Origin of the sequence: Lysobacter enzymogenes, assembly GCF_017168095.1 — a bacterium.
GTDB lineage: Bacteria > Pseudomonadota > Gammaproteobacteria > Xanthomonadales > Xanthomonadaceae > Lysobacter > Lysobacter enzymogenes_D.
Genome location: NZ_LXSD01000288.1, coordinates 1 through 44,525 on the forward strand (window position 1 = coordinate 1; position 44,525 = coordinate 44,525).

Consider the following 44,525-nt stretch of genomic DNA (forward strand, 5'->3'; position numbering starts at 1 on the left):
GCCAGCAACTGCACCGGAATCGCATGCACCACCGGCGACAGCACGCCGACGTGGCGCGGGGTGCGGATCACGTGCACCTGCTCGGATTCGCCGAAGTGGCTGTCCAGGTCGGCGAACACGAACATCTCGCCGCCGCGCGCGCGCACTTCCTGGATGTTCGACTTCACCTTCTCCAGCAGCTTGTCGTTCGGCGCGATCACCACCACCGGCATCGCCGCGTCCACCAGCGCCAGCGGGCCGTGCTTGAGCTCGCCCGCCGGGTACGCCTCGGCGTGGATGTAGGAGATTTCCTTGAGCTTGAGCGCGCCTTCCAACGCGATCGGGTAATGCACGCCGCGGCCCAGGAACAGCGCGTGGTGCTTGGGCGCGAAACGCTCGGCCCAGCCGGCCACCTGCGGCTCCAGGTTCAGCGCGTGCTGCACGCTGCCCGGCAGGTGGCGCAGCGCGTCGAGGTATTCGGCCTCCTGTGCGTCGCTGAGCGCGCCGCGCAGCTTGGCCAACGTCGCGGTCAGGGTGAACAGCGCCACCAGCTGGGTGGTGAAGGCCTTGGTCGAGGCCACGCCGATCTCGGCGCCGGCGCGGGTGTAGTACACCAGCTGGCTCGCGCGCGGGATCGCGCTCTCGGGCACGTTGCAGATCGACAGGGTCTTGTCGTGGCCCAGCGATTTGGCGTACTTCAGCGCTTCCATCGTGTCCAGCGTTTCGCCGGATTGCGAAATCGTCACGATCAGCTGCTTCGGGTTCGCCACCGCGGCGCGATAACGGTATTCGCTGGCGATCTCGACCTTGCACGGCAGCCCGGCGATGGCCTCGATCCAGTAACGCGCGGTCAGGCCGGCGTAATAGCTGGTGCCGCAGGCCAGGATCTGCACGCCCTCGACGCCGGCGAAGACTTCTTCGGCCTTCGCGCCGAACAGCGACGCGCTGAAGCCGTTGTTGTCCATCACCGCCTCGATGGTGTCGGCGATCGCGCGCGGCTGCTCGTGGATCTCCTTCTGCATGAAGTGCCGGTACGGGCCCAGCTCCAGCGAGGCCAGCGACACGTCCGACAAATGCACGTCGCGCTCGATCGGCGCGCCGTCCGCATCGAACACCCGCACCGCGGCGCGGGTGACCTCGGCGGTGTCGCCCTCTTCCAGGAAGATCACCCGGCGCGTGGCCTGCACGATCGCCGACACGTCGCTGGCGACGAAGTTCTCGCCCTCGCCCAGGCCGACCAGCAGCGGGCAGCCCATGCGCGCGGCGATCAGGCGGCCCGGCTCGTTGAGGCTCACCACCGCGATCGCATACGCGCCGACCAGCTCGCGCACCGCCGACTGCACCGCCGCGAGCAGGTCGTGGCCCTGCTTCAGATAAGAATGGATCAGGTGGGCGATCACTTCGGTGTCGGTCTGCGATTCGAACGCATACCCGGCCGCGCGCAGGCGCTCGCGCTGCTCGTCGTGGTTTTCGATGATGCCGTTGTGCACCACCGCCAGTTCGCCGAAGCTGATGTGCGGGTGCGCGTTGGCTTCGGTGACTCCGCCGTGCGTGGCCCAGCGGGTGTGGCCGATGCCGACCTGCGCGCTGAACGCCTCGGACTGCGCCGCCGCCTCCATCTCCGCCACGCGCCCGGTCCGGCGCACCCGGCGCAGCTGCGCGCCGTCGAACACGGCAATGCCGGCCGAGTCGTAACCGCGGTATTCCAACCGCTTCAAGCCGTCGATCAGGACCGGCACCACATCGCGATCGGCGATCGCGCCTACGATTCCGCACATGCTGAAAAACTCCGGGGGAAGAGTGTGCGCTAGTCTATCCGCGCGCGCTGCCGCCCGTCGCGAACTGCGTCGCCACGCTGCTTCGTCCGTCGCAAATCCTCAGCTGCGGTTCAAGCGCGGTCGCCGCGGCCTGCCCGGGCGGCTCCGCGAGCAACCGACGCCCGAGTTGAATCGGCGCCGCGGACCGGGCCAGGACGAAAGCCGCCCGGCGCCGGATCGCGCGCACGCCGCTGCCGCGCGCGCGATCCCACATTGCGCTACCGCACCCAGCGCTACGGCGCGATCGGCGCCCCGGTGAACACCGCCCAACCGGCCGGATAATTACGATAGAACGAACCCGGCGAGCCGGCCGGATACGTCGACACGCTGGTGGTGGTGTAGTTCTCGCCGGTGCCGTCGTTCAACGACATCCACATATCGCGCAACGCGCTGGTCCACAGCATGCTGGCGGTGGCGCCGCCGTAGCGGTCCACCGCGACCGGGCTGTGCAGCAGCTCCAGCAAGGGTCCGCTGACCGACTGGGTGCCGATGCGCGCGCCGCCGTCCATGGTCCACACCGTCGCCGCCGACAGCAGCAGCGCGCCGTCGTCGTTGAACGCCAGGTCGGCCTTGTTGTCGTTGTTGAAGTCGCCGCTGCCGACCAGGCGCCAGCCCTGCGGATACTGCAAGCCGGTCTGGACCACGGCGAACGTGGCGCCGCCGGTATTGCGCCAGTACTGCAGGCGGCGATCGGCGTCGGCCCACATCAGGTCGACCCGTCCGTCGCCGTCGAAATCGCGCGCGGCCACCAGGCGGTAGCCCGGGGTGATGTCGAAGAATTGGGTCGAAGCGGTGCCGGTGCCGTTCATCATCCACACGCGCAACTGGCTCTCGCCGGGCTTGGTGAACAGCAGGTCGGCCTTGCCGTCGCCGTTGAGGTCGGCCGCGCCGATCGCATCCCAGGAGGTGTACGACCTGGGCGTATTCGCGAACGTGCCATCGGGCTGCGCGATCCAGATCTGCAACTGGCGCGCGTCGCTGTTCCAGACCAGATCGGTGCGATGGTCGCCATTGAAATCGCCGGCCGCCACCAGACGGAATCCGGCCCCCATCGTCTGCCGCCCGCCGCGCGCGGCGTAGCTGCCGCGGTACAGCACATAGGCCATTTCCCCGTCCTTCTGCATCACCAGGTCGGCGAAGCCGTCGCCGTCGAGATCGATGATCGGATCCAGCGGCTGGTTGAACGCCGACGCCACGCGCAAGGTGGTGCGCAGCGCGCGCGCCTGGTTGGCGCTGCCGGCGTCGCCGCAGGGCTGACCCTTGCACAGGTAGATGTCGGGGTTGGAGTAGTAAGGCGCGGGCGACTGGCCGGAGGAACCGTACGCCATCAAGGTCTAGAAGCCGCCGCCGGGAAGATCGCGTTTCCAGCCGAAGGTGTAGGGAAACGGCCCGGGCTTGTCGCTGTTGGCCGCATCGTGGACCAGCCCCCAGTTATGGCCGAGTTCGTGGCTGAAGGTGGTGTCCTTGCAGTAGGTGGAGCTGTTGTCGTCGCTACCGTCGCTGATCGCGGCGTTCGCGCCGGCGCCGGACGCCGTGGTGTACGGACCGAGATTGCTGCCGTTGACCGTCGCCAGGCCGCAGTTGCCGTGTTCCGGCGACAGGAACGGGCGCACGATGGCGAGCATGTCGGCGCCGGACGCCCGCCGCGCGTCGCGCAGCGCCTGCAACGGCCCCGCGCCGCTGGTGTCGCCGAGCGCATCCAGGGCATCGCCGTTGGTCGCGGTCTCCGGATAAGCCACTTGCTTCGTTCCGACCAGGCGCAACGTCGCATCGACCTGGCTGTCGATGAAGGCCTGGTTGGTGACCGAAACCAGATAATTGATTCGCGTCAGCGCCGCCGACTGCGACCCGTAGCGCGCTACGAGTCCCGGGGTATACCCGACGAACACGTCCACCACCGGCCCGGCGACCTTGGCCAGGGCGACCTGGGTCCGCACCGCGTCCCTGGCGCTCGCCAACATCGGCTTGGCTTCGACGAAATCGGGCGTCGCCGCGATGCCCTTGGCGGCGTTGATGCGATCGGCATCGCGCGCGGGATCGGGTGCGATCAAATAGGTCGCGCCCTTGCGCGTCTCCAGCTTGAGCGGCGCGCCGTCGTCGCTGACCAGCGCGCCGAACGACGCGTCCTTACCGCTGGCGACCATCACGGTGCGTTCGCTGCCGTCCCCGATCCGGACCTTGCCGACCCACAGCAAGGTGCCGTCGGGCAGGAACTGGTGGCGCGAGGTGCGCGCGAACAATCGCTGCCCGGACGGCGTGGCGATCCACATCCCGCGCTCGAGGATGGCCTGTTCCAAAGCGACCGGATTGAGCGTCACCCGCTGCTCGCGAACGGCGGCCGCCGCGGCTTTCTGCAGCGGCGGCGATTGGAACAGCGACGGCGGCGCGGCGAAGGCCGGCGCGGCGATCGCCATGGAAAGGGCCCACAACGACACTCTGGACATGACGGCATCTCCCAGTGAAGGAACACCAATCCCCTGTTCGGTCGGGCGCGCGCGGGCCGGCGTCAGGGCCTGCGCGGATCGTTATCTTGGGTTTGCGCGCACGCAGACGCCTGGAAGTCTTCGCTCGCGGCCGCAACGAGCCAGGATTCGCCGGCCCGGCGCATCTGCACGCGCTCGCATTCCTGCTCGAACCAGAATCCGACCCAGTACACGACGCTGCGGCTGGGCTTGAAGCGCAGGCACTGCGGATGCGCGCGTTCGATCCAGGCGTAGAAATCGCCGAAACGGCCCGGATCCAGCGGTTTTCCGGCCTCGAACACGGCCACGGCCCACTGCCGGCACAGCTCGCGCACTTGCGCCTCGCAGGCCGCACGCAAGGTTCTCATGCGCGCGCTCCGGCGCGGCGCGCGCGCAAGCGCCCGCGACGGCCCCGCCATCGCCGCGCGCTCAGCATCGCTGCGTCGCCAGGCATTCGAGCACGTCCAGCGCGCGCCCCTGCGCGCACAGTTCCGCCGGCGTGCGGTAATCGCACGGCGCGATCGGGCAGTTCTTGAACCAGAACACCAATTGCCGCTCGTCCTCGAAGCGGTCGTAGGCGGCGCCGAGCACGCGCACCAGATTCCGCAGCGAGCCCTGCACGTCGGCCGAGGTCGGCGCCAGCCGGAAGCGCTCCGGCCGAAGCCGGCAGATCTCGGCCAGCTCGCGCCGCTTGACCCCGAGCACGGACACGACGCGCTCCGGCGAGATATGCGGCGAGTTTTCGTACTGCAGCGTTGCGAAGAAGCCGGGGAAGCCGCGCTGGCTCATGCTCGAATCCTCCTTGCGTGATCTCTGCCTCATTTGGCACCTACAGGACACACTCGATACATGCATAAATCGTCCTGAACTCAGCCATCAGGACAGACTGCAGCCACATCCCGACGTTCAGGCAGATAGGCACACCCGGCATGCAACGCCTGGACATCACGGATGGCCCACCGTACAGGTCAGCGTGATCGTCACGCTGGAGTCGACCGGAAAGGTCGGTATGGTCAGCCCGGTTCCCAGCAACGTGGCGACCGCCAAGGTCTGCGGCGGCGCCCCTCCGCCAGGGCAGGCCGCGCCTCCCGTGACCTGGGTGCATTGCGCCTGGTTGCAGGTAAGCGCGGCGTCCGGCGAGTCGCGGACGATGGCACCATCGGCAGCCGAGGGACCGGCGTTGCTGGCGACGATCGTGTAGACCGTGGTGCCGCCTACAGCTACCCCGTCGCTGGGCAGGTCCACCGGGCCGCTAGCCGGCGTATTGGTCTTGGAGACCCGGACATCCATGAGATGTCGCGCATTGGTGAACGTGCAAACGATGTCCTCGTCTTGGTCGCCGATAAGTAGACCGTCCGCCGGATTCGTATCCGCAGCGCCGGAGCACGCAAGCGATGTACCGTACATGCCAGCTGTAGCGCCGCCGCCCAAGGTCTCCGCCAGTTGGATCGTGCTGCCGACGACAACAGCCTGAGCAGTCGATGTATCCGTTTCCGAGGGCGTCTGCGCCGTCGAGACGAAGTCCGCGAGTCCCGTGGCGGTGAGCGTGGCGGTATGGCCGACGGTGGCCCCATTCCAGGTCTTGGCTCGGGTCAGCGTCGGCCCGATCCGCACCGGATAGTCTTCGACCTCGCCACTGCTCGCGGGGCCGAAGGCGGTGGCCACGTCCGCCGCGTCCCTGGCCAGACGCAGGCGCAGTATCGAGGGTCCCGGCACCGCGCCGGCAGGAACGGTAAAGTTCAACGCTACCGATGTCGCCCGCTGTGGGACGGTGACTTGGACGCGCTCCCCCGAATCGGCGAAATCGCCGTCGCGATTGAAGTCGATAAAGCCCGCCAGTATCGCGGCGGTTCCGGTCGTATTGCTCACCCCGACGTTGACGCTGTAGGCACTTCCCGCCGTCGGAACGATCTGCGCCAGGGCGCCCGCGATACCGTTGTCCACGTCGCCATTGGCCAGTGCGTTCGGCTGCCCATCGTTCTCCACGGTGGCGCTGCTGCCGAGGAACAAGCCACCGACCAACACGTGCCGCGGGCCATTGTCCGCCAACAGCGTTTGATAGTTGCCACGGCCGGTGCCGCTGCCGGTATCGGGCGCATCGCCGAAGTCGCGCGGACATCCGTTGGGATCGACCTGCGTGACCGCGATATCGTCGATCGCGAAATCGTTGCCCGAGGATGCTGTCGACAGGTTGACGGTTTCGACAAAGAACGTGCCGCCCGCGCCGGAATTGAACTGTACGGCGGCTTCGCGCCAAGGCGAATCCAAGTCCGGCGGCGTTCCCGTCCTGGCGGGTAGCACGCCCGTCGACGCCGTCGTTACGATCGTGCCCGACGAATCGAGTATCCGCACGCCGACAGCGGGATTGCCGCGCAGTTCGTTGACGGCGTTGACCCCCCACACGCTCAGTCGATAACGCTCATTGGCCGCCAGCGTGACCTGCTGCCTGAAGAACACGCCCGACGCACCCGAGCCGTTGACCGCCAGATAGGCGTCGTTCGCATCGGTCGCTCCGCCTGCATTGTGGCCGAACAGAGTCTGCCAATGGACATTGGTCGGGTGGATATCGTCCGATCCGTTGCGGCTAACCACCACGTATCTGGACTCCGGAATGAGCGAGTTGACACCGCCACCTCCGTATGTGTAGCCCCCGGCCGCGGGCAGTTGCAGATTGCGCCGAGTATTGGTGGAGATAGTCCCGAAGGTGCCGCCGAACTCGCCCGTGATCAGGTTGCCGCAGGCCTGCGCGAATGCCGCTTGCGGCAGTACGCAGCTCAACGTCAGCAAAGCGGCCCCGGCAACTTTGCCGAGACAGGAGGGCATGGCGACGGCTGCGGGCCGTACGGATTTCCAACCCAAGGACTGGAACGCTTTCATCATCTCTTCTCCTCGGCTCGACATGCCACGACGGTTTCCCGCCACTTCCTCAGTATTTTCCGACCACATTGAGAAACACCCCGCGGTGGTCGTAATCGAAATCGGTCAGGTCGTCGCTGAACTGGGTGAAGTTGTAGCCCAGGCCGATGCGGAAGTTCTCGCCGAGGTCGCGGTCGATGCCGAGCAGCACGCCGCGTTTGTCGCCTCCGTCCTTGACGCCGAGCCAGCGATATTCGGCCAGCGCGTGCCAGACGCCGGCGAACTCGTAGCGCACCTGCCCGGCGGCGAAGGTCGCGGCGGAGTCCGCCCATTGGCCCTGCAAGCGGCCGTAACGCACCTCGCCTTCGCGGCGCATCAGCTTGAGCGCGTATTCCCAGCGGCGGTCGGGCTTGTACACGCCTTCGAACGACAGCACCTGGCTGCGCTGGTCGTAGAACGCGGCGTTGGGGCCGTCCTGTTCCAGCGCCGACACGTCGTACAGGTAGGTGTATTTGCCCAGCAGCGCCCACACGGTGCTGTCGAACGGCCGCCAGGCGAAGCCGAGGTTGGCTTCGACGAACTTGGCGCCGGCGGCGGATTGCAGCTGGTCTTCGGTCTTCGAATAGTTGATGCGCGCGGCGATGCGCAAGCTCTCGTTGAACTTGTGCAGCAGGCGATTGGTGCTGACCCACTGCTCGCGCCGCTCGGCGCCTGAATCGCGGCGCCATTCCAGTTTGCTCTGCCACTGGGTATCGGCATTGGTGCGGCCGCCGCTGAGGCTGATCGCGTCGCGGTCCACCTGCCCCACGTCCTTGTCGAGCTGCGCCGATTGCAGGGTGAAGCCGAGGTTCCAGTTGTCGCCCGGATAGAAATCCATGCCGAAGGTGTGGGCGAGGCCGGAGGCGTCGGGCTCCTTGAGGAACTGGCTTTCGTTGAACAGGTTGACCTGGTTCGACAGGCGCCAGCGCTGGCCCAGGGTCCAGCCCGGCGTCTGCCGGCGGTTGAACAGCGGGTCGTACTCGCTGCGGTCGGTGGAATGGGTGTAGGCGGCGTAGAAGCTGTGGTCGGGCGTGAGCCGGTACTCGGCATCGACGCGGGCCGCGTCGCCGCGGTCGCCGCTGGTGACTTCGGCGCCGACGCTGGACAGGTCGCCGAACAGGTACTTGCCGCCGAGGGTCAGCGCGTCGTTGTCGCGGTACTTGCCGTGGTCGTCGTCGAGGGTCTTCTGCGCGGTGCCGGACCACTCCCAGCTCGTGCCGACCCGGCGCAGGTAACGCAGCGCGGCCAGCGTGCCGACCGCATCGGCCGACGGCCCGGCGGCGCGCTCTTCCTCGACCCGGCGCAACTCGGCGCCGAGCGTGTTGTCCTCGTCGATGCGCCATTCGCCGGTGAGCTGCGCCTGAGTGAACGACTCTTGCCCGCGCTCGGCCTTGCTGAAGCGCGAGTACAGCTGGAAGCGCTGGCCGATCATGCCGGTCAGCTCGGCGCCGCGCTCTTCGATGTCCTGGCCCTGGTCGAATCGGCTGATCGAATAGCCGGCATCGACCTTGCGCCACCACGCGCCGGCCGCCCAGTCGTCGCGGGTCCAGCCCAGTTCCTTGAAGTTGGCCCGCGCCTCGACCGCGCGCGCGCTGCCCGCGCGCGCGCCGAGCGCGGCGTTGCGCTGGACGAAGCTCAGGCCGCCGTTGCCGGAGAAGAACACCGGCGCGCTGGTGGCCTGGGTGCGGCTGTGTTCGAGCTTGAGGTAGGTGCCGCGCCCAGCCTGCAGGGTCACGTCCGCGCCCTTGAGGGTGTAGTCCTCGCCGGAACGGTTCTCGTCGACATAGGTCGCGCCGACCGCGACGTGCTCGCCGAACCAGTGCTTGCCGCGCACGCCGAGGGTGACGTCGTCGGGGTCGAAACCGCGCGGGACGTATTCGTAATCGACCAGCAGCACCTGGCTGAGGCCGTCGAGCGGCGTATCGAGGGTCAGCCGCGGCAGGTTGGCGCGGTCGGCGCGCATCAGCAGCGGCCGCGACAGTTCCACGCGGCCCTGCATCTCGTTGATGGTGTAGTCGGCGCCGCGATGCAGTTCGATCCGGTTCTCGACCCGGCCGGTGGTGTCGTCGCGCACTTCGATGACCAGCCGTTCCGAGCCCGGCAGCACGTCGGTGTGCTTGAGGTAGTACAGGCTGCCGCCGGTGCCGAGGAATTCGCTGTGGCCCGGCGCGGTCTGCGCTTCCGACCCGAATGCGCGCAGCGTGGTGCCCGCCTCGCCGAGATTCGTGGTGCGCTGCGAGCGCCATTCGAACGCGCCGCCGTAAAGAGCGCGCGAGTATTGGCCGTACTCGGTGCCGGTGATGCCGGTATCGAAGTTGCCCCACAGCGCCTGGTTCTTGTCCCAGTCCACGCGCAGGTACAGCCGGCCCATCGTGTCGACGTCGCGGTAGACGGTGGAGTCATCGCCGTAGACCGGGTAGTACAGGTTCGGATCGAGGCGGCGGAACACGTCCTGCGGGTCGGCGTCCCAGAAGCCGTTGAACAGTTCGCTGACCTCGCGCTCCTGGGTGTCGGCCTGGGCGGTGACGAGGTACTTGCCCTTGAATTTTCCTTTCAGATAGAACGCCAGCCGGCCGTCGACCAACAGGCTGTCGTCCAGCCGTTCGGCATCCGCGCCCAGCGCCTCGACCGAGCCCGAGGCGCGGTTCTTCGACACGGTCACGTCGGCCAGCGCGATCGCGAACAGGTACTTGCCGCTGACGTCGACATCGAGCTCGCGCTGGAGCGGGCCGTCCTTGCCGTCGACGGCGATGTCGAAGCGATGGCGGCCGACCGGCACCAGGTATTCGGCAGCGAGCTTGCCTTCCAGATCGACCGGCTGCGACTGGCCGTTGATGGTCACGCTGGCGTTTTCGGGCAGGCCGCGGCCCTGGATGCGGATGCGCGAGCCGTAGATGCGGATGTTCTGCTGGCGCAGGCCGTTTTCGCCGAAGGCCTGGTCGATCAGGCTGCGCTGCTGCGCCTGTTCGGCGCTGAAGGCGTCGCCGTAGCGCTGCTCGACCGCGCGGCGCAGTTGCTGCGCGCCGCGTTCGGCTTCCTCCGGACGCACCAGTTGCAGCTTGCGCGGAAAGGTTTCGTCGAACGCGCCGTCCTCGCCGTAGGCGCGCACAAGGTAGACCAGCTCGTCGCCGGCGCGCGCCTCGAAGTTCTGCGGCAGCTCGCCGTTCCACTCGGCACTGGCGGTGGCGCCGGCCGGCAGCGGCACCTTGGCCAGCGGCTCGACCAGGTCGCCGTCGCTGGCGCGGTAGATCAGCACCTCGGCGCGGCGGATGAAGGCCGCATAGTTGTTCTGCAGGTAGAACGGCACCGGCTTGACGACCTTGCGCCCGTCGAAGGACACCAGGCTCGGCGCGGACACGTTGAGTTCGGGCTGGCCGAGGTTGGGATCTTCGGTGGCCCAGATCACGCCTGCGCCAGGCAAACGCGCGCTCCACTTACCGGTGGCAACGGCGTGGCCGGGCTTGCCCGGGGCGTCGTCGCGGGCGATTTCGACGCGGCGGTCGGGCTGCAGCGTTTCGGCCGAGGCATGGGCATCGGTGCCCTGCGTCGCCGGCACGCGCTCGCCGCGCGTGTATACGCGCATGACCAGGCCCTGTTGGTCGCGGCAGCCTTCGCGGCCGCAATCGACCGCGACCGGCGCCGGCACGGCGTCACCCGGGAGCGGTGCGGCCGCCGGCGCTGCCGACGCCGCGTCGGCCGATACAGCCGCCGATGCGCCCGCAGCTGCGGCCCAGGCCGCGGCGCGCGCTATCGCGCCGCCGGCGAAGGGCGATGCGGCAGACGTTTGCGCGCCCGCTTGCGCCGAAAGGCTCGCGATGACGCACAGCAGGGAGTAATCCAGCAGTTTCATCTTCAGGCTCATCACGGCGTCCTCTCCTGACTGCGCGCTGTCGGCGCTGGGGTGGCGCGTTCGACACGGTTGTTCGATCCGCTTCTTGCCGCCTCGGCGGCCGCTGGTGTGCTGCTGTGGCTGCTGTCGCCGGCCGTCGCCGGCAGCCGGGCGCCGAAGTCGAAGCGCACCGGCAGGCCCGGGGTGATCCGGCGCAGCAGCGGATTGGGTGTGGTCAGCACCGTGCCCGGCGGCAGCGTGGCCGGATCGACCTTGAGGATGAAGTTGCGGCCGCGTTCCCACGCCCCGCCCTGGATGCCTTCGAGGTGGTAGCGGCCGAACGGATCGGTTTCGATCAACAGGCCTTCGACCGAGGCGATGCGCACGCCGGGAATGCCTGCCTCGCCCGCGTCCTGCCAGCCGTTGCCGTTGCGGTCGTCGAATACCGTGCCGAGGATCAGCGACTCGTCGAGCAGCGGATCGGCGAGCAGCCGCACTTCGGCCTGGGCGAGGTTGGACACGACGACGCCGTTGTCCTGGGCGATGGCGCGGTTGACGTGGATGCCCGGCCGCACGCCGGCGCCGACCCGCAGCAGGTAAACCATAGTGGCGCGCTCGCCGCGGGCGATGTCGATGCGGTCGATGCGGATCGGGTGGTTGCCGGTCAGGCGGCCGTCGCCGTCCCGATCGGCGACGGTGAGCGAACCGGGCACGTAGCTGAAGCCCGGCGGCGGCGTATCGATCACGGTCGCATCGACCGCGTCGGCGTCGCCGCTGTTGTCGATGCTCAGGGTGTAGCGCACCAGGTCGCCGATGCGCGCCTCGCGCGGTTGCGCGGTCTTGACGATGTTCAGCCGCGCGCGGCCGACGATGCTTCCGCGCACCGAAGCCGGTTGCGAGCGCAGGCCGGTGGCGTCGGCGACGGTGTACTGCACCGGGGTGAGGTCGCCGACGAAACCGGGCAGCGGCGCGAAGGTCAGCGTGCCGTTCGGATTCGCCGTCCAGGTGCCCTCGCCCGGCACCGTCAGGGTCTTGCCGTCGCCACCGATCAACAACAGCGAGGCAGGATCGATGTCGTCGTCCGGGTCGGTATCGTTGTCGAGGACGGCCAACGTCAGCGGCTCGCCGGCCGGGCCGGTCGCGCCGTCGCCGTCCGGGTTGGCGGTCGGCGCGGTCGCGCCCACCAGGATCGTCGCGATCGCGGTGGCGCAGTTGCCGGGGTTGAGCGTCTCGCAGATCCGGTAGGTGAAGCTGTCGGCGCCGGGCGCGTTGCGCGTCGGCACGTAGGTCGCGCTGCCGTCGGCGTTCAAGCTCACGCTGCCGTTGGCCGGCTCGGTCGCGATGGCCAGCGTCACTTCGCCCGCGACGATCGGCGCACCGTTGAGGGTATCGTTGCCGAGCAGCGCCAGAACCACCGGAGTCCTGAGCCTGGTCTCGGCCCGGTCGTCCGCGGCGACCAGGGTCGCGGCGTCCACGGTCACCGTGGCCGTGCCGCTGTCGCAGTTGCTCGGCAGCGCCGCCTCGCACAGCGTGTACGGATACGCGTACTGCCCCGAGGCCGTGCCCGGCGCGACGGCGATGCTGCCGTCGGCGTTCATCGTCAATCCCGGATGCGGGCTGGCGCCGGGGGTGAGCACCACATTGCCGCCCGCGCCGACGGTCGCCGGCTGGCCGTTGAAGGTGTCGTTGAGCAAGGCCGAGGGCGTGACGCCGCCGCTCGAGCCGGGAACGGGCGCGAAGGCGTCGTCCTGGGCCAGCACCGGGAACGGGATGGCGATGGCTTCCGATAACGCCCCGTCGTTGCGGTCGTTCACTTCGGGCATGTCGATCTGGCTGAAAATGATCTGATGCCAGAACGTTCCCGGCGCGATCACAACGCCGGTGACCCGAATGACGTAGCGCCCGCCCACATTCAGGCTCCCCAGTCTGCAGTTCGTGGAGCCGCAAGCCCCGCTCCATCGGATATCGCGCAGATTCCGCGCATTGCTGGTGGAATACAGAGCACTGACCGGATACGGACCGAGGTTGCTGACCGCGGCCTCGAACTCCACCGTCTGTCCCGGGTAATAAGGCCCCGGCGTCAACAGGCGGTGCTCGGACTGGATGTCCGTGGCCTGCTGCGCCGAGCCGAACGCGGTAGAGCCCGCGCCCGGGGCTCCGCTTCCGGTCTGGCCGACGGAATGGCTGACCTGGAACCCACCGGCCTGCAGTATTCGGCCGGTCAGCACCTGCCGGAACGTGGAGTGCGCGGCCAGGTTGAATTGCCCGCATGAGCCGTCCGGCGAACAGTTCGGCTGCGAACTGGGCTCGCTGAAGGCGAGATTGCGCAGGCCCACCTGCTGTATCTCCGCCGAGGTGGCATCGTTGTCGCCGTCGTTGCGGGCGACGACTTCGATCTGTACCGACTGCCCCGCCAGCCACGGCCCCGGGCTCAGCACGCGCGAGGTCATTCCAAAGCGGATATCCAGCGCCGAGGTGGTGGTCACCGCGGCTCGATTGTTCGTGATGTCGGGGTCGAACACTTGGCCGGACGGCACGTTCGCCGCGACGGCGAAGGCCGTCGTGCCGGTGGAATTGACGGTCGCCATAACCGTGATCGTGCTCCCCGGCACGACCGAACAAGGCAGTGCGGTGCAGCCGCCGCCGCTGACGGTGCCGACGGTCAGGTTGGTGTCGTTCGCGAGTGCGACTTCCATCGTCGCGCGCGCATCCGGGCCGTTGTTGGCCGTGGTGACGGTAAACGTCAAGGCCTGGCCCGGATGCACCGGCCCGCCGGGCGACATGCTCACTCCGACGGCCAGGTCGGAGGTGTCGAAGGGCGCCCCCGACACGACCACCGTCGCATCGGCGCCGTCGCAATTGGCCGGAATCTGCGGGACGTCGCGCCGGCATATCGCGTACGACACGACATAGGTGCCTGCGGGCGCTCCACGCAGGGCATAGATGCGTCCGTCGGTCTGCATGATGACCAGTCCGCCCGCGGCGTTGCCGGGATACAGCTGGATCTCGGACACCGCGATCGCTCGCCCGTCCAAGGTGTCGTTGTTGTTCACCGCCGACGGCGTCGGCCCGGTGCTCGCGTTGATCGGCGTCGCGCTGAAGTCGTCGTCGTTGGCGACGACTTGCGCCTGCGCCTGGAACGCCAGCGCCTGCAACGCCAACCCGAACGCCAGCGCGACCAGCCACAGGCGCACGGACCGTCCCGCGAGGACGCCGCCGTTCCTCGCCGGGCCGATCCGGTATCGCCTTGCGCGTCTCGTCGCCGCTTCAGGAGTCATGCCGATCTTCCTCTGCTTCCGCTGGGGAGTGCGTCCGTGCTCGGTCTGAGTTCATGGTTGAATCGATGCGGGCGCGCGGCGGTGCCGTCGCGCGTCCGCGGCTTCGCTGTCCGGCGCTACCGCAGGGACGTCGCGCCGCGCGTCACGGCGCGCCCTCCTTGCCTGCGCCCGCGATCGGCGCCTGCGGATCGCGCTCCACCCGCACCGTCAACCGGGCCCGCGCCGCCGGGCTCAGCCGCGCGGCGATGGCTTCCTGCACGGCCTTGGCGCGCGCCAGGCCGAGGCGGTCGTTAGCCTCGGTGTCGCCGCGCGCGTCGGCGTAACCGACCACGCTGACCGCGCCGCCGCCGCGCTGCTCCAGGTCGGCGGCGATGGCCGCGAGCAGGTCGCGGTATTGCGGGCGGATCCGCGCCTGTCCGGTGTCGAACAGCAGCGTGCCCAGGCGCGCGGATTCGCCGACGGTGGCCACGGTCGCGGGCGCGCCGTCCACATCGGCGCGCAGCGCGACCTTGGCCTGCGCGGCTTGCTCGGGCGGCAGCCTGGACAGCAAGGCGTCGCGCACCGCGGCGGCGCGCCGGTAGGCCAGCGCCTGGGTTTCGCCGTTGGCCGCGATGGCGGCTTCGCTGCCGGGATGACGCTGGATCTGCTGGGCGATGGCGTCGATCACCGGCGAATACTTGTCGCCGATGCGCGCGCTGCCGGGTTCGAAGATCACCTCGTCGAGGCGCATCTCGACCTCCTGCGGCGCCGGTTCCGCCGCGCCCGGCGGCAGCTTCGCGCCGAAGTCGAAGCGCACCGGCAGGCCTGGAGTGATCCGGCGCAGCAGCGGATTGGCGGTGGTCAGCACCGTGCCCGGCGGCAAGGTCGCCGGATCGACCTTGAGGATGAAATTGCGCCCGCGTTCCCACGGTCCGCCGGGGATGCCTTCGAGGTGATAGCGCCCGAACGGATCGGTTTCGATCAGCAGGCCCTCGACCGAAGCGATGCGCACGCCGGGGATGCCGCGTTCGTCGACGCCGTCGTTGTAGATCGCGTACTCGACCCGCACCCCGCCTTCGACCGGAACGACGCGGCGCTCGACCCGCGGCGCGGCGGCGTCCAGGCCCTTGGCGGCGCGGCCGCTGCGCTGCACGGTGCTGCGGCCGTCGGCGTCCATGCGCAGTTCGACGCCGTCGCCGCCGCGCAAGGCGAAGTCGCCGGTGAAGCGCGGTTCGCGCAAGGTCTGGGCGATCGTCGTCACCGGCGCCGGATCGGCGTCGGACGCGCGGCCGGCGAGCGTGCCGAGGTCGATGCCGTGCAGCAGCGGCGCGCTCGCATCGCTGAGCGGCTTGGGCCCGTCGCCGCGATCGAGGGTGGTCGAACCCGGCACGTAGGCCTCGGCCGCGAAGCCGCCCTGCACGCGCACATGCTCGAGCGAGGCGCGGTCCTGCCAGCCGTCGCCGTCGCGATCGTCGAACACGCTGCCGAGGATCAGCGATTCGTCCAGCAGCGGATCGGCGACCAGGCGCACTTCGGCCTGCGCGGTATTGGACACGGTGGCGCCGTTGTCCTGGGCGATGGCGCGGTTGATGTGCGTGCCGGGCCGCACGCCGGCACCGACCCGCAGCAGGTAGGCGATGGTGGCGCGTTCGCCGCGGGCGATGTCGACTTGATCGACGCGGATCGGGTAATTGCCGGTCTGGCGCCCGGCGCCGTCGCGGTCGGCCACGCTGAGCGAACCGGACACGTAGCTGAAGCCCGGCGGCGGCGTGTCGATCACGGTCGCATCGACCGCGTCGGCGTCGCCGACGTTTTCGATGCTGAGCGTGTAGCGGACCAGATCGCCGATGCGCACGTCGCGCGGTTGCGCGGTCTTGACGATGCGCAGGCGCACATTGCCGAGGATGTTGGCGCGCACCGTGGCCGGCTGCGAGCGCAGGCCGGTGGTGTCGGCGACGGTGTACTGCACCGGCGTGGCTTCGCCGACGAAGCCCGGCGCGGGCGCGAAGGTCAGCGTGCCGTTCGGGTTCACCGTCCACACGCCCTCGCCCGGGACCGTCAGGGTCTTGCCGTCGCCGCTGACGCCGGGGCCGACCAGCAGGACCGAGGCCGGATCGATGTTGCCGTCGGGATCGGTGTCGTTGCCGAGCACCGCGATCACCAGCGGCTCGCCGGCGTGGCCGGTGGCGACGTCCTCGTTGTCGGGATTGGCGACCGGCGGGCTGCCGGTCACGCGGATCGTCGCGGTCGCGGTGTCGCACACCGGGGTCGGCGTCGAATGGTCGCAGACCTGGTAGACGAAACTGTCGTCGCCCAGATAGCCCGGCGTCGGCGTGTAGGTCACCGTGCCGTCGGGATTCACCACCACCGTGCCGTGCGCCGGCGGCGTCGGCAAGGTCACCGAGGCCGGATCCAGCGGCGCGCCGGTGGTGGTGTCGTTGCCGAGCACCGGGATCGTCCGCGGCGTGTTGGCCGGCGTGTCGACGGTGTCGTCGGTGGCCGTGACCTGGTTGGGCTGCACGGTCACCGTCACCGTGGCGGTGGCGCAATTGGCCGGATTGAGCTTTTCGCAGACCTGGTAGGTGTAGGTGTCGGTGCCGGAGAAGTTCGGATTCGGCGTGTAGGCGATGGTGCCGTCCGGATTGACCGTCACCGTGCCGTGGGCAGGCGGCGTCGGCACGGTCGCCACGACCTTGCTCGGGTCGATCGGCTGGCCGTTGAGCGTGTCGTTGCTCAGCACCGGCGTGACGGCCGGCGTGTTCTGCGGCGTCGTCGCGGTATCGGGCGTCGCCACCAACGGCGCGGCGGTGACCACGACGGTGGCCTGACTGGTGGCGCAGTTGTTCGGGTTGAGCGCCTCGCACACCGTGTACGGATAGGTGTAGGTGCCGGCCGGCGTGCCCACCGCGACGGCGATGGTGCCGTCGGGGTTCATCGTCAGGCCCGGGTTCGGGCTGGTGCCCGGCCGCAGCGTGGCGTTGCCGCCGCTGCCGACCGCGACCGGCTGGCCGTTGATCGTGTCGTTGCCGATCACCGACGGCGTATTGCCGCCGCTGCCGCCGTTGATCGGCGTGCCGGTGTAATCGTCGGGGTTGGCGACGATCGGCGCGGCACTGACTACGACGGTCGCGGTCGTGGTGCGGCAGTTGCCCGGGTTGAGCCGCTCGCAGATCGTGTACGGATAGGTGTAGGTGCCGGCCGGCGTGCCCGGGGCCACGGCGATGGTCCCGTTCGGATTCATCGTCAGGCCCGGATTCGGGCTCGCGCCCGGCGTCAGCGTGGCGTTGCCGCCGCTGCCGACGGCGACGGGCTGGCCGTTGATCGTGTCGTTGCCGAGCACCGAGGGCGTGCTGCCGCCGCCGGCGCCGTTGATCGGCGTGCCGCTGTAGTCGTCGGGATTGGCGACGAGGTCGGACGGATTCACCGTCACCGTGGCGTTGCTGGTGGCGCAGTTGGTCGGGTTGGCGACTTCGCAGATCGTGTACGGATAGGTGTAGGTGCCTGCCGGCGTGCCGGGCGCGACGGCGATGGTGCCGTCGGGGTTCATCGTCAGGCCCGGGTTCGGGCGGGTGCCGGGCGTCAGCGTCGCGTTGCCGCCGGCGCCGACGGTCACCGGCTGGCCGCCGAGCGTGTCGTTGGCCACGACGCTGACGGTGGTGCCGCCGCTGCCGCCGTTGACCGCCGGCGGCGTATCGGGATTGGCGTTGATCGGGCGCGCGCCGGCGGTGGCCGGCGCATCGTCGCTGTTGTTGCCGGGCACCGGATCGGTGGTGCCGGCCGGCGCGGCCGCGGTGGCGCTGTTGTTGAACGCGCCGCCGGTGGCGCCGACCGTCGCGGTCACCGTGACCGTGGCGCTGCCGTTGACCGGAATGCTGCCCAAGGTGCACGGGAACGCGGTGCAGCCCGCGCCGCTGACCGCGGTGATGGCGATGTTGCTCGGCGTGTCGCTCAGCACGAAGCCGGTCGCGACCGAGGGGCCGTGGTTGGTCGCCACGATCTGGTAGGTCACGCTCTGCCCCGCGACGATCACGCCGGCGGTGGTCAGGGTCTTCTGCACCGCGACGTCGGCGGCCGGCGCGGCGGTGCCGCTGGCGGTGCCGGTGTTGTTGCCCGGGGTGGGATCGGTCTGCCCCGCCGGCAGGGTCGCGGTGGCGGCGTTGGAGAACGCGCCGTCGGTGCCGATCGTGGCGGCGACGGTGATCGTCGCCGACGCGCCCGCGGCGAGACTGGCGATCGTGCACGGCAGCGCGCTGCAGGCGCCGCCGACCGTGCCGAGGGTAAGGTTGGTCGGCGTGTCGGCGACGGCGATGTTGCTCGCCGGCGATGGGCCGTTGTTGGTGACCACGATATTGAACGACACCGACTGGCCGGCCCGGTACGGCCCGGCGGTGGTCAGCGTCTTGGTCGTGGCGATGTCCGCGGAGATCGACGGCGTGACGGTTACGGAACCGAAGTCGTCGCCGCTACCGTCGCCCGGAGTGGAATCGGGATCGTGCTGGTCGACGCTGGTGACTTCGGCGTTGTTGACGTGGGAGCCGGCCGCGTTGACGGTGGCGACGATGCTGTGGCTGGCGCTGGCGCCGGCCGCGATCGTGCCGGCCTGCCACACGCCGGTGCCGGCGTTGTAGTTGCCCGCGCCGGTGGAGGACACGAAGGTGAAGCCGGCCGGCAACTGATCGGTGACGACCACGTTGCTGGCATCGGACGGGCCGGCGTTGGCGACCGTCAGGGTGAAGGTGACGTTGCTGCCGATCGCCGCGTTGGGATTGTCGACCGTCTTGCTCAACGACAGGTCGGCCGCGCCGGCGACCTGGGTCGGATCGCTGGCGCTGCAACGCGCCGCCGCCGTGGCGGGCGCGGCCGGACAGGTCGGATCGTTGCCGCCGCTGACGCGCGCGGTGTTGGTCGTGGTGCCGACGGCGGCGTTGCCGACCGACACCGTCAAGGTCACCGCGCTGCTGGCGCCGACGGCGATCGGCGTGGTGCTGGTGCAGGTCACGACCTGGCCGCTGGCGCTGCAGGTCCAGCCGATGCCGGTGCCGGAGACGAATGCGAGCCCGGCAGGCAGGGTGTCGGTGATCGTGATCGTGCCGGAGGTCGGCGCGCCGTCGGCGGCGGTGCTGGTGTTGCTGACCGTCAGCGTGTACGTGCCGTTGCTGCCGACGGTGAAGTTGCCGGTGTGGCTCTTGGCCATCGTCAACTGCGGCGACAGCACCGTGTCGGTGTCGGACGCGCTGTTGTTGGCGGGCGTCGGATCGACGCCGTTGGCGGGCGCGGACACCGTGGCGGTGTTGGTCACGGTCTGCGCGACGGCTGGCTGGCTCGCCAGCGCCATGACGCATAGCAGCGCCTGCAGCATGCATCCGAACCACCTACAAGGCTTGCCGAGAGCGTTCGAATTCATGGTGTGATCCCTCTTTTTTCCACGCACAGACACGCCGCGCAGCGGTCGCGCAGCCCAGCCATCGTTGTCTTCGGTGCACACGCCCGCGGGTCCGCGCGCCGGTCGGGCGCATCGTGTCGGGAACCCGTTTTGCCGCAACGCCCGGGCCTCGGCCGGACGGCGGAACTGCAAGAACTTCGTCACTCCACCGGCACGCTCGATGCTGCCGAACGCGACCGCCCCTGTGACTCAAGTGTTTGACGCAACTGAACCGAGGTCGGTTGCAGGAAAAATATCTGCAGGAATTCGCCTGTCAAGCATGCAAATACTCACCAACGGCATGTTTGTGCGACATCCAGCAAGGATGCAGGGATTTTTTATGTGCCTAAAAAACGCCTGAAAAAACGCAGTCGAAAACGATTATCAAATCCCGCAAGCGCCGACGACGCCCTCGACGTTTCGCGGCATCGGCCGGCCGTTCAAAGGCTTAGCGCGAAGCGATTACACACTAAATACTCATTCAATGAGCATGATTGGCGCCTACATCGGCGACGCGCCGAAAGCACGCCGCCCGCGACCTCGCGGCGTTTCTTATACGTATTTTTTATAAGCAAAAAGCTACACAACCCGTGATGCCGATCGGCTCAAATTTGCACACTGAAGCACCCAGCGCGATCACGCTTCCGCGCTACTGCGAGGACAGAAGACATTCTTTACGCTCATGTTTTGCATAGTTTTTGCGCGCGAACCCCAGCGCCTGCCCGGAGGCAGCGCTGGCCGGACGCAAAACGTCGATGCGGCGATGTCGGCGGCGAACTTTATCCGCGCAAGAGTCGTCGGCGCGAAGCGTTCGGCCGAGCGCGCCGACCGGTCCGATCAGGCTTATGCGCCGTGCTCATCAGCGCCGATCTTCCAACCCGTTCTCGTATCCGCCGGCGGCCGCGCCGGACCATGGCGTCGGCGGGTGGGCCGCGCCGTCCTCCGTCGGCTCCGTCCAGCGAGGCCCGCCGCGGGGGCATGGCGCCGCGCGTGCGTGCCCCCGCTCTTTCATGCGTGTTGCGAGCGTGCGATGCGGTTGTTGCCGGCCCGGCATGGGCCAACGCGGGCCAGACGCAGCCGATGCGCAGCTACAGCGCCTCGCGATGCACCACGATCAACTGCACCGCCTCGCCGCCGCGGTAATCGTCCGGCTCCAGCCGATAAGCGATGCGCACCCACGGCGAAGGCTTGTTGCCGTCCCAGCCGCCGAATTCGATGGCGTTGAGCCGGCGCCCTTCGCAGCCCAGCTCCAGCTTGAGGTGGCGCTCGCCGAGCACCCGCCACGACAGCACTTCGAACTCGCCGTCGAACTGCGGCTCGGCGAAGCCCTGCCCCCACGGCCCGCCGTCGCGCAGCGATTCGGCGTGGCGGCGGTCGAACTCGGCCGGCGCCAGCGCACCGTCGCTGAGCACGTCGGCCTGCAGCAGCTCCGGCGTCAGCGCCGCGCGCGCGACCGCGTCGAAGGCGGCGCGGAACGGCTCGAACGCGTCGCGGTGCAGCGACAGGCCCGCGGCCATGGCGTGGCCGCCGAAGCGCTCGATCAACTCGGGATGGCGCGAAGCCACGTCGGCCAGCGCGTCGCGGATATGGAAGCCGGGAATCGAACGCGCCGAGCCGCGCAGCTGGGCGCTGCCGGGCTCGGCCGGCGCGAACGCGATCACCGGGCGGTGCAGGCGTTCCTTCATCTTCGATGCGACCAGGCCGACCACGCCGGGATGCCAGTCCGGGTCGAACAGGCACGGCGCGAGCGGCGCGGCCGCCGGATCGAACGCCACGCGCGCGAACGCGCGCTCGGCCTCGTCGGTCATCTGCTGCTGCACCGCGCGCCGCTCGGCGTTGATGTCGTTGAGCGTGGCGGCGATTTCGCGCGCCTGCGCCGGGTTTTCGGTCAGCAGGCATTCGATGCCCAGCGCCATGTCTTCCAGGCGTCCGGCGGCGTTGAGCCGCGGCGCCAGCGCATAGCCGATGTCGGCCGCGGTGAGGCGGCGATGGTCGCGCTGCGAGACTTCGATCAGCGCGCGCAGGCCGGCGCCGCCCTGCCCTGCACGCAACCGGCGCAGGCCGGCGGCGACCAATGCGCGGTTGTTGGCGTCGAGCGGAACCAGGTCGGCGACGGTGCCGACCGCGACCAGATCGAGCAGTTGGCTCAGGTCCGGGCCGCTGTGGCCGGCGCCGAACGCGCCGGCTTCGCGCAGGCGCCGGCGCAGCGCCAGCAGCACGTAGAACATCACCCCGACGCCGGCCAGCATCTTGCTCGGGAACGCATCGCCGGGCTGGTTCGGATCGACGATGGCGTCGGCCGGCGGCAAGGTTTCGCCGGGCAGGTGGTGATCGGTCACCAGCACCTGCCAGCCGCGCGCGCGCGCGGCCTCGATGCCGGCGTGGCAGGCGATGCCGTGGTCGACGGTGACGAGCAGATCCGGTTGCAGCTGCGCCAGTTCTTCCACCAGCGCCGGCGACAAACCGTATCCGTGCACGATGCGGTTGGGCACCGCGTGCGAGACCCGCTTCGCGCCGAGCAGGCGCAGGCCGCGCACGCCGACCGCGCAGGCGGTGGCGCCGTCGCAATCGAAATCGCCGACCACCAGGATATGGCGGTCGGCGGCGATCGCCGCGGCCAGCAGTTCGGTGGCGCGGTCCAGGCCGAGCATGCCGTCGGGCGGCAGCAACTGGGCGAGCCGGGGCTGGGCCTGTTCGATGCAGGTCGCGCCGCGCGCGGCGTAGATGCGCTGCAGCAGCGGCGGAATCGAGTCGGGCCACTGCCCTTCGATTGCCGGCTCGCGCCGGCGCAGGCGTGCGGCCGGCTTCAACGCCGCCGCTCCGAACGCGCGAGGGGCACGGCGGCGTTCAATCCAGCAGCGAGCGCAGCGGCTTGCGCCAGAACCGCCAGCGCTGCGAACGCGCCAGTTCGAAGCGTTCGCCGTCGGCGCACAGCACCGCCACGCGCGCGAGCGCGCCGCGGTCGAGCGCCTGGGCCAGCGGTTGCAGCCAGTCGCGCTGGATCAGCGCGAGGTCGCGCTGCGCGCGCAGGTCGAACAGCGCCGCGCCTTCGAACGCAGGCGCGCTCCAGCCCGGCGGCAAGGCGTCCGCGGCGATGCCGGCCTGGGCGCCGAACGCGGTCAGCGCTTCGTCGTCGCTGTAGACGCCGGCGTAGTCGCTGCGCACGTGGTCCGGCAGCGCGCCGGCGCCCCAGAACCACAGCGAATTGATCGGCGCCAGGCCGGCGGCGGCGCGCGCGGCGTTGTGCGGATGGTTGTGCAGCACCACCTGCGCCTCGCTCAGCAGCGCGCGCCAGCGGCGGCCTTCGGCGCCGTCGCCTTCGGGCAGGTGCTGGAACATGTCCTCGCCCAGCGCCTGCTCGGGCGAAACGAAGCGCGGCAGCCGGGTTTCGCGCGGCAGCGCCACGTACCAGCGGTCCGGCGCCGGCGCGTCGATCGGAAACCCGGCGTCGCCGAACAGCGGCTTGAGCGCCGGCAGCAGCGCGGCGCTGTCGCGTTCGCTCAACGACAACGCGCGGCCGTAAGCGAGCAGGCGCGCGCCGTTGATGTCCGGCCGCACGTACACCGGATCGGCGCGCAGCCAGGCGCCGTGCGCGGCGTCGCCGGCATCGCGCTGGCGGGTCGCCGCGGCCACCGGCCAGCCGCGCGGCAGGATGTCGAACGCGCGCGCGGCGAAATCGGCCGCCTCCACCGAGCGGTCGGCGCGGCCCAGGCGCCGGGCGAGTTCCTCGCCCAGGCGCTGGCCGCCGAAGCGGTCGCGCGCGGGCAGCAGCAGGTCGACGCGGTTCATGGCGGCCGGATCGGTGCGGATGGGCGCGGCTCAGCCGTTGTAGCTGACGCCGACGATCTCGTACTCGCGGGTGCCGCCCGGCGCTTCGATGACGACGGTGTCGCCCTCGTTCTTGCCGATCAGCGCGCGCGCCACCGGCGAGGAGATCGCGATCAGGCCCTGCTTGATGTCCGCTTCCAGGTCGCCGACGATCTGGTAGCTCTTTTCCTCGTCGGTCTCGGTGTCGGCCAGCTCGACGGTGGCGCCGAACACGACCTTGGAGCCGGCGTTCAAGGTGCTGGTGTCGATGATCTGCGCATGCGACAGCTCGGCTTCGAGCTGCTTGATGCGGCCTTCGATGAAGCCCTGCTGCTCGCGCGCGGCGTGGTACTCCGCGTTTTCCTTGAGATCGCCGTGGGCGCGCGCTTCGGCGATCGCGTTGATCACGGCCGGGCGCTTGACCGACTTGAGTTCGTCCAGTTCGGCGCGCAGGCGCAGCGCGCCCTTGGCGGTAATGGGTGCTCTCATTCCTTGGTTCCTCTGCAAAGTACGGCGCCGGGCGGTGTGCGGGCCCGGCGCGGATGTTTCAAAGATGTGTCCGGGGGCATTGTGCCGGGGAAGCCCGGCGGAAGACAGCCCTTGAAAACTGACGGAAAGGCCGTGGGAGGGCCTTCAGGCCCGATGCTTTCCGGTCAGATCGTGGCGATCTGAGACAAGAGCATCGGGCCTGAAGGCCCTCCCACGGAAAACAGCGGGCCTGATGAAGGCCCTGCCGCACGACGCGGCGCGGCCGAGGCCGCGCCTTGCGCTCGGCTCAGCTCGCCGCTCAGGCCGCGCCGATCTGCGCGTGCAGTTCCTGCAGCGACCACACCGGGCCCTGGCCGCGGTAGTCGAGCGAGTTGACCAGCGCGCGCGCGCCCGACACGGTGGTCGAGTAGGTCACGCGCTGCTGCAGGGCCTCGCGGCGGATCGAGAACGAATCCGAGATCGCCTGGCGGCCTTCGGTGGTGTTGATGATGTAGACGATCTCGCCGTTCTTGATCAGGTCGACGATGTGCGGACGGCCCTCGGTGACCTTGTTGACGACTTCGCAGGCCACGCCGTGCTCGGCGAAGAACGCCTGGGTGCCGCGGGTGGCGACCAGGCTGTAGCCGCGGCGCAGCAGTTCCTGCGCCACCGGCAGCACGCGCTGCTTGTCCGGATCGCGCACCGACACGAACACCTTGCCCACCGGCGGCGCCTTGATGCCGCCGGCCTCCTGCGCGCGCGCCATCGCCGCGCCGAAGTTCTGGCCCACGCCCATCACCTCGCCGGTGGATCGCATTTCCGGGCCGAGGATCGGGTCGACGCCCTGGAACTTGGCGAACGGGAAGATCGCTTCCTTGACCGAGTAGTAGTCCGGCACGATTTCCTCGACCGCGTCCTGCGAGGTCAGGGTCTGCCCGACCATGCAGCGCGCGGCGATCTTGGCCAGCGCCATGCCGGTGGCCTTGGACACGAACGGCACGGTGCGCGAGGCGCGCGGGTTCACTTCGATCAGGTAGATCGTCTCGTTGCCCTCGGCGTCGGTCTGGATCGCGAACTGGGTGTTCATCAGGCCGACGACCTTGAGCGCCTTGGCCAGCGCCACCACCTGCTCGCGCAGCTTTTCCTGCGTTGCCGGCGACAGCGAGTACGGCGGCAGCGAGCACGAGGAGTCGCCCGAGTGCACGCCGGCCTCTTCGATGTGCTCCATCACCCCGCCGATCAGCACCCGGCCTTCGCGGTCGGCGATGACGTCGACGTCGACTTCCACCGCGTTGTCGAGGAAGCGGTCGAGCAGCACCGGCGAATCGTTCGACACCTTGACCGCGTCGCGGATGTAGCGGGTCAGATCGGCGTCGGAGTAGACGATTTCCATCGCCCGGCCGCCGAGCACGTAGCTCGGGCGCACCACCATCGGGTAGCCGATCTGGTTGGCCAGGGCCAGCGCCTCGTCGGGGTTGCGCGCGGTGCGGTTGATCGGCTGGGCCAGGCCCAGTTCCTGCACCAGCTTCTGGAAGCGCTCGCGGTCCTCGGCCAGGTCGATGCTGTCCGGGGTGGTGCCGACGATCGGCACGCCGTTGGCTTCCAGCGCGCGCGCCAGCTTCAGCGGCGTCTGCCCGCCGTACTGCACGATCACGCCGCGGGGCTTTTCCAGGTCGGCGATCTCGAGCACGTCCTCGAGCGTCAGCGGCTCGAAGTACAGGCGGTCGGAGGTGTCGTAGTCGGTCGACACGGTCTCCGGGTTGCAGTTGACCATGATGGTTTCATAGCCGTCCTCGCGCAGCGCCAGCGCGGCATGCACGCAGCAGTAGTCGAACTCGATGCCCTGGCCGATGCGGTTGGGACCGCCGCCGAGCACGATGATCTTGTCGCGATCGGTCGGCGCGGCCTCGCACTCGTCCTCGTAGGTCGAGTACATGTAGGCGGTGGTGGTGGCGAACTCGGCGGCGCAGGAGTCCACGCGCTTGTACACCGGACGCACCTTGAGCGCGCGGCGCAGGGTGCGCACCGCGGTCTCGTCGGTGCCGGTGAGCTGGGCCAGGCGCGCGTCGGAGAAGCCCATGCGCTTGAGCGCGCGCATGCGCGCGGCGTCGAGCGCGGCCAGGCCGCCGTCGGCCACTTCGCGCTCGGTCGCGATCAGTTCCTCGATCTGGTCGAGGAACCACGGATCGACGAACGACAGCGCGTGCACGTCCTCGACGCTGAGACCGGCGCGGAAGGCGTCGCCGATGTGGAACATGCGCTCCGGGCCCGGCTCCTTGAGCTCGCGCTTGAGCACGGCCAGGTCGGCGTCGCTGGACAGGTCCAGGCCGGTCGGGTCGAGTCCGACCTTGCCGGTCTCCAGCCCGCGCAGCGCCTTGTGCAGCGATTCCTGGAAGGTGCGGCCCATCGCCATCACCTCGCCGACCGACTTCATCTGCGTAGTCAGGCGCGCGTCGGCCTGCGGGAACTTCTCGAACGCGAAGCGCGGGATCTTGGTCACCACGTAATCGATGCTCGGTTCGAACGAGGCCGGGGTGGCGCCGCCGGTGATCTCGTTGCGCAGCTCGTCGAGGGTGTAACCGACCGCGAGCTTGGCGGCGATCTTGGCGATCGGGAAACCGGTCGCCTTCGACGCCAGCGCCGAGGAGCGCGACACGCGCGGATTCATTTCGATGACGACCACGCGGCCGTTCTGCGCGTTGATGCCGAACTGCACGTTGGAGCCGCCGGTGTCGACGCCGATCTTGCGCAGCACCGCGATCGAGGCGTCGCGCAGGCGCTGGTATTCCTTGTCGGTCAGGGTCTGCGCCGGGGCGACGGTGATCGAGTCGCCGGTGTGCACGCCCATCGCGTCGAAGTTCTCGATCGAGCAGACGATGATGCAGTTGTCCGCGGTGTCGCGGACCACTTCCATCTCGAATTCCTTCCAGCCCAGCACCGATTCCTCGACCAGGATCTCGTGCACGGGCGAGAGCTCGAGGCCGCGCTTGGCGATCTCCTCGAACTCTTCCTTGTTGTAGGCGATGCCGCCGCCGGTGCCGCCGAGGGTGAAGCTGGGGCGGATGATGGTCGGGTAGCCGACCCGGGTCTGGATGTCGACCGCCTGCTCGAAGCTGCGCGCGACTTCGGCCTTCGGGCACTCCAGGCCGATCTCGCTCATCGCCACGCGGAACAGCTCGCGGTCTTCGGCCATGCGGATCGCGTCGCGCTTGGCGCCGATCAGCTCGACGTCGTACTTCTCCAGCACGCCGTTGTCGGCCAGGTCGAGCGCGCAGTTCAGCGCGGTCTGGCCGCCCATGGTCGGCAGCAGCGCGTCGGGCCTTTCCTTGGCGATGATCTTCTCGACCGTCTGCCAGTTGATCGGCTCGATGTACACGGCGTCGGCCATGTTCGGGTCGGTCATGATCGTGGCCGGATTGGAGTTGACCAGGACCACGCGGTAGCCCTCGTCGCGCAGCGCCTTGCACGCCTGCGCGCCGGAGTAGTCGAACTCGCAGGCCTGGCCGATCACGATCGGGCCGGCGCCGATGATCAGGACGGTTTTGATGTCGGTACGCTTGGGCATGAGGTCCTCAGTAAAGTCGGTCCTGCCACGTCTCGGGGGCGCGCCAGGTGATTTGCTCGGGCGATCGTGCATCGATCGCGCCGTGGTCGACCGCGGCGCGAACCTCGCGCTGCATCGCGGTCCAGGTCGAAGCGGCGGCGCCGATGCGCGCGCCGATCGCGTTGTTGTGGGCGTCCATGGCCCGGCTCGGGTTGCCTTCGCCGCCGCGCTCCATCACCTTCGTCACCCAGTCCACGCAGACCGGCGACGAGGTGTAGGCGACGACCGCGCTGGCCAGGCTGTGGCGGTACGCATCGCCCGGGCCGTTGCGTCCGCCGGGCAGGTTCGCGGGGAACCACTGCGAGTACACCGCGATCAGCACGAACGCGGGGTACGCGCCGAGCAGCGCCAGCATCGCCAGCGCGCGCAGACGCCAGCGGCGTCGGCGCGCGGGTTGGCCGGCGGCGGCCGTCACGACAGCTTCATCATCTCGACGCCGCAGCGCGCGATGCTCTGCTTGCGCAGGCGCTGCTTGACCGCCTCCGGCGGCTCGGAATCCGGCACTGCCTTGCGCAGGGCGTCCGCCGCGGGACTGGACAGGTAGGCTTCCAGTTCCTTCTGCTCCGACGACGACAAGGTCTTGAAGAATTTCGGCAGCCCCGGATCGGGCTGGGCATCGCCCGGCGCCCGGCTCGCCTGGTCGCGACGCTGATAGGACACGAACTTGCGTCCCGCCGAAGTCGTGGAGAAACGCATGAACTCCTCGACATAGGCGGCCTCGCCGATGCTGGCGGCCATGCTGCGGCGCATCGCCGCCAGCATTTCCGGCTTCAACAGGCCTTCGACGCACGCCTTCTGCTGCTGCGTGTAGCGGCTGTACTTCGGGTGCTGGGTGAAGTACATGGCGAACACGCGGTCGACCGCCGCATTCAGGCCTATCGTTTCCAACAGGCGTCCGGTCTGGACGTCGCCGGGCGGTTCGGCCGCGGACGGGGCCGAAGCCAGCGTCAGGGCGGTCGCCGTCAGGATCGCGACGAGCGATCGCTTCATGCACGCGCCTCCATCGAGGCGACGAAACGGTCGAACAGCGGCGACACATCGTGCGGGCCCGGGCTGGCTTCCGGGTGGCCCTGGAAGCTGAAGGCCGGCGCGTCGGTCAGCGCGATGCCCTGGTTGCTGCCGTCGAACAGCGAGCGGTGGGTTACGCGCACGTTGGCCGGCAGCGAGCTTTCATCGACCGCGAAGCCGTGGTTCTGCGAGGTGATCATGACCCGGCCGGAATCGAGATCCTGCACCGGATGATTCGCGCCGTGGTGGCCGAACTTCATCTTCAAGGTCTTGGCGCCCGAAGCCAGGCCGAGCAGCTGATGGCCAAGGCAGATGCCGAAGGTCGGGATCTTCTGGGCGATGAACTGCTTGATGGCCGCGATCGCGTAGTCGCACGGTTCCGGATCGCCCGGGCCGTTGGACAGGAACACGCCGTCGGGCTTCAGCGCCAGCACGTCCGCGGCCGAGGTCTGCGCCGGCACCACGGTGATGCGGCAGCCGCGCTCGGCGAGCATGCGCAGGATGTTGAGCTTGACGCCGAAGTCGTAGGCGACGACGTGGAAGCGCGGCTGCGCGTTGACGAAGGCGTTGCGGTCGAGGTCGAGCTGGCCTTCGGTCCACTCGTAGCGCTCGCGCGTGCAGACTTCCTTGGCCAGGTCCATGCCCTTGAGGCCGGGGAACTTGCGCGCGGCTTCGATGGCCTTCTCGACATCAAGACGCTCACCAGGAGCAGCGCCGGCCATCAGCGCGCCGTTCTGCGCGCCGGTATCGCGCAGCAGGCGGGTCAGCTTGCGCGTGTCGATGTCGGCGATGGCGACCACGCCGCGATCGGACAGCCACTGCGGCAGGGCGATCTGGCTGCGCCAGTTGCTGGGGCGGCGCGGCACGTCGCGCACGATCAGGCCGCTGGCCCAGACCTGGCGGGTTTCGTCGTCCTGGTCGGTCGCGCCGGTGTTGCCGACGTGCGGATAGGTCAGGGTCACCAACTGGCGCGCATACGACGGGTCGGTGAGGATTTCCTGGTAGCCGGTGATGGCGGTGTTGAATACGACTTCGCCGACGCTGAGGCCGGGCGCGCCTACGGAAACGCCCTCGAACACGGTGCCGTCTTCGAGAGCGAGGATTGCGGGTTGGGTCACGGGGGTCGCCTTGGCTGCCGGAGGAACTGATCCCGTTGCGGCTACGGCAAAACGCAGTTGCAGCAAAGCGCGGACGCGGTGCTGGACCGGTCCGGCGTTGGGATTCAGGCGAGCCGGAATTCTATCTGCGATGGGCCCCGGACGCCAGTATTAATGTGGCCGGGAGATGACGATGCGGCGGGGGCGGCGGCGCGGTTGGCTGAACGGAATCGGGCGCGGCGGGGCTGGATTGGCTGAACGCAGCGCGCGGGGTGGCGCCTGAATCGGGCGGGCGCGGCGGCGGGTGGGTTCGCGGTCGCGGCTTGCGCCGCTCCTACAGGGGCTCCGGCCAGATTTGTTTGCGGTTGTAGGAGCGGCGCAAGCCGCGACCGCGAACCCGCGCCGCCCGGCGCACCGCCCTACCCGGCCGAACCGCCTACAAATTCGGAAACATCAACTCCGCCAGCCCGTACCGCCCCGGCGCCTGCTGCGCCACCCGCACCGCCGCCTCCAGCGCGCCGCGGGCGAAGATGTCACGGTTGCTGGCGCGGTGGATCAGCTCCAGCCGTTCGCCGGCCGCGGCGAACTGCACGGTGTGCTCGCCGACGATGTCGCCGGCGCGCAGGCTGGCGTAATGCGGCTCGCTGCCGCGGCCGATCGCCACCGCCGCGCCCAGGTGCAGCGCGGTGCCCGAGGGCGCGTCGAGCTTGCGGGTGTGGTGGGCCTCGACCACGTCGCAGTCCCAGCCCGGCAGCGCCGCGGCGGCGCGGCGCACCAGTTCGGTCAGCACCGCCACGCCGAGGCTGTAGTTGGCCGCCCAGACCACGGCGATGCCGGCCGCGGCGTCGTTGATCGCCGCGTTCTGCGCCGAGGACAGCCCGGTGGTGCCCGACACCAGCGCCTTGCCGCGCGCCGCGCACAGCGCCAGCACCGGGTCGAAGCCGTCGGGCAGGCTGAAGTCGACGGCGACGTCGAAATCCGGCGCGCCGCCCAGTTCGGCGGCGGCGAACTGCGGCACCTCGTCTTTCACCCGCTGCGCCGGTTGCGAGCGCGAATAGGCGGCGACCACGCGCACATCGTCGCGCTCGCGCGCCAGCCGCAGCAGGGCCTGGCCCATGCGCCCGCTGGCGCCGTGGATCAGGAGTCGGATCGGGGTCTTGGCGGTGTCGTTCATGGGCGCAGGCTAAGGCCGCGCCTGCCGCTGCACAAGCATTGTCGCGCCGACTGCGCGCGGACGCGCCACAGCCGGCGACTGAACGACGCGCGGGCCGCCGATCTGCGGCCCGCGCTTGAAGCGGGCAACGCCGACGCGGTTACTGATAAACCACCTGCGCCTTCAGATTCGGCAACACCTTGCTCGCGAATTCCGAATAGCCGCGGTTGTATTCGCCGCTGCACACCGGCCCGACGGAAACGTCTTCGATCACGCGGTGCGCGTGCAGCACATTGCCTTCCAGGCGATAGCTGGCCTCATAGCGCGAGCCGTTGGATTCGAGTTTCAGGTCCTGCGGCTTGGCCAGCACCTTGACGCTCTTGGGGAACTCGATCCGGTAGGTTTCTTCCGACCGCCCGCCGATGCACAGGCCTTCGCCTTCGTCCTCGATCTGCGCCACCGAACCGCTGCCGACCAGCGCGGCGACCGGCAGGGGCGTGGTGAAGAACGCGCCCAGGGCGAACGCGCCGGGCATCGGCACCACCTGCTTGGCCTCGATATCGACCTGGAAATTGTGGCGGCTGCGCAGCGGCTTGGGATCGTCCTGGCGGAAACTGCCGATGGCCTGGATGCCGCCGCTCTCGTAGACCTTCTTGACCAGCTCGGCGGCGTCCTTGTCGCTGAGGTCGCGCAGCCCGGCGCGGAACTCCATCGCCGGCTGGCCCGCGAGCTCGACCGTCATCGAGCCCTTGATGCTGCCGTCCTCGGCCACCGTCAGCTCGGTCTTCATGCTCTGGCGGTTGGCCAGCCTGGCCGGCGCCGGGGTGCGCGCCGGCAGGTCCGGACGGTCGACGCGCAGCACCGGCTTGCCGGCCACGCTCCACGGCAGCTCGCCGAAGGCGACGCCCTTGGCGGTGGCGTCCAGGTACAGGTCCAGGCCCGGCAGGTAGTTGAGGACGTGGTTGACCGCCGAGGCCACCGGCACCGGCGCCAGCGTGTAGCCGGTGCCGGAGTTGATCAGCGCCTGGGTCGCCTCGATGCCCTTGGCCGCGAGCAGCGCCTCCAGCAGGGTCGCGTGGTCCTTGCAGTCGCCGATGCGGTTGTCGAGCACGAAGTCCTGGTCGCGCGGCACCACCGCGCCCAGGCCGATGCAGTTGCCGGCGTAATTGATGTTCAGCGACACCCATTCGTACAGGGCCTGGGCGACCTCGCGCGGCTCGGTCTTGCCGGCGGCGATCTCGTCGGCGAGCTTGCGCACGCGCTCGGTCGGCACCGCCTTGGGCAGCGCGCGCTCGCCGTAGACGCGGGCGATGTCGCCGTAGCTGGCGAAGGTGGAGACCGAGGCGCCGTTGGTGCGGGTCAGGTCGAACGGCGGCGTGGTGCGCAGTCCGGCCTTGCGCGGCTGGCGGTTGCTGAAGCTCCACTCGACGATGCGGCGGTCGCCGACGACCTCGTCGCGCACGCTCTTGAGGCGGCCGTAGGCCTCCTTGCGGATCTTCATCGACGCCGGCAGGTCGTACTTGAGCGTGAGGTCGCCCATGTAGGCGTAGTCGCTGAAGCTGCTGGTGTCGGAGAACTGGCCTTCGAACATCGGCTGCTTGCCGACCAGGCGGTAGTTCAGCACCACGGTGTCGCCGACGGCGAGGTCGGGAAACACCAGCCGGGTGGTGGCGATGTCGGAGAACGCCGGGCCGCCGTTGCCGCGGCCCTGGTTGGTCAGCACCTGGTAGTTGGACTTGGGCACCGCGATGCGGCGGCCGTCGGGCTTGAGCGTGTAGGCCTCGACCACGTCGAGGGTCTGCAGGCTGGCGCTGTAGCCGATCCCGGCGTACTTGGCTTCTTCGACCGCCGCCTCGCGCAGCACCTTCAGCGCCGACTCGCGCTGTTCGGTGTAGGTGCCGTCGGGTTGCACGGTGTAGGTGTAGTGCAGGCGCTCCACGCGCGCGGGCTGCTCGTCGGCGGAGTCGGCGGCGCCCTGCGCGGCCGCGCCCTGAGCGGCCGCACTCCGGGCGGCAGGCTTCTGCGCGGACGACGGCTGGGCGAACGCGGCCTGGGCGGCGAGCGCCGCGGCCAGCGCCAGAGACAGTGCGGCCCAACGCCGCGGCATGACGATGCGCATCCTTTCTTTCCTCCGAATCCTTGGATCGACCTGGGCCCGGCGCCGCCTCGGCGCCGGTCGCGGTTTTCTATCACATCGCTGCGGCGGCTGTGCGCGGGCGCAAACGAAAAAGCAGCCGAAGCTGCTTTTTGTTTGTAATTTCCATCGGAACCGATGCGCTGCGACGAGGCCGCTCAGGACGCGAGCGCGTCGCCCCTCGACCGTTGGAAGCCGGCGCCGCCGTCGCCGTCAGGCGATTCCGACGTCGCCATCCGGGGCGGCCCCGGCCGCGCAAGCTGCGCGCACCGCCGCCCGGCGCCGTCACTTGCGCGCCTTCGCGTCGTGCAGCCACTGCGCCAATTCGAAGTCGATCCGGAGCGTGTACTCCTGCTTTACCGCCGTGCCCGCGTCCTGCGCCGGCCGCCAGGGCGGCATGTTCCGCACCAGCCGCGTCGCTTCCGCGCCGCAGCCGCCGCCGATGTCGCGCAGGAGATTGACGTTCTTGAGCGTCCCGTCGACATCGACGTCGAACCTCACGACCACCACGCCTTGCGTTCGGTCTTTCCGCGCCTGACTGGGGTATTGCAGATTTTCCCTGAGATAGGCCCTGAGCGCGGCCTCGCCTCCGGGAAACTCGGGCGGCGCGATCGCACGAAACGCAGGCGCGGGCTGCGGTTCGACCGGCGGCCGCTGCGCACCCGGGGCCGGCGCGCTCCCCGGCGCCGGCACGCTCCCCGGCGTCGGCGGTTCGACCAGTTCCACCCGTACGACGGGCTCGCGCTCCTGCGCGTCGGCGTCGCCCGCGCGCGCCTTGTCTTGCGCGGCGGCAGCGCCGAAGCACAGGCACAGCAGCGACAACCCCCCAGTTTTCGCGAGCCTTCCGTTTCTCATCGTTGGTCCCTTGTCGGTCGTCGAAGCCGAACACCGTCGGCGGTCTGCGGCAATCCTCGCCGATTCTGCGTCCTTGCCGCCGACACCGGCCTGGGCAAGGGTCACGATAATCGTTGTCTGTGCTCGCCGCATGCGAAAAGGCCCCGACCGTGAGGTCGAGGCCTTCGTTGCGCGAAGCGAAGCGTTACCGCTGCGCCGAGTTCACGAGGTCATCCGATCCCAAAACCCCTTGACCCCGTCGAGGAAGGTCGACGAACGCGGCGAATGCTTGCGCGCGCCCTCGCCGACGAAGGTGGCCTCGAACTTTTCCAGCAGATCGCGCTGCTCGGGGGTGAGGTTGACCGGGGTTTCCACCGCCACGCGGCAATACAGATCGCCGGGCTTGCGGCTGCGCACCGACTTGACGCCCTTGTCGCGCAGGCGGAATAGCTTGCCGCTCTGGGTCTCGGCCGGGATGCGCAGCTCGACTTCGCCGCCGAGCGTGGGCACCCGCACGATGTCGCCGAGCGCCGCCTGGGAGATGCGGATCGGCACTTCGCAATGCAGGTCGTCGCCGTCGCGCTGGAAGATCTCGTGCTCGCGCACGCGCACTTCCACGTACAGATCGCCCGGCGGCGAACCGGTCGGGCCGGCTTCGCCTTCGCCGGTCAGGCGGATGCGGTCGCCGTTGTCGACGCCGGCGGGAATCTTGACCTGCAAGGTCTTGGTCCGCTCGACCCGGCCCTGCCCGTGGCAGTCGCCGCACGGGTTGGCGATGGTCTGGCCGCGCCCGTTGCAGTGCGGGCAGGCCTGCTGCATCGAGAAAATGCCGCGCTGGAACCGCACCTGGCCGCGGCCGTTGCAGGTGGTGCAGGTTTCGATCTTGCCGTCGGCCGAGCCCGAGCCCTTGCAGCTCTCGCACTCGTCCAGGGTCGGGATTTCGATCTGCTTCTCGACCCCGCCGACCGCCTCTTCCAGCGACAGCTCCATCACGTAGCCGATGTCGGCGCCGCGGCGCGGGCCGCGCGCGCCGCCGCCTGCGCCGCCGCCGAAGATGTTGCCGAAAATGTCGCCGAAGATGTCGCCCATGTCGGCGAAGCCGGGGCCGGGCCCGCCACCGCCGCCCATGCCGTGTTCGAACGCGGCGTGGCCGTGCTGGTCGTACACGCGGCGCTTGGACGCGTCGGACAGGACCTCGTAGGCCTCCTTGCACTCCTTGAACGAGGCCTCGGCCGCCTTGTCGCCGGGATTGCGGTCCGGGTGGAACTTCATCGCGCAGCGGCGATAGGCCTTCTTCAGGTCGTCGTCGCTGGCGTTGCGTTGCACGCCCAGCACTTCGTAGTAGTCGCGTTTGCTCATCGGCGGAGATCAGGAGTCAAGAGTCGGGAACCAAGAGTGGAAATCGTTGCATCGAAGCTGCGAATACGAGAACGGGGAACCGGGGGTGCGACAGGCCGCGATCGAGCCGCGCCTGCCCTTCCCGATTCCCCATTCCCTGTTCCCGCTCTTACTTCTTGTCGTCCTTCACTTCGGTGAATTCCGCATCGACCACGTCGTCGGACTTGGCCGAGGCGCCGGCGTCGCCGGCCGCAGCGTCGTCGCCCGGCTGGCCGGCGCTGGCGGCGGCGAGCACCGACTGCGCGGCTTCTTCCAGCGCGCGCGACTTGGCCTCGATCTGGCCCTTGTCGTCGCCCTTCATCGCGGTCTCCAGCTCGGCGATCGCCGCCTCGGCGCGGCCGATGGCCTCGCCCGGGATCTTCTCGCCGTGCTCCTTGATCGCGCTGCGGGTGCTGTGGATCAGCGCGTCGGCGTGGTTGCGCGCCTGCACCAGCTCGTGGAACTTCTGGTCTTCCTCGCGGTTGGCTTCCGCGTCGGCGACCATCTTGGCGATCTCTTCCTCGGACAGGCCCGAACCGGCCTTGATCTCGACCTTCTGTTCCTTGTTGGTCTTCTTGTCCTTGGCGCTGACGTGCAGGATGCCGTTGGCGTCGATGTCGAACGACACTTCCACCTGCGGCATGCCGCGCGGCGCCGGCTCGATGCCGGACAGGTCGAAGCGGGCCAGCGACTTGTTGAAGCGGGCCTGCTCGCGCTCGCCCTGCAGCACGTGCACGGTCACGGCCGACTGGTTGTCCTCGGCGGTGGAGAAGGTCTGCGAGGCCTTGGTCGGGACGGTGGTGTTCTTCTCGATGATCTTGGTGAACACGCCGCCCAGGGTTTCGATGCCCAGGCTCAGCGGGGTCACGTCGAGCAGCAGCACGTCCTTGACCTCGCCGGCCAGCACGCCGCCCTGGATCGCCGCGCCGACGGCGACGGCTTCGTCCGGGTTGACGTCCTTGCGCGGTTCCTTGCCGAAGAACTCGGCCACCGCCTGCCCAACCTTCGGCATGCGGGTCTGGCCGCCGACCAGGATCACTTCGCTGATGTCGCTGGCGCGCAGGCCGGCGTCGTTGAGCGCGATGCGGCACGGCTCGATGGTCTTCTTGATCAGGTCCTCGACCAGCGATTCGAGCTTGGCCCGGGTCAGCTTGATGTTGAGGTGCTTCGGGCCCGAGGCGTCGGCGGTGACGTAAGGCAGGTTGACTTCGGTCTGCTGCGAGGACGACAGCTCGATCTTGGCGCGCTCGGCGGCGTCCTTCAGGCGCTGCAGGGCGAGCGGATCCTTGCGCAGGTCGATGCCCTGGTCCTTGTTGAACTCGTCGACCAAATAGTCGATGACGCGCTTGTCGAAGTCTTCGCCGCCGAGGAAGGTGTCGCCGTTGGTCGACAGCACTTCGACCTGCATTTCGCCGTCGACGGATGCGATCTCGATGATCGACACGTCGAAGGTGCCGCCGCCGAGGTCGTACACGGCCACCTTGCGGTCGCCGCCCTTCTTGTCCATGCCGTAGGCCAGCGCGGCCGCGGTCGGCTCGTTGATGATGCGCTTGACTTCCAGGCCGGCGATCTTGCCGGCGTCCTTGGTCGCCTGGCGCTGGCTGTCGTTGAAGTAGGCCGGCACGGTGATCACGGCCTCGGTGACCGGCTCGCCCAGGTAGGCTTCGGCGGTCTTCTTCATCTTGCCCAGCACTTCGGCCGAGATCTGCTGCGGCGCCATCTTCTTGCCGTCGGCGGTCTGCACCCAGGCGTCGCCGTTGTCGTGCGGGACGATCGCGTAGGGCACCAGGCCCAGGTCCTTCTGCACTTCGGCGTCGGTCATCTTGCGGCCGATCAGGCGCTTGACCGCGTAGAAGGTGTTCTTCGGGTTGGTCACCGCCTGGCGCTTGGCCGAGGCGCCGACCAGGACTTCGCTGTCCTTGGTGAAGGCGACGATGGACGGCGTGGTGCGGTCGCCTTCCGAATTCTCGATGACCTTGGCCTTGCCGCCCTCCATGATGGCGACGCAGGAATTGGTCGTGCCCAGGTCGATGCCGATGATCTTGCCCATAGGTGGTGCTCCCTCTCTCAATGCTGGAATGTGGGGGCGGCGCGGAACGCTGCGGGCCGCCGATGTTCGCTATTTGGGGCCCGGTGCCGGGCAGTTCAAGCGCCCGTGCCCTGCCCCTGATCGGTTCGAAAACGCTCGCTCAGGCCCGGTTGCGCACGCCGTTCGCGCGGCCCCCGCCGCGGCGCGCGCCGGGCCCGCCGGCTCAGTCCTGGGCGACCACGACCAGGGCCGGGCGCAGCAGGCGCTCGTTGAGCAGCCAGCCCTTCTGGTAGACCTGGACCACATGGTTCGGCGCCACGCCCGCGGCCGGCACCATGCTCATGGCCTGGTGGTGCTCGGGGTTGAAGGGCTGGCCGGTCGGGTCGACCGCGACCAGGCCGTTGTCGCCGGCGACCTTGAGCAACTGCTTCAGGGTCAGCTCCATGCCCTGGCGCAGCGCGCTGGCGTCGCCGCCGGCGGCGGCCAGGCCGGCTTCCAGGCTGTCGATCACCGGCAGCAGGTCGCCGAGCAGGCGTTCGTTGGCGAACTTGCGCGCCATCTCGATATCGCGGGCCACGCGCTTGCGCTGGTTGTCGAGCTCGGCGCGCTCGCGCAGCGAGTCCTCGCGCAGCTTGGTCAGTTCGGCGCGCAGCGCCTCGACCTCGGACGGGCCGGTGCCGGCCGGGTCCTGGGGGTCGAGGTTCAGATCGGGGTTCGGGTCGTGTTGAGTCATGCTGGTTCCTTGCGGTCGTCCGCGACAGGGCCAGCTATGGGGCCGTGGCCACGGCATTCAAGTGGCGGGCGCCGTACAACGGCCGCGATCTGCGCCGATCGTGCGGGATCGGCGTGCAGCGTCGGGGTTCGGGCACGGTTTTGGGACAATCGGAGCGGGGCTGGCCCTTGTAGGAGGGCCTTCAGGCCCGATGCCTTCCGGCCAGATCGCGGCAATCGGGCCGGAAGGCATCGGGCCTGAAGGCCCTCCTACACCGAACTTCGGGCTACTCGCCCTCGCCGGCGTGGAACGCGTCGCCGAGCGCATCGGCGGCCGCCTGCACCACCGGGATCACCCGGTCGTAGGCCATCCGGGTCGGCCCGATCACCCCGAGCACGCCGAGCACGCGCCCGCCCGAGGTGTAGGGCGCGGTCACCAGCGACACGCCTTCCAGCGGCGCCAGCCCGGTTTCCTCGCCGATGAAGATGCGCAGGCCTGGCGCGCTGACGGTGCGTTCGAGCAGTTGCAGGATCTCGCGCTTGCGGGCGAAAGCCTCGAACAGCTCGCGCAGGCGGTCCAGGTCGGCCAGTTCCTGCACGCCCATCAGCCGGGTCTGCCCGGCCAGGACCATGTCGTCGCCGTCCGGCGCCAGCGCCTGTTCGGCCAGTTCCACCGATTGCGCCAGCAGCGCCTGCATCTCCGACTGGGCGTTGCGCAGCTCCAGCAGCAAGGTGGCGCGGATCTCGGCCACGGGCCGGCCGGCGAAGTGGGCGTTGAGGTAGTTGCCGACCCGCTCCAGCTCGCCGGCCTCGAACGGGCGCCGGGTTTGAATGATGCGGTTCTGCACTTCCTGGTCGGCGAACACCAGGATCGCCAGCACCCGCTGCGCGTCCAGCGGCACGAACTCGATCCGGCGGAACGCGAACTGCTCGCGCTTGGGCACGCTGACCACGCCGACGAAGCGGGTCATCGCCGACAGCAGCTCCGAGGCGCTGCCGAGCAGGGCCTGGGTGCCGGAGCCCGACGGCAGCTCGCTGCGCAGCCGCGCCACTTCGCCGTCGGGCAGCGGCCGCACCTGCAGCAGCGAATCGACGAACAGGCGGTAGCCCTGGGCGGTGGGGATGCGCCCGGCCGAGGTGTGCGGCGCGCTGAGCAGGCCGGCCTCTTCCAGGTCCGACAGGATGTTGCGGATCGTCGCCGCGCTGACGTCGAGCCCGGCGTGCCGGGCCAGGGTCTGCGAACCGACCGGCTCGCCGCTGTGGATGTAGCGGCCGATCAGCGCGCGCAACAGCTGGCGCGCGCGCGGGTCGAGGGCGGGGTCGTTGGGGCGGCGGTTCATGGGGGCGATATATGCGCGGGGAGGGTTGGGGGCAAGCGGGGGGCGGGGTTTGGGGGTGGGAAGTGAGTAGTAGAGAGGTAGGAGGTAGGAGATAGGAGGTAGGAGCTAGGGGATAGGAGGTAGGAGTTAGAGGTAGGAGGTGGAGGTGAGAGGTTGGAAATGCAGTCTGGACGTCGGACCTCTGAGCGAAGCCGGGGGCGACCGCGCCCCCTGCCTATCGTCATCCCCGCGCAGGTGGGGATCCAGGGCTTCACCGCGGCATGAGGCTGAAGTCTCTGGATCCCCGCCTGCGCAGGGATGACGGCCGGGAAGGACCGCCATCGCTCCTTTGCTCCCAGATCAGCCCCTTGCCCGTTCGAAGCCACCCTCCGCTCAAAGCCCCTCTCCCGCTTGCGGGAGAGGGGTTGGGGTGAGGGCCGAGCCCCCGCGCACCCTCATCCGCCCCTGCGGGGCACCTTCTCCCGCCAGCGGGAGAAGGAAAAGCGAGGCGACACCCCGCTGCGCGACCGCGCGTCATCCGTCGCGATCATACTGGCGGCCCATCGCCGCACCGCCCAACCCGAAGCGTCCCGCGTCTCACCTGCTGATCCACCCTCCCCTTACGCTCGCTCACGCCGCGCGCCCATTCCCAGGCGCCGCCCCGCCCAGGCACAATCGCCGCCGCATGCTCGCCCATCTTTCGCTCAAGCAATTCGCCGTCGTCACCGCCGCCGAACTCAGCTTCGGTCCGGGTCTCACCGTCATTTCCGGCGAAACCGGCGCCGGCAAGTCGCTGCTGGTCGATGCGCTCGGCCTGCTCGGCGGCCTGCGCGCCGACAGCGGCGTGGTCCGCCACGGCGCCGATCGCGCCGAGCTGGTCGCCGATTTCACCCTCGACGACGCGCCGCTCGCCGCGGCCTGGCTGGCCGAGAACGAACTCGACGAAACCGGCGACGGCGGCGCCCCGGTCTGCCAGATCCGCCGGGTGATCCGCGCCGACGGCGGCTCGCGGGCGTGGGTCAACGGCCGGCCCGTCACCCTGAATCAGCTGACGGATCTAACCTCCCGGTTGGTCGAAATCCACGGCCAGCACGAACACCAGGCCCTGCTCACCCGCGCCAGCCAGCTCGACCTGCTCGACGCCTACGGCCGCCACGAGGCCGCGCGCGAGCCGGTCGCCGCCGCCGCGCGCGCCTGGAGCGCGCTGCTGCGCGAGCGCGACGGCCTGGTCGCTCAGGGCGACGTCTCCGACCGCATCGGCTGGCTCGAACACCAGCACGCCGAACTCGAACGCGAGGCGCTGGAACCCGACGCCATCGCCAAGCTCAACGCCGACCACCGCCGCCACGCCCACGCCGCCGGCCTGATCGCCGCCTGCGAAAGCGCGTTCGCGCGCATCGGCGGCGACGAGGGCCCGTCGCTGACCCGCACCCTGCAGCAGGTCCGCGGCGACCTGCAGCGCGTGGCCGAGCACGAGCCGCGGCTGAGCGAAGTCGACGCGATGCTCGACAACGCCGCGATCCAGATCGACGAAGCGCTGAGCCTGCTCGACCGCGTCCGCGACGACCTCGACCTGGACCCGTCCGAATTCGAACGCATCGAAGCCAAGCTCGGCCGCCTGCACGAACTGGCGCGCAAGCACCGGGTCGCGCCTGAGCAACTGGCCGCCACCCGCGACGGCGTCGGCGCCGAGCTGGAACAACTGCGCGGCGCCGGCGAGCGCCTGGACAAGCTCGACGGCGAGATCGACCAGGCGCGCAAGCGCTGGCGCCAGGCCGCCGACGCGCTCGGCCGCGCCCGCCGCGAGGCCGCCGCCTCGCTGTCGGCGCGCACCACCGAACTGATCGGCGAACTCGGCATGGGCGGCGGCCGCTTCGCGGTCGAGATCGAACCGCAGGACCAGGACCGGCCCGACCCGAACGGCGCCGAACGCGTCGAGTTCATGGTCGCCGCCAACCCCGGCCAGCCGCCGCGGCCGCTGCGCAAGGTCGCCTCCGGCGGCGAACTCTCGCGCATCTCGCTGGCGATCGAAGTGGCCGCGTTCGGCCTGGACGCGGTGCCGACGATGGTGTTCGACGAAGTCGACACCGGCATCGGCGGCGCGGTGGCCGAAATTGTCGGTCAAAAGCTGCGCGCGCTCGGCGGCAGCCGCCAGGTGCTGTGCGTGACCCACCTGGCCCAGGTCGCGGCCCAGGGCCACGCCCATTACCGCGTCGCCAAGGCCGCCAGCGAAGGCGTCACCCAGAGCGCGGTGCAGGTGCTGGAGGCCAAGCAGCGCGAGGAAGAGCTGGCGCGCATGCTCGGCGGCGTCGAGCTGACCAAGGAAGTGCGCGCGGCGGCGCGGCGGCTGTTGGCCGACGTGGTCTGAACGATGGCGCCCGCGCGTCGGCGGACGCGCGTCTGCTGACCCACCGCCGCATCGCCGCCCACAAGAAAGCCCGCTCACGCGGGCTTTTTTATCGGGATTGCGCTTTCGCCGGAACCGGGACGCCAACGCAGCGAAGACACTCCCGCTCGCCGCTGCCTTCTTTCCCCGCTCCCGCGTTACCGCTTCTTCCTCACATACAGCACCAGCGAATGCTCTTCGATCAGGTACCCGTGCTCGGCGGCGATCTTGCGCTGCAGCTCCTCGATCTCGGTGCTTTCGAATTCGATGATCTTGCCGGTGTCGATGTCGACCATGTGGTCGTGGTGGTGGCCGCGGTCGAGCTCGTAGACCGACTGGCCGGCCTCGAAGTTGTGCTTGAGCACCAGGCCGGCCGATTCGAACTGGGTCAGCACCCGGTAGACCGTGGCCAGGCCGATGTCCTCGCCCTTCTCCAGCAGCATCCGGTAGATGTCCTCCGCGGTCATGTGGCGCGGCTTGGCGCTTTCCAGCAACTCGAGGATCCGCATGCGCGGATGGGTGACCTTGAGTCCGGCGTTGCGCAGGTCCTGAGATTCCATGAGGGCGTTGTCCCTTCGATGACGTGGGCCGGTGGAACCGGCCCGGGTGGAGACCGGCTGGCCGTCGCCGCGAAGGGCGTACAGGGCGGGCGGGCCGGAATGGCGGATGAACGCGAGGGTCCGCCCCGCGCCGCGATCCGCCCTTGGTGGGGTCGCCCTTCAGTGTATCATCGGGCCCGTTGCCTTCGACTGCCGCCGACATTCCTATCCGATGCGTAAAGTCCTGCTCGTTCTCTCGCTCGCCCTGGTCACCTCCGGCTGCGGCATCATCTACAAGCAGCCCATCTACCAGGGCAACCTGCTGGAGAAGACCGCGGTCGACCAGCTCCAGGCCGGCATGAGCAAGCAGCAGGTGCAGGTGCTGATCGGCACGCCGTCGATCGAAGACCCGTTCCACCAGAACCGCTGGGACTACACCTCGACCCAGCGCGTCGACCGCCTCGGCCACACCGCGCGCAAGAACCTGACCCTGTGGTTCGAGAACGACGCCCTGACCAAGTGGGAAGGCGACTACTTCCCCGAGCAGGACAAGGAAATCGCCGCCGCCTCGGTCAAGCAGTTCGGCCGCAACCTGGCCAAGGAAAAGGACAAGAAGAAGCGCCGCTGAGGCGCGCGTCCGGTCCCGCGAAAACAGCCGCCGAAAGGCGGCTGTTTCGTTCGTGCGGGGCCTACTTGTGGGAGGGCCTTCAGGCCCGATGCTCTCGGGCCCTAGCCTGGCGAGCTGGCACAAGCGCATCGGGCCTGAAGGCCCTCCTGCAAAATCGCAGCGGCGGGCTATTTCTTCTTGAGCGGCCGCTCCTCGGCCCGGCGCCGCCGCGCTTCCTTCGGGTCGATCTGCAGCGCCCGCAGCAGCTCGACCCGGTCGCCGTCGCGCAGCACGGTCTCGGCGCCCGCGCGCACGCCGAATACGGCGTAGCCGCTGGTCTCGGCATCGTCGGCGAAGCCGGCCGCGGCGACCGCCTGGGCCAGCGTCGCGCCGGCGTCCAGTTCCAGCGTCACCGCCTCGAACCGGCGCGGCCAGGCGCGGACCACCTCGATCTTCACGCAGGCGTCCCGCCCGACGCCGGGCCGGCCCCGGCCGGGCTCGCCACCGCGGCCGCCGGCTCCGCGCCGCGATCGGCGACGCGGACGAAATCGTCGACCATGCGGTCGGCCAGGCTCTGGAAGCCCAGCGCCATCGCCGGCCCCAGCAGCTTCAGCGCCGGCTCGAACTCAAGCGTCAGCGTGACCTTGCACGCCGACTCGTCCAGCGCGTGGAACTCCCAGCGCCCGCCGAGCTTGCGGAACGGCCCGTCGACCAGCTTGAGCTCGATGTGGTGCGGCGGCGACAAGGTGTTGTGGGTGGTGAACCAGGTGCGCAGCGCGCCCAGGCCCAGATCCAGCCGCGCGACCATGTGCGCGTCGTCGGCCTCCAGCACCTGCGCGGCCTCGCACCAATCGAAGCGGCGCGGATAGGCGGCGACGTCGTTGACCAGCGCGAACATGCGCGCGGCGGAGTGTTCGACCAAGGCGGAGCGGCGGATGGTAGGCATCGTTCTCGCTAATTGGGATCGCGGCGCGGGTTTCAACCGGTCTCGCCCGGACCGCCCGCATCGGCAACGGCGCTCGCCGCCGTGAGGCGATTGTCGGCGATCGCGGGCCGGCAAGGCGACCCGGCGCCGCTCCCGCCCCGCCGGCCGGCTACTCAAACCGCCTCCGGATCGGAGACAATCGCCGCATGGCCAAGACAAACAACAAGACCGCCAAGGATAAAGGAAAGGGCGGCGCCGGCGGCACCATCGCGCAGAACAAGCGCGCCCGCCACGAATACCACCTGGAAGAGAACTTCGAGGCCGGCCTGTCCCTGCAGGGCTGGGAGCTCAAGTCGATCCGCGCCGGACGCGCCAACATCACCGACGCCTACGCGGTGGTGCTGCACGGCGAGCTCTACCTGATCGGCGCCCAGATCGTGCCGTTGATTTCCGCCTCCACCCACGTCGTCGCCGAGGAGCGCCGCAGCCGCAAGCTGCTGCTGCACCGGCGCGAGATCGACACCCTGATCGGCCGGGTCCAGCGCGACGGCTACACCGTGATTCCGACCTCGCTGTACTGGAAGGGCAACAAGGTCAAGGCCGGGCTGTCGCTGGCCAAGGGCAAGCAGAGCCACGACAAGCGCGAAGCCAGCAAGGAACGCGACTGGGAACGCGAGAAGCAGCGGGTCATGCGTCGGCATAACCGCGACGCGTGACGGCGGCTGCCGCGCGCGGCGCGGTAGCGGTGGGATATCGGCAGGCTCGGCAGCGGCGGCGCGGGAGACGCGCGCGCCGCAGCCTGGGCGTGCGCACGCCCAGGCGACAGGTTCGCGGCAACCGGGTTTCGCGGTCGCGGCTCGCGCCGC

The 44,525-nt window shown here is 69.5% G+C and carries 30 protein-coding genes and 1 pseudogene; 4 read left to right on the plus strand and 27 right to left on the minus strand.

What is annotated here, in order from left to right; all coding sequences use genetic code 11:
• The 24 genes from glmS to hrcA all read right to left on the minus strand — a co-directional run.
• Positions 1–1,757: glutamine--fructose-6-phosphate transaminase (isomerizing) (gene glmS / locus A7A76_RS09010; protein ID WP_206410884.1), on the minus strand; the 1,757-nt coding region annotated here is incomplete at its 3' end.
• 272 nt (positions 1,758–2,029) lie between these two features.
• Positions 2,030–3,124: an FG-GAP repeat domain-containing protein gene (locus tag A7A76_RS09015; RefSeq protein WP_206410890.1), complete on the minus strand. Its 1,095-nt coding sequence runs from the start codon at positions 3,122–3,124 to the stop codon at positions 2,030–2,032.
• A gap of 6 nt (positions 3,125–3,130) precedes the next feature.
• Positions 3,131–4,240, minus strand: a complete 1,110-nt coding sequence (locus tag A7A76_RS09020; protein WP_206410891.1) for a reprolysin-like metallopeptidase — start codon at positions 4,238–4,240, stop codon at positions 3,131–3,133.
• Positions 4,241–4,302: 62 nt separating this feature from the next.
• Positions 4,303–4,626: a hypothetical protein gene (locus A7A76_RS09025; protein ID WP_206410892.1), complete on the minus strand. Its 324-nt coding sequence runs from the start codon at positions 4,624–4,626 to the stop codon at positions 4,303–4,305.
• Between the two features lie 61 nt (positions 4,627–4,687).
• Positions 4,688–5,047, minus strand: a complete 360-nt coding sequence (locus A7A76_RS09030) for a DNA-binding protein (RefSeq protein ID WP_206410893.1) — start codon at positions 5,045–5,047, stop codon at positions 4,688–4,690.
• A gap of 156 nt (positions 5,048–5,203) precedes the next feature.
• Positions 5,204–7,135, minus strand: a complete 1,932-nt coding sequence (locus A7A76_RS09035) for a GEVED domain-containing protein (protein ID WP_206410894.1) — start codon at positions 7,133–7,135, stop codon at positions 5,204–5,206.
• Positions 7,136–7,184: 49 nt separating this feature from the next.
• The gene (locus tag A7A76_RS09040; protein ID WP_206410895.1) at positions 7,185–10,736 is read right to left on the minus strand and encodes a hypothetical protein; all 3,552 of its coding nucleotides are present in this window, start codon (positions 10,734–10,736) and stop codon (positions 7,185–7,187) included.
• A gap of 278 nt (positions 10,737–11,014) precedes the next feature.
• Complete coding sequence (locus A7A76_RS09045) at positions 11,015–14,176, minus strand: Ig-like domain-containing protein (RefSeq protein WP_206410896.1); 3,162 nt, start codon at positions 14,174–14,176, stop codon at positions 11,015–11,017.
• 226 nt (positions 14,177–14,402) lie between these two features.
• Positions 14,403–19,643 (minus strand): Ig-like domain-containing protein, encoded by a 5,241-nt coding sequence (locus tag A7A76_RS09050; protein ID WP_206410897.1) that lies wholly within the window; start codon positions 19,641–19,643, stop codon positions 14,403–14,405.
• Between the two features lie 1,106 nt (positions 19,644–20,749).
• Positions 20,750–22,471, minus strand: a complete 1,722-nt coding sequence (recJ, locus tag A7A76_RS09055; protein ID WP_206410898.1) for a single-stranded-DNA-specific exonuclease RecJ — start codon at positions 22,469–22,471, stop codon at positions 20,750–20,752.
• Positions 22,472–22,508: 37 nt separating this feature from the next.
• Entirely contained in the window at positions 22,509–23,450 is a 942-nt protein-coding gene (locus tag A7A76_RS09060) for a phosphoglycerate mutase (protein WP_206410899.1), read from the minus strand.
• A 30-nt stretch (positions 23,451–23,480) separates the two neighbouring features.
• Complete coding sequence (gene greA / locus A7A76_RS09065; RefSeq protein WP_074866704.1) at positions 23,481–23,957, minus strand: transcription elongation factor GreA; 477 nt, start codon at positions 23,955–23,957, stop codon at positions 23,481–23,483.
• Between the two features lie 298 nt (positions 23,958–24,255).
• On the minus strand, positions 24,256–27,501 hold the full coding sequence (gene carB / locus A7A76_RS09070) for a carbamoyl-phosphate synthase large subunit (RefSeq protein WP_206410900.1): 3,246 nt from the start codon (positions 27,499–27,501) through the stop codon (positions 24,256–24,258).
• Positions 27,502–27,508: 7 nt separating this feature from the next.
• Positions 27,509–27,895 carry a DUF6973 domain-containing protein gene (locus A7A76_RS09075; protein WP_206410924.1) on the minus strand — a complete coding sequence of 129 codons (387 nt, stop codon included), beginning with the start codon at positions 27,893–27,895 and terminating at the stop codon, positions 27,509–27,511.
• Positions 27,896–27,951: 56 nt separating this feature from the next.
• On the minus strand, positions 27,952–28,530 hold the full coding sequence (locus tag A7A76_RS09080) for a hypothetical protein (RefSeq protein ID WP_206410901.1): 579 nt from the start codon (positions 28,528–28,530) through the stop codon (positions 27,952–27,954).
• On the minus strand, positions 28,527–29,666 hold the full coding sequence (gene carA, locus A7A76_RS09085; protein ID WP_206410902.1) for a glutamine-hydrolyzing carbamoyl-phosphate synthase small subunit: 1,140 nt from the start codon (positions 29,664–29,666) through the stop codon (positions 28,527–28,529). Before carA ends, A7A76_RS09080 begins: the two co-directional genes overlap by 4 nt.
• Positions 29,667–30,081: 415 nt before the next feature.
• Positions 30,082–30,819, minus strand: coding sequence for a 4-hydroxy-tetrahydrodipicolinate reductase (gene dapB / locus A7A76_RS09090; RefSeq protein ID WP_206410903.1), 738 nt, complete (start codon positions 30,817–30,819; stop codon positions 30,082–30,084).
• Positions 30,820–30,958: 139 nt separating this feature from the next.
• Complete coding sequence (locus tag A7A76_RS09095) at positions 30,959–32,917, minus strand: DUF3857 domain-containing transglutaminase family protein (protein WP_206410904.1); 1,959 nt, start codon at positions 32,915–32,917, stop codon at positions 30,959–30,961.
• Positions 32,918–33,217: 300 nt separating this feature from the next.
• Entirely contained in the window at positions 33,218–33,892 is a 675-nt protein-coding gene (locus A7A76_RS09100; protein ID WP_206410905.1) for a TonB family protein, read from the minus strand.
• Positions 33,893–33,988: 96 nt separating this feature from the next.
• Positions 33,989–35,125, minus strand: coding sequence for a molecular chaperone DnaJ (dnaJ, locus tag A7A76_RS09105; protein WP_206410906.1), 1,137 nt, complete (start codon positions 35,123–35,125; stop codon positions 33,989–33,991).
• Positions 35,126–35,273: 148 nt separating this feature from the next.
• On the minus strand, positions 35,274–37,193 hold the full coding sequence (gene dnaK, locus A7A76_RS09110; RefSeq protein ID WP_206410907.1) for a molecular chaperone DnaK: 1,920 nt from the start codon (positions 37,191–37,193) through the stop codon (positions 35,274–35,276).
• 202 nt (positions 37,194–37,395) lie between these two features.
• Positions 37,396–37,905: a nucleotide exchange factor GrpE gene (gene grpE, locus A7A76_RS09115; RefSeq protein WP_206410908.1), complete on the minus strand. Its 510-nt coding sequence runs from the start codon at positions 37,903–37,905 to the stop codon at positions 37,396–37,398.
• Between the two features lie 57 nt (positions 37,906–37,962).
• Positions 37,963–38,211 (minus strand): DUF6053 domain-containing protein, encoded by a 249-nt coding sequence (locus A7A76_RS26390; RefSeq protein WP_428995111.1) that lies wholly within the window; start codon positions 38,209–38,211, stop codon positions 37,963–37,965.
• Positions 38,171–39,223, minus strand: a complete 1,053-nt coding sequence (gene hrcA, locus A7A76_RS09120) for a heat-inducible transcriptional repressor HrcA (RefSeq protein ID WP_206410909.1) — start codon at positions 39,221–39,223, stop codon at positions 38,171–38,173. Before hrcA ends, A7A76_RS26390 begins: the two co-directional genes overlap by 41 nt.
• A 664-nt stretch (positions 39,224–39,887) precedes the next feature.
• Between hrcA and recN the strand changes: the two genes are divergently transcribed.
• The gene (gene recN / locus A7A76_RS09125) at positions 39,888–41,570 is read left to right on the plus strand and encodes a DNA repair protein RecN (protein ID WP_206410910.1); all 1,683 of its coding nucleotides are present in this window, start codon (positions 39,888–39,890) and stop codon (positions 41,568–41,570) included.
• Positions 41,571–41,746: 176 nt separating this feature from the next.
• Here the strand turns inward: recN and fur are convergent, their stop codons facing one another.
• Positions 41,747–42,148 carry a ferric iron uptake transcriptional regulator gene (fur, locus tag A7A76_RS09130; RefSeq protein ID WP_074866743.1) on the minus strand — a complete coding sequence of 134 codons (402 nt, stop codon included), beginning with the start codon at positions 42,146–42,148 and terminating at the stop codon, positions 41,747–41,749.
• A gap of 211 nt (positions 42,149–42,359) precedes the next feature.
• Here fur and A7A76_RS09135 point away from each other — a divergent pair, with 211 nt between their 5' ends.
• Together A7A76_RS09135 and A7A76_RS26395 are read left to right on the plus strand one after the other, a co-directional pair.
• Positions 42,360–42,755 carry an outer membrane protein assembly factor BamE gene (locus tag A7A76_RS09135; RefSeq protein ID WP_206410911.1) on the plus strand — a complete coding sequence of 132 codons (396 nt, stop codon included), beginning with the start codon at positions 42,360–42,362 and terminating at the stop codon, positions 42,753–42,755.
• A 67-nt stretch (positions 42,756–42,822) separates the two neighbouring features.
• Positions 42,823–42,936 carry a DUF6053 domain-containing protein gene (locus A7A76_RS26395; protein WP_428995112.1) on the plus strand — a complete coding sequence of 38 codons (114 nt, stop codon included), beginning with the start codon at positions 42,823–42,825 and terminating at the stop codon, positions 42,934–42,936.
• Here the strand turns inward: A7A76_RS26395 and A7A76_RS09140 are convergent.
• Both A7A76_RS09140 and A7A76_RS09145 read right to left on the minus strand, forming a co-directional pair.
• A complete protein-coding gene (locus A7A76_RS09140; protein WP_206410912.1) occupies positions 42,923–43,192 on the minus strand; it encodes an RnfH family protein in 270 nt (89 codons plus the stop codon). The genes A7A76_RS26395 and A7A76_RS09140 overlap by 14 nt on opposite strands.
• Before the next feature lie 65 nt (positions 43,193–43,257).
• A pseudogene (locus A7A76_RS09145) lies at positions 43,258–43,680 on the minus strand (type II toxin-antitoxin system RatA family toxin); the annotation flags it as partial.
• Positions 43,681–43,865: 185 nt separating this feature from the next.
• Between A7A76_RS09145 and smpB the strand changes: the two are divergent.
• Complete coding sequence (gene smpB / locus A7A76_RS09150; protein WP_206410914.1) at positions 43,866–44,375, plus strand: SsrA-binding protein SmpB; 510 nt, start codon at positions 43,866–43,868, stop codon at positions 44,373–44,375.
• The last annotated feature ends 150 nt before the right edge of the window (positions 44,376–44,525 follow it).

Coding starts and splice junctions, on each gene's coding strand:
- A7A76_RS09020 (WP_206410891.1), bottom strand. CDS start 4,240: ATGTCCAGAGTGTCGTTGTGGGCCCTTTCCATGGCGATCGCCGCGCCG.
- fur (WP_074866743.1), bottom strand. CDS start 42,148: ATGGAATCTCAGGACCTGCGCAACGCCGGACTCAAGGTCACCCATCCG.
- dnaK (WP_206410907.1), bottom strand. CDS start 37,193: ATGGGCAAGATCATCGGCATCGACCTGGGCACGACCAATTCCTGCGTC.
- A7A76_RS09060 (WP_206410899.1), bottom strand. CDS start 23,450: ATGAACCGCGTCGACCTGCTGCTGCCCGCGCGCGACCGCTTCGGCGGC.
- A7A76_RS09135 (WP_206410911.1), top strand. CDS start 42,360: ATGCGTAAAGTCCTGCTCGTTCTCTCGCTCGCCCTGGTCACCTCCGGC.
- carB (WP_206410900.1), bottom strand. CDS start 27,501: ATGCCCAAGCGTACCGACATCAAAACCGTCCTGATCATCGGCGCCGGC.
- hrcA (WP_206410909.1), bottom strand. CDS start 39,223: ATGAACCGCCGCCCCAACGACCCCGCCCTCGACCCGCGCGCGCGCCAG.
- A7A76_RS09015 (WP_206410890.1), bottom strand. CDS start 3,124: ATGGCGTACGGTTCCTCCGGCCAGTCGCCCGCGCCTTACTACTCCAAC.
- A7A76_RS09035 (WP_206410894.1), bottom strand. CDS start 7,135: ATGAAAGCGTTCCAGTCCTTGGGTTGGAAATCCGTACGGCCCGCAGCC.
- dnaJ (WP_206410906.1), bottom strand. CDS start 35,125: ATGAGCAAACGCGACTACTACGAAGTGCTGGGCGTGCAACGCAACGCC.
- smpB (WP_206410914.1), top strand. CDS start 43,866: ATGGCCAAGACAAACAACAAGACCGCCAAGGATAAAGGAAAGGGCGGC.
- A7A76_RS26390 (WP_428995111.1), bottom strand. CDS start 38,211: ATGCGCTCGGCGACGCGTTCCACGCCGGCGAGGGCGAGTAGCCCGAAG.
- A7A76_RS09075 (WP_206410924.1), bottom strand. CDS start 27,895: ATGCTGGCGCTGCTCGGCGCGTACCCCGCGTTCGTGCTGATCGCGGTG.
- A7A76_RS09080 (WP_206410901.1), bottom strand. CDS start 28,530: ATGAAGCGATCGCTCGTCGCGATCCTGACGGCGACCGCCCTGACGCTG.
- recN (WP_206410910.1), top strand. CDS start 39,888: ATGCTCGCCCATCTTTCGCTCAAGCAATTCGCCGTCGTCACCGCCGCC.
- A7A76_RS09095 (WP_206410904.1), bottom strand. CDS start 32,917: ATGCGCATCGTCATGCCGCGGCGTTGGGCCGCACTGTCTCTGGCGCTG.
- A7A76_RS09040 (WP_206410895.1), bottom strand. CDS start 10,736: ATGCGCGTATACACGCGCGGCGAGCGCGTGCCGGCGACGCAGGGCACC.
- greA (WP_074866704.1), bottom strand. CDS start 23,957: ATGAGAGCACCCATTACCGCCAAGGGCGCGCTGCGCCTGCGCGCCGAA.
- A7A76_RS09025 (WP_206410892.1), bottom strand. CDS start 4,626: ATGAGAACCTTGCGTGCGGCCTGCGAGGCGCAAGTGCGCGAGCTGTGC.
- A7A76_RS09050 (WP_206410897.1), bottom strand. CDS start 19,643: ATGAATTCGAACGCTCTCGGCAAGCCTTGTAGGTGGTTCGGATGCATG.
- A7A76_RS09030 (WP_206410893.1), bottom strand. CDS start 5,047: ATGAGCCAGCGCGGCTTCCCCGGCTTCTTCGCAACGCTGCAGTACGAA.
- dapB (WP_206410903.1), bottom strand. CDS start 30,819: ATGAACGACACCGCCAAGACCCCGATCCGACTCCTGATCCACGGCGCC.
- grpE (WP_206410908.1), bottom strand. CDS start 37,905: ATGACTCAACACGACCCGAACCCCGATCTGAACCTCGACCCCCAGGAC.